This is a genomic window from Bradyrhizobium sp. NBAIM08, from assembly GCF_020193935.1.
Taxonomy (GTDB): domain Bacteria; phylum Pseudomonadota; class Alphaproteobacteria; order Rhizobiales; family Xanthobacteraceae; genus Bradyrhizobium; species Bradyrhizobium yuanmingense.
In genome coordinates this window covers 1-57,671 of the sequence record NZ_JADYVR010000014.1, presented here as the reverse complement: position 1 = coordinate 57,671, position 57,671 = coordinate 1, and the positions used below count along the sequence as shown (strand labels likewise).

Genomic DNA, 57,671 nt, shown 5'->3' with positions numbered 1-57,671 from the left:
CATACTGAGGTAGACGTTATAGCACGCGGCGGGGGGGAGGCAAAATTCCGCACTCTGCAACTGACGATGATCGAGGCGCAATAGGTCGTCTTGTCCTTTGCTAAAGTCCGCGCAAGCTGACTCGCTTATGGCGCACGCGCAGAGTGCGAGATGCGGGAAGTTTCGGAAGTAGTTCAGGCGGTCAAGATCCGCGATAGGGATAAGCGATGGATACCGAATATTTGTCGCTGGGATGAAGCTCGCCCAATCCAGGAAGATAACCTCAAGTTGCTGGATAATCGCGTGTCCGCGGTCCGTAAACGTCGCCATGCCACCTGACGTCGAGAATAGCGCCTCAATAGAGGGCGCCGCTTTTGACGGGTTGTTTCCCGTGAGCGTATTGGGCGCGGGTGTTAACTCGATGTTCTTCATGAGATCCGTCGTACGTAGGGGATTGCTGTTTCTTTTTAGGGGCGCCGTCAGCGAAGTGCCGGCGACCTTGCGAACTCATCGCGTCCGAACACGATATTGGCGGTCTGCCCGAGAGCGCTCTCGCGTCGGATGGCAGGCGAAGATCAGTTTGATTTGAACGGGACGGCGATTCCTCTTTCACTCATGATAAGCAGCCGGCATAACGCCGTCCCGCATTATTCGCTATGCCCGTGGTCGCGATAGAAATGGCGGCTGATTGCGCCCTCTGCTTCATCGAAGTGCCGCTCTCGACCACGTTGCGGTTGGCCCTGAATATTGCATCGGAATGCTCCATCCTGTCTGCGTGACCTTTCTACTTGTGCATGTTTGCGCCGACCAAGGCGACCGAAGCGGCACAAAATATCAAGCCAGAACCGAGCCACATCGCAGGTGTAGGAGTTGTGTCGAAGCACAACATGTCAATTGCCAAGCTGGTTGGAAGACGAATGAAGTCGAAGGGGGCCGCGCGCGAAAGGCGAACGCGAGCGTAGCCTCTGACGAGGGCGACTTGAGCCAGTGCAGCGAAAATCGCAAGGAGCAGCAACAATGCCCAATCGGCGGGAGATGGCCAAACCCAAGCAGGAATTGCGATCGGCAGGCCGATAACTGAACTCCATAGCATAAAGCTAAGCGACATTTGTCCGGGCCCGGCCGTGTTTGCTAGGCGCCTTACCATCACAATCGCAAGACTGTCGAGGATGGCTCCGATCAATCCAACGACCACCCAGATGTCGAGATCGGTCAAGGCCGGTTGAGTTATAACAAGCGCGCCTAGAAGCCCCATCGTTGCGGCACTTCCAGTGGCAAAGCCATGAGCTTCCTTCAAGATGAGTGTGGACAGCAGCATGCAATAAATAGGTGATGTGTAGGATATCGAGGAAACCAAAGTGAGTGGGAGCTTTGACGAACAAGTAGCGAATGCTGCGAAGCCGCCGTAACCGAGCGCTGATCTGAGAAAGTGCTCCTTCGAAAAGTAGGCTTGGAAGTCTAGGCGACTATGTCTAGGGACAATAAAGAAGAGCAGCGGCGCAGATATCAAGCTCCGCAGGACGACGACCTCGAGGGGCGAAAGAGTCCTGGTTACAATTTTGATGATCGCTGCCATCGCAACCAACATCAGGCCGGCGAAAATGACATTCGCTATCCCGCTGAGTTCTGAATCTCGGATCATCTGTTCAAGCGAAAAGCATCATCAAAATTGAGGGGGGCGGAACGCGCGAGGTTATCCCTGCTACCTGTCTGCGCTCAAAATTCCAGGCAGCCGGCGAGTTCAACCCGAGAGTCGGGCTGACCCCAGCGCGCCGGGCATAAGAGCGCACTGTTCGGCATAGCGGGGGGACGCAGTGCTCTTCGACGTAGCCTGAGGGGGAGGAGTGTCCGGGCACAAAGGGTGTCCTTATCTTTAGAGTGTGTGCTGAGCATTGGGAGCGTTGAAGTTCTCGCCGGTTACTGTCAGGACACGCTTTCAACATCAACTATCAGAAATGGTAGGCCTCGCCGGCTCGCGACGCTTTTAGACCCGCCGCTGTGCGGAGCGGATCCAAAGTCTTCAACATTGCCTTTGCGCTGAGCGCCTACTTAGTACAGCGCAACAGTAGGCTGGCATTGCTTCGTAAAGGATGTTCTCTTGCTGCGCATCCCGAGTGCCACGACGATCTGTTAGCGACTCAAGTATGGTGTGAGTTCTAATCGGCTTGACCGACAGCGCCGCAAGCGACAGGCGTCCGCGCGTATTGAGCCTTCAAGTGCTGCTGAAGGGACGCATCGAACGAGAGATATAGGAGTTCTATTGGCCGGAAGAGCGTACTCAGCGCCGAGCGTTTGTTCGGCTTGCAAGCACGTTTCTAATCGAAAAGCTGGAATGGATACGTGCGACACCTGGAAGGGTCGAGAGGACCTCCTTGTGTATCCGTTCGAACTCGACAGCATTGGCGGCTTCCACACGCAGGAAATAGTCCGCTCGCCCGGTCATGAGATAGCACTCCTGAATCTCCGGATGCTTGCGTACCGCAGCCTCAAATTTATTGAGGTACTCTACCGTCTGCCGTTCCAACGTGATGTTGATCAGCACGGCAAGACCTTGTGAGTCGGCACCGGTCTCCACGAGTGCTGTATACCCGCGAATGACACCGGCCTTCTCGAGCAGCTTGATCCGTCGCAGACACGCCGAAGGTGAAAGCCCAACTTCCTCCGCCAGATTTACATTGCTCATTCGCGCGTTTACGCGGAGCGCGCGCAAGATATTGTGATCTATGCTGTCCATGGCCGCTGTAAATTTTATTCGAAGGGTTTGCAGATCGTTCGATCTTTCGTAGCAGTTATCGAACAATCGAGCAAGGAATGCGCACAACTTGCTCGTTTATTGCGCTAAGCCTTATCTCATGCACAGTGAAAAGACGTTGGACCGGGCCGTTCCGCAGGCGGTGTTAGATGGGAAAGCGCAAGGCTTTCCCGGCTATATGACCGTCGATTTGGCAGCGCTGCGCCGGAATTTTCAGCGCATTGCATCGATGACGACTCCGGCTCGCGTGGCAGCAGTGGTCAAAGCCGATGCCTATGGCTTGGGTGCCATCAGAGTGGCGGAGACGTTGCTTGACGCCGGCTGCAGACACTTTTTCGTGGCGCAGGCGGAGGAAGCCATCGCATTGCGGCCTCATCTTCCGAACGACGCGCAGCTTTTTGTGCTGAACGGCCTATTGCCCGGTGCGGAGGCAGCGTGCGCGGCGGCTCAAGTCATTCCAGTCATCAACTGCTTCGCCCAGCTTTACCGTTGGCGTACTCAGGCACACGCCGAGAGGCGACGTCTCCCTGCTGTTCTACAATTCGATACCGGCATGTCACGGCTCGGTTTTGCGCCCGCCGAGCGCGCTGCGGTCCGCATGGAAATCGCGCAATCGCCGGAGCTCGAGATTCTCTACGTTATGAGCCATCTCGCCTCCGCGGATGAGCCCACCAAAGCGCAAAACGCGGCGCAGCTAGCAGAGATGCAGATGGTCAAAAAGGAATTTGCTCCGGTGCCATCCTCCTTCGCCAACTCCGCTGGCGTGCTGATGGGTAAGGACTATCATGGCTCTCTCGTTCGTCCAGGGATCGCGCTCTATGGCGGTGCGCCGCAGGTGAATGCCGTCAATCCAATGGAGCCCGTCGTCAGCCTCGCTATCGCGGTCGCGCAGACCCGCACGGTCCCGCGCGGCACTATGGTCGGCTATAGCGGAACGCACGTAACCGGCGACAGCACCCGCCTTGCTACACTTTGCGCCGGCTATGCAGACGGGCTTCCAAGAAGCCTGAGTGGCCGCGGAGCCGTCTACTTCCACGGTCAACGCCTGCCTATCGTGGGGCGAGTCTCGATGGACAGCATGACAGTCGACATCTCCGATCTGCCGGATGACGCTCTCGATCTGGGAAGCCTCGTCGAAGTGATCGGTCCTCATCAGCCCCTCGAAATGCTGGCGGCTGACGCCGGCACGATCTCCTACGAGATTCTCACCGGCCTCGGTCGGCGCTTCTTCAGAAGCTATTGCTGAACGTTCCCAGCAGATGAGCAGGCATCATTAAGCATGACTATGGATTAGATAATGAAAGTCACGATTCTAGGCGCAGGCGTTATCGGCGTCACCACCGCATATCAGCTTGCGAAGCTCGGGCACGAAGTCGTCGTTCTCGATAGGCAATCGGGTCCAGCACTGGAAACCAGCTTTGCGAACGCCGGGGAGGTTTCCTTCGGCTACTGTTCGCCGTGGGCTGCCCCCGGAATCCCCATGAAGGCCGTCAAGTGGATGCTCATGCGGCATGCGCCCTTGATCCTCCGCCCAAAGCTTGATGCGGCCATGCTCTCCTGGCTCTTTCGCATGCTATCCAACTGCACTGCGAACCGATATGCGCTCAACAAGGGACGGATGCTGCGCCTTGCGGACTACAGCCGCATGGCGCTTGCCGAGTTAAGGAGCGAGGCCTCGTTGAACTATGACGAGCGCATGCAGGGAACTCTGCAGTTGTTCCGATCTCAGCAGCAGCTCGACGCATCAGCGAAGGACGTGAAGGCTCTTGCGGCAGATGGCGTTCCTTTCCAGGTCCTCGATCGCGATGGCTGTATTCGGGCCGAGCCCGCATTGCGCTACGTGCGCGACCGAATGGTTGGTGGACTCTTGACTCCAAAAGACGAGACCGGCGACTGCTTCAAGTTTACGAATGCGCTGGAGCAAAAAGCCGCGGCGTTGGGCATCGACTTCCGTTACGGACACTTCATCAATGGGCTCGACATCGAAGCTGGCCAAGTGCGTGGTGTGTTCACCGATCGTGGGACCATTAGATCGGACGCAGTCGTTGTCGCGCTGGGAAGCTATTCGCCGCTTCTGCTCAAGAAGGTCGGAATCAAGCTGCCGGTCTATCCTGTCAAAGGATATTCGCTGACGATTCCAATTACCGACGCCTCACGTGCCCCCGAATCGACGGTCATGGACGAGACATACAAGATTGCAATCACCCGTCTCGGAGATCGGATTCGTGTTGGCGGGATGGCCGAAATTTCAGGCTACACCAATGACCTCGTCGAAGCACGTCGACGGACCCTGGAGTATTCCGTGATGGATCTGTTTCCCGGGGGAGATCCTAAGACCGCATCCTTCTGGTCAGGCCTTCGACCGATGACTCCTGATGGCACCCCAATCATTGGCCGGACCAGGATCAGTAATCTATTCTTGAATACCGGACATGGTACTCTCGGCTGGACAATGAGTTGCGGTTCTTCGCGGGTCATAGCGGACCTTGTCTCGGGACGAAAACCTGACATCGAAACGAAGGATCTAGGCCTAGGGCGCTATTCATAGGCCAGCAAAGAGCTACTCTGGCAGAGCCGTCTTCAATCAGGATTCTGGCCAAATCCCTCCACGCCACCTCATTCGAAGAAGTAGGGCGCTGCGCACAACGATTCACAGCGCGCCCGACAATCATCAAGCAGCTTTATTGGCGATCAGATAAATAACTATTTCGGATGATGATGCTGGCGGCCATTCGCGAAACGTTGGTTCAACTCCTGCGCTGCACAGATGGCACTCTAGGTATGATCTTTGCGTCTTCTCTACTGCAAGTATTTTTTCGCCGAACTACGCTGGCTCCCTACACCGCCTGAATACTTGTTGAACTAACCCATCTCCTGCTTTTTCTATCCATCCCCGTTGCTGATCGCTTGCCGCGGTTGGCGCCCGACGGGGGACGATCGTGGCGGGCACTTCACTCCATTCGGAAGCATTCTCGCGTGGCGCGCGCATGCTGCGCACCGCGCTTGGTCCCGCGATCGCGACCTTCCTCGAAGACCCCGCGATCGTCGAGGTGATGCTTAATCCCGACGGCCGGCTCTGGATCGACCGGCTGTCCGGCGGCCTGGAGGATAGCGGACGAACGATGTCCGCCGCCGATGGTGAGCGTATCGTGCGCCTGGTTGCGCACCATGTCGGCGCTGAGGTGCATGCCGAGAAGCCGCGCGTCTCGGCGGAGCTTCCCGAGACGGGGGAGAGGTTCGAGGGGCTTCTTCCGCCCGTCGTTGCGGCGCCGGCCTTTGCGATCCGCAAGCCCGCGGCGGCTGTCTTCACGCTGGATGACTACGCGGCGGCCGGCATCATGACGGCCGACCAGGCCGGCGTGTTGCGCGAAGCCGTCGCCGCGCGCAAGAACATCCTGGTGGCTGGCGGCACTTCCACCGGCAAGACCACGCTCACGAACGCGTTGCTGGCCGAGGTCGCCGGCACCACCGATCGCGTGGTCCTGATCGAGGATACGCGCGAGCTGCAATGCCGCGCCCCGAATCTGGTCGCGCTGCGCACCAAGGACGGCGTGGCGTCGCTATCCGATCTTGTCCGCTCCTCCTTGCGTCTGCGTCCCGACCGGATTCCGGTCGGCGAGGTCCGAGGCAGCGAGGCCCTGGAGCTCCTCAAGGCCTGGGGCACCGGCCATCCAGGTGGGATCGGAACGATCCACGCAGGCTCGGCGCTGGGCGCGCTTCGCCGGCTTGAGCAGCTCATCCAGGAAGCTGTTCTCACCGTTCCGAAGGCGCTGATCGCCGAGACCATCGACCTCATCGCGGTGCTGCGTGGCCGCGGCAGCGAACGCCGCCTCGCTGAACTTGCTCTCGTTGCCGGCCTCGATCCCGCCACCGGCGATTACCGCGTCCACTCAGCCGAGGCGGGGGGCCAATCCTCGTTTGCCAAGGACCCATCATGATCCAGTTCCCTCCCGCGATCCGTGACGTTCGCCGCCGCTTCACCGAGCTCGCGGCAATTGCCTTCATCTCCATCGCTTTTGCCCCCGCGGCTTACGCCTCCGGCTCCTCCATGCCGTGGGAGACGCCGCTCAACCAGATCTTGGAGTCGGTGCAAGGTCCGGTCGCCAAGATCATGTCGGTCATCATCATCACCGTGACCGGCCTGACGCTCGCGTTCGGCGACACCTCTGGCGGCTTCCGCCGGCTGATCCAGATCGTCTTCGGCCTCTCGATCGCCTTCGCCGCGTCGAGCTTTTTCCTGACCTTCTTCAGCTTCTCTGGCGGAGCCTTGGTGTAATGGCCGGCATCGTTGATCCGGAAGTACCGGGCTTCTTCGCGCCGGTCCATCGCGCGCTCACCGACCCCATCCTGATGGGCGGCGCGCCCCGCACGGTTGCGATCGCCAACGGCACGTTGGCGGCCGCCATCGCGCTCGGCCTCCACCTCTGGATCCCCGGAGCACTGATTTGGGCCGTGGGCCATGCCGCAGCCGTCTGGGCGGCCAAGCGCGACCCGCAATTCGTTGACGTCGTGCGACGTCACCTCCGCTATCCCTCCTACCTCGGCGCATGAGGTCTCCATGCTGAATCTCGCCGAATACCGCAACCGGCCCGCTGGTCTCGCCGACTTCCTGCCCTGGGCCGCTCTGGTCGCGAAGGGCGTCGTCCTCAACAAGGACGGCGCGTTCCAGCGCACGGCGCGCTTTCGCGGACCGGACCTCGACAGCGCGACGCCGGCCGAGCTGGTCGGCGTGACGGCCCGCCTCAATAACGCACTCCGCCGTCTCGGTTCAGGCTGGGCGATCTTCGTCGAGGCTCAGCGCATCGCCGCCCAGACGTATCCGCACAATACCTTTCCCGACGCCGCATCCGCGCTGGTCGATCTGGAGCGACGGGATGCTTTCGAGGAGGCCGGCGCCCATTTCGAGAGCAGGTATTTCCTGACCTTCGTTTGGCTCCCGCCGGCGGAGGGCGCCTCCCGCATCGAAGGCTGGCTCTATGAGGGCCGCGCGCAGAGCGGCGTCGATCCTCACGAGCTGCTGCGCGGCTTCGTCGACCGGACCAACCGCGTCCTGCAACTGGTCGAAGGGTTCATGCCCGAGGTGGCCTGGCTCGATGACGGCGAGACGCTGACCTACCTGCATTCGACCATCTCGACCCGGCAACAGCGCGTCCGTGTCCCCGAGACGCCGATGCATCTCGACGCGCTGCTCGCGGACGAGCCGCTCGCCGGCGGTCTCGAGCCGCGCCTCGGCAGCCACCACCTTCGCACGCTCACCGTGGTCGGCTTCCCAACCGCGACTCATCCCGGAATTCTCGACGAGTTAAACCGGCTTGCCTTCCCCTACCGCTGGTCGACGCGCGCGATCCTCCTCGACAAGACCGAGGCGGTAAAACTGCTGACCAAGATCCGCCGCCAGTGGTTCGCCAAGCGAAAGTCGGTCGCCGCCATCGTCAAGGAGGTGATGACCAACGAGGCCTCGACCCTGGTCGACAGCGATGCGGCGAACAAAGCCGCCGATGCCGATCTCGCCTTGCAGGAACTGGGCACTGAAGATGTCGGCCAGGCCTACGTCACCGCGACCGTCACCGTCTGGGACGAAGATCCCGGTGTTGCCGCCGAGAAGCTTCGCCTCATCGAGAAGGTGATCCAGGGTCGCGACTTCACCTGCATGCCGGAAGGGGTGAACGCGCTCGAAGCCTGGCTCGGCTCGCTGCCGGGGCATGCCTACGCCAATGTCCGGCAGCCGCCGCTCTCGACGCTGAATCTGGCTCATTTGATCCCGCTTTCGGCGGTCTGGGCCGGGCCTGACTGCGATGAGCATTTCCGCAGCTCTCCGCTCTTCTTCGGCAAGACCGAGGGCTCGACGCCGTTCCGCTTTTCGCTGCATATCGGTGATGTCGGCCACACCCTGATCGTCGGTCCCACTGGCGCCGGCAAGTCCGTGCTGCTGGCGCTGATGGCGATCCAGTTCCGCCGCTACCGGAAGAGCCAGATCTTCACCTTCGATTTCGGCGGCTCGATCCGCACAGCGGCGCTTGCCATGGGCGGCGACTGGCACGACCTCGGCGGAAGCCTGTCCAACAGCGCCGAGGACTCCGTCTCTCTTCAACCGCTTGCCCGTATCGGCGATGCGGCCGAGCGCGCCTGGGCGGCCGAATGGGTGGCCGCGATCCTCGCCAAGGAAGGCGTCACCATCGATCCGACCGTGAAGGAGCACGTCTGGTCGGCGTTGACGTCACTAGCATCCTCGCCGGTCGAGGAGCGCACGATCACCGGCCTGACGGTCTTGTTGCAATCGACCGCGCTCAAGCAGGCGCTGCAACCCTACTGCGTCGGCGGCTCCTCCGGCCGCCTGCTCGACGCGGAGGCCGAGCAGCTTGGCTTCGCCTCGGTGCAGGCGTTCGAGACCGAGGGCTTGATTGGCGCTGGCGCGGCGCCCGCCGTGCTCACCTACCTCTTCCATCGCATCGAGGGACGACTCGATGGCCGGCCGACTCTCCTCATCATCGACGAGGGGTGGCTCGTCCTGGACGATCCGGCCTTCGCGCAACAGCTGAGAGAGTGGCTAAAGACGCTCCGGAAGAAGAATGCTTCCGTCGTCTTCGCCACCCAATCGCTCTCCGACATCGACGGCAGCAACATCGCACCTCCAATCGTCGAGAGCTGCCCCACGCGCATCTTCCTGCCGAACGAGCGCGCAATCGAGCCGCAGATCACCGCCATCTACCAGCGGTTTGGTTTGAACGACCGCCAGATCGAGATCATCGCGCGAGCAACACCGAAGCGGGACTACTACTGCCAGTCCCGTCGCGGCAATCGGCTCTTTGAGCTCGGCCTTGGGCCGGTTGCGCTCGCCTTCTGCGCCGCGTCGTCCAAAGCCGACCATGCCGCCATCGAGCGGCTGCTCGCCGAGCACGGCCGCGACGAGTTCACGGCCGCCTGGCTCGCGGATCACGAGCTGCTTTGGGCCGCCGACCTGATCCCCGACCTCACAAATCTGGAGATGCAATCATGACCGCTTTTGAAGTGCGGTGCGTCGGCTTGGCCGCTGCGACCGCCCTCTCGCTCACCTTGTCGATCTCGCCGCTTGTGACGGTGCCGGCCTCCGCGCAGTGGATCGTCTACGACCCCTCCAACTTCAGCCAGAACGTGCTGACCGCGGCGCGCGAGCTGCAGCAGATCAACAATCAGATCCAGATGCTGAACAACCAGGCCCAAAGCCTGGTGAACCAGGGAAAGAACCTGGCCAACCTGCCGTTGTCGACGCTGACCCAGCTCCAGGCACAGGTCGCACGGACCCAGTCGCTGCTGAGCCAGGCCCAGAATATCGCCTTCAACGTTGAACGGATCCAGACCGCGTACTCCAGCACCTACGGCACAGCGGCGGCCACTGGCTCCAATGCGACAATGTTTGCCGCGGCTCAAAGTCGTTGGCAGACCTCGGTGGGCGCTTTCGAAGACTCGCTGAAGGTGCAGGCCGGCGTCGTCGGCAATATCTCGACGAACTCCAGCGCAATGAGCTCGTTGGTCACCGCCAGCCAGTCCGCAAGCGGCGCCCTGCAGGCTGCTCAGGCCGGCAACCAGCTTCTTGCTCTGCACTCCCAGCAACTTTCCGATCTTGTCGCGGTTCTTGCCGCAAAGGGGAGGGCGGACGCGCTGGAGCAGGCGCGCCTGACGGCGACCGAATCGCAAGGGCAGCAACAATACAAGATCTTCTCGACGCGCAGCGGCTATCGGCCCGGCAACGTCACGATGTTCAGCGGCAACTGAGGCCCCGGTCATGGAGCGCCCGGACATCCTTCGAGCAGGCGCGATGATCATCGTGTTTGTGATTTTCCTCGCAGCGCTGCATGTCATCCATCGGCGTCCGGCCGAGCGGCCGGTATCCGACGTCCCCTCTGTCTCCGCTCCCGATGACCTTTCGGCCGAGCTGCTCCGCTGCGCTGAGCTTGGACCCCAGGATGCCGAAGATCCGCACTGCCAGGCGGTTTGGAAGGAGAACCGCGCGCGCTTCTTCGGCAGGCCGGCGCGGCCACTTCTGCCGCAGGCCGCGCCGGCCACACTGCCGATGACGAGCGCTCCGCAGGGAGGGAGGTCATGAACAACGTCGGCGTCATCGACACCTTCCTCAATACGTTCACGACCTACATTGATTCGGGTTTCGGCCTGATCAAGGGCGAAGTCACGTATCTGTCGTCGACATTGATCGTCATCGACATCACGCTCGCCGGCCTGTTCTGGGCCTGGGGCGCAGATGAGGACATCCTCCAACGGCTGGTGAAGAAGACCCTCTACATCGGCTTCTTCGCCTTCATCATCACCAACTTCACCAAGCTCTCATCCATCATCTTCAATAGCTTCGCAGGCCTCGGCCTGAAGGCCGGCGGCTCGTCGATCTCGACCGCGGATTTCCTTCGTCCCGGCAGGCTCGCACAGGTTGGGCTCGACGCTGGGCAGCCCCTGCTGGACGCAGCAAGCCAGATGATGGGCTTCACCAGCTTCTTTGCGAACTTCGTCCAGATTGCCGTGCTGATGGTGTCCTGGCTCTTGGTGCTGATCGCCTTTTTCATTCTGGCTGTGCAGCTGTTCGTCACGCTGATCGAGTTTAAGCTGACGACGCTTGCCGGCTTCATCCTCATTCCCTTTGCGCTCTTCAACAAGACCGCCTTTCTCGCGGAGAAGGTGCTGGGTAACGTCGTTGCCTCCGGCGTGAAGGTCATGGTGCTCGCCGTGATCGTCGGCATCGGCACTGGGCTCTTCTCTCAATTCACCACAGCCTATGCCGGCGGCCAGCCGACCATCGAGCAGGCGCTCTCAGTCGTGCTGGCAGCGCTCGCCATGCTCGGCCTCGGCATCTTCGGTCCCGGCATCGCCAGCGGTCTTGTCTCGGGGGCGCCGCAGCTTGGCGCGGGCGCTGCCGTCGGCACCGGTCTCGCCGTCGCCGGTACGGCGATGGTCGGCGGCGCGGCGTTCGGTTTGGCCGGAAGGGGAGCGATGGCAGCGAGCTCCGGTGCTGCGGCCGCCGCACGTGGTGGTGCGTCGATGGCCGGCGGCATGTCCACGGCCTACAGCCTCGCACCGGTCGGCAGGTCTGGCGCCGGCGGCGTCGCGGCCGGTCTCAGTGGCGCAGGTCGTGCGGCGGCTAGTCACGGGACAGTTCCCGTCAGACGCGCCGCTTCGCAAGCGGCGGGGGCAATGAGGGAGAGCTTCGCCTCCGGTGCCCGTGCCGGCGTCGTCAACACGGGTGGCACCTCGACCATGGGAACCATCGGGAGTGGCGAGGCCGCAAATGATGGGGCCGCGTCTCAAGCAGCGAGCCCGCCCGCCTGGGCCCGGCGCGTCAAGCGCAATCAGGCCGCCATTCACGGCGCGCAGACGGCCGCACAAGCCCTCAAATCAGGCGACAGCCACGGTGGCGGTCACTCCGTCGACCTCTCGGGAGGAGAATAATTGATGTCAGTCTTTCGGCGATCGTCGGTGCGCTACGGCCGTACACCCGAACCCGAAACGCCCTATCAGCGCGCTGCGCAAGTTTGGGACGAACGCATCGGCTCCGCCCGCGTGCAGGCCAGGAACTGGCGGCTGATGGCTTTCGGTTCGTTGATCCTCGCTTCCGGCCTCGCCGGGGGGCTCGTCTGGCAATCCACGCATGGCACCGTCGTGCCCTGGGTGGTGCAGGTCGACAAGCTCGGCGAGGCGCAAGCCGTGGCGCCCGCCGTCGCCGACTACAGGCCGAACGACCCGCAGATTGCCTGGTATCTCGCCCATTTCATCCAGATCGTTCGCTCACTTCCGGCCGACCCGATCATCGTGCGGCACAACTGGCTGCAGGCCTATGATTTCACGACGACGGCGGGCGCGGCGGCGCTCAACGATTACGCCCGCGCCAATGATCCCTTCGCCAATCTCGGCAAGCAGCAGGTCGCGGTCGACGTCTCCAGCGTCATCCGCGCCTCGCCCGACAGTTTTCGCGTGGCCTGGGTCGAGCACCGCTATCAGGACGGCGCGCTCGCCGGCACCACACGGTGGACCGCGATCCTCACCATCGCGATCCAGCCGCCCACCGACGCCGATCGGCTGCGTAAGAATCCACTCGGCATCTACGTCAACGCCATCAACTGGTCAAAGGAGCTGGGACAATGAGCCCGCCGATTTTCTTGAGAGCCGGCGGTCCGGCTTCACGCTTCTCCATCGTTCGCGGAGGCCGGAAAGATAGCAATACGCACTTCCGTAAATCCGCCTTTGCGGCTTTGCTGATATCCGCCTCGACACTCGGCGGCTGCGCACACAATTTCATCCCGCCGGATATCAATTACGACACTGCGGAGCCGGCGACTCTCACCACTGATCCGCCGTCCCCCGTCAAGATCGTGGAATTGCCCAAGCCACTGCCACTGCCCGGACAGTTGAAACCGCTCGCCGCGGGCAAACACGTCCCCGAAGCCGCCGATCCGAAGGTACGCGTCAAACAGGCCAACGCCGCGGCACGGGTGCAGCCGGTCCGCAATGGTTTTATCAACGCGGTACAGGTCTATCCGTTCTCGGGCGGGGCCCTCTACCAGGTCTATACGGCGCCCGGTCAGATCACCGACGTCGCCCTCCAGGAGGGCGAGCAACTCGTTGGCTCCGGACCGGTTGCCGCGGGTGACACTGTGCGCTGGATCATCGGCGATACCGAGAGCGGCGCGGGCGCGACCAAGAAGATCCACATCTTGGTCAAGCCGACGCGGCCGGAATTGGTCACCAATCTCGTGATCAACACCGACCGGCGGACCTACCTCCTCGAGCTGCGCTCGACGGAGAAGACCTACATGGCCTCGGTCTCCTGGCAATATCCCGAGGACCAGCTCATTGCGCTTCGGCGGCAGAATGCGGCGGCTGAAACCGCAGCCCCCATCGCGGCCGGCGTCGACCTCGCCGCGATCAACTTCCGCTACGCGATCGAGGGCGATGATCCGGCCTGGCGTCCGCTGCGCGCCTTTGACGACGGAAATAAGGTCTACATCGAGTTTCCGAGCGGCATCGTTCAGGGCGAAATGCCGCCGCTGTTCGTTATCGGTCCAGCCGGTGGGTCCGAGCTGGTGAACTACCGCGCGAACCGCAATTACTACATCGTCGACCGCCTGTTCGCCGCTGCCGAATTGCGTCTTGGCGACAAGGACAGCGAGCGGCGCGTGCGCATTGTCCGCACCGACGGAAGGCCGCGCGCATGGCGATAGATGGCGAACACGAACATCAAGGCGACATCCCGCCTGTAGCGCCGCCGGACCTTCGGCTCCGGGGCGAGCGGCCCCGTGTCACGCGGCTCTCGCGCAAGGTCCTTATCGGCCTCGGCGCGCTGTCCGCCCTCGCGGTCGCGGGCGCGCTCGGCTATGCGCTGCAGACCGGCAACAAGTCGGAGACCGGCCAAGAGCTGCTCAGCACCCAGAACAGGCCTTCGGCCGAAGGCCTCGCCGCCTTGCCGAAGGACTATACCGGCCTGCCACGTCAAGCGCCGCCGCTCGGGCCGCCGCTGCCCGGCGATCTCGGCAAGCCGATCCTCAACGCCGGAGCTGCGCCGAATACCATGGCCACGACGTCTGATCCGGAGATGCAGCACAGATCCCAAGAAATCGAGGCGGCGCGGGTCAGCCGCCTTTTCGCTCAAACTGCTCAGCAACCACAGAGCGTCGGCCAACTCATCCCGAATACGCCGACCACAACCGCGACGTCCCCGACGGCGACACCACCCGTCGATGTCGGATTGGTCCAGAACATGCAGGACCGCAAGACGGCCTTCCTCACTGCTGCAACGGACAAGCGCACGGTCAGTCCTGATCGGCTCGAAGCTAAGGCCTCACCTTACGTCGTGCAGGCCGGCACCGTGATCCCGGCCGCGCTCATCACGGGCATTCGGTCCGATCTGCCTGGCCAAGTCACCGCCCAGGTGACCGAGGCGCTCTATGACAGCCCGTCCGGCAAATATCTTTTGGTCCCCCAGGGTGCGAAGCTGATCGGCCAATATGACAGCTCCGTCGCGTTCGGCCAGTCCCGCATCCTCTTGGTCTGGACCCGCATCATCATGCCCGACGGCAGCTCGATTGTGCTGGAGCGCCAGCCCGGCGCCGACACAGGTGGTTATGCCGGCCTCGAGGACGAGGTCGACAACCACTGGGGCATGCTGTTCAAGGCTGCCGCTCTCTCGACCATGCTCAGCGTGGGAGCGGAGGCGGGCACCAGTCAGAACGAGAACAATCTCGTTCAAGCGATCCGTAGCGGCGCGTCCAACAGCATCAGCCAGACCGGCCAGCAGATCGTACAGCGCCAGCTCAACATTCAGCCGACGCTGACCATCCGGCCAGGTTTCCCGGTCCGCGTGATCGTCACGCGTGACCTGGTGCTGGCTGCCTATGGGCAAAAAGGTGCGCGATGACGAAGCTCAAGCTTGGACCACTCGAAGACGATAAACCGGTCAAGCTCACTGTCGAACTGCCGGCGACGGTCTTCAGGGACCTCAAAAGCTATGCCGAGATTCTGACGCGTAGCGGGGGCGCGACGACGGCGACCGAGCCTGCAAAATTGATCGCGCCGATGATCGAGCGCTTTATGGCAACCGACCGTGCCTTTGCGAAGGCACGGCGTAATACTGCTCAACCCTCGCCAGGGCCGGCGGAAAGATCCGGATAACGCTCGCGAAGCAGGTCAAGGAACGGACGCAAAGGGACGATCGTTCAGTGTTGCCTTCGAGAGGTGGCCGGGACCGAAGCCCATCAAGTCAAATCCGGTCATAGACCAGGATTTTGCTCACGTAGACGCGTTCAGGTGAAGTCAGATGCCATATATCGATGCCGCGGGTGTGAATCTTTATTTTGAGGAAGCCGGGGAAGGTCATCCGATCATTTTCCTGCACGAGCTCGGCTCAGATAGCCGCGAATGGGAAACCCAGGTTCGCTACTTTTCTCGTGCTTATCGCTGCATCACCTTCAATGCCCGCGGATATGCCCCCAGCGACGTTCCTGACGATCCAACTCTGTATGGCTGGGAGCTTGCTGTGAACGATATCGCCGCCGTCATGCGTGGCCTCGTCGTCGAACACGCACACCTGGTCGGATTGAGCATGGGCGGATATGCCGCCTTGCAGTTTGGATTACGCAGGACAATCAACGCCTTGGTCGCCGCTCCCCTGACATTGGAGTTGGGGCTCGACGCTGGTGATCTTGGCTTGCTGACATCGGTCTATTTTCTCACCTTCGCGGCGGCGCAGATACCGGTCGGCATCCTTCTGGATCGGTATGGTCCGCGGCTGATCCAGAGTGTGCTGCTGGTTGCTGCTGCGGTCGGCGCCGCATTGTTTGCTACGTCAGACAATTTGCTCATGCTGCTTCTAGGCCGGGCGCTACTCGGTCTCGGCGTCGCCGCGAGCCTGACCGCCGGATTGAAAGCCCTCGTTCTCTGGTTTCCGAACGACCGTCTTCCGTTTCTCAACGGCCTGATGGTCATGCTCGGTGCATTGGGAGCGGTAACCGCGACCTCGCCGGCGCAGCTGTTGCTGGCTTGGGTGGGGTGGAGGACGCTGTTCGCATTGTTCGCTGTCGTCACGGCCGGCTGTTCGGCGATGATCTATCTCTTGGTGCCGGAGAGTGCATCGGCAACGCCGGTCCTGCGTGGAACAGCCATGGCCAGCTTGAAGAAGATTTATACCGATCCGCATTTCTGGCGTCTGGCGCCGCTATCAGCGACTTCCGTCGGCACCGCCTGGGCGCTGCAGGGACTTTGGGCGGCGCAGTGGTTCACTGACGTCGAGGGACTTGATCGCGCTGCTTTGGTGCAACATTTGTTTGTCATGGCCGTCGCGCTCAGCCTGGGTGCGCTCCTGCTAGGCGTTCTGGCTGACCGGCTGCGTCGCTATGGCATTGGAACAGAGGCGCTCCTCGCGGTCGTCGGCCTTCTGTTCATTGCCGTGCAACTCGCGATTATCCTGCGATGGCCGTTGTCATCATACGTCCTGTGGGCCGCTGTGGCCGCCGTCGGCGCAGCTACAGTGCTTAGCTATGTGCTCCTGGCTAGTTATTTCCCGAAAGAACTTGCCGGACGGGCCAATGCTGCGCTGAACGTGCTCCATATCGGTGGAGCGTTTGTCCTGCAATATGCCACTGGCGTCGTCCTTGAACATTGGACGCCTCAGGCGGGGCATTATCCGGAGATCGCCTACCAGACAGCCTTTATCTCCAATCTTGTCCTTCAGATCATCGCATGGGTCTGGTTCGCTTTCCGGTGGGTGCTTCGGCCGCCAGCGCTAGGTTCAGCGATTAGGAGCGCCAGCGTCGGCGGCGGCGGAGGTTCAGCCTTCCGGTACTGTGGGACGATCACAGCAAGCACTGGCGCCATTCTATGCGACACCGCGGCTATGTCGGTCCGTCAGCCGATAATGCTGGACGCAACGTCTTCGTTCGCCGTTCCTGCCTAGTCGTGACAGTGAGAAACTCGCGCAATACCGCACTCCTGTTGAAAGGTGAAGGGAGGAACACCGGGATGAATCTCAAGCTTCGACCACTTCAAGACGACAGGGCCCGTCAAGCTCACGATCGGGCTGCCGGCGGCGGTCTTCATGGATCTCAAAAGCTACGCGGATTTTGATGCGTAGCGGAGCCACGACGACGCCGGCTGAGCCTGCCAAATTCATCGCGACGATGATCGAGCGTTTCATGGCAACCGGCCGCGCCTTTGCGAAGGTACGGCGAAATGCTGTTCACCTCGGTCCTGGATCGGCCGAGAGATCCGGATATCCGAAATGCCATCGCCGTTGAAATCTTTTTGTCGGTCGGCACTTCACGGGAGATCCGGGTGATGGGATCGACGAGACGGATAAGTCCAGATGGAGTTCGTCCGCATCTGCAACCGGGGCATGGTTCTTTCGCAGGGGTGCAAGGTCTTTGAAGGACGCGGCAAGGAAGCGGTCGAGTACTATTTCCATCACGAGTTCGAAACACCCACTGGCCGTCGGGCGGCGCGGTCGATCGAGGGGCAAGAGCGGAGCCCTTCCGGCTGACGACGGCACGACCGACTTCTCTGTTCTTCAGAATGAACTCAAAGGCCGCTCGACGAAGATCGTGATGGTGGCTTTTGACCTTCTATACCTGAACGGTCGCGATCTGCGCAGTGTGACGTTGTTCGAGCGCAAGACGCTGCTGCGTAAGATCATTTCTGGCACGGCGATCCAATTCAGCGAAAGCTTCGAGATCGACGGCCAGGATATGTTCAAGCATGCCTGCAAGACGGGCTGGAAGGCGTGGTCTCTATTCGCGTTGGTAAGCCGACCGTAGCCACTACGTTTTGGGCGAGCGCTGGCGACTTGCCGGTTTGATTGGGCGTGCGACAGGTATACCAGCTAACCTCAGCCGAGCACGTCTCCAGTTAGCCATAGAGACTGATGGCAGGCGACCGTCCTGAGCGCCTATTTTTCTGCCAGAGCCCCTTGCTCCCGCAAAAATCCTATCCTATCTCAGCTCGGCCCGTGACTAGCACTCACGGGCATCGATTGCTAGCACTCCAAAATCTCTAACTCGTGCAAATGCTTAGGAGGGCTGCATGAAATTCCGTCCGCTTCACGACCGCGTCGTGGTCAAGCGTATCGACGCAGAAGAGAAGACCGCTGGCGGCATCATCATTCCGGATAGTGCCAAGGAAAAGCCCTCGCAGGGCGAAGTCATCGCCGTTGGCCCCGGTGGCCGCGACGAGAGCGGCAAACTGACCCCGATCGACGTCCAGGTCGGCGACCGTGTCCTGTTCGGCAAGTGGTCGGGCACCGAGGTCAAGATCGACGGCCAGGACCTGTTGATCATGAAGGAAAGCGACATCATGGGCGTGCTCGAAGCTCCCGCTTCGAAGAAGAAGGCCGCCTAACCAACCGCTCGCACCGCTCACCCCTGAGGAGCGCCTGCCGGGCGTCTCGCCAAGGGTGAGATGAGACCAAGACAACTCAGGGAAACCAATATGTCAGCCAAAGAAGTGAAATTCGGCGTCGACGCCCGCGACCGCATGCTGCGCGGTGTCGATATCCTCGCTAACGCCGTGAAGGTCACGCTCGGCCCGAAGGGCCGCAACGTGGTGCTCGAGAAGTCGTTCGGCGCGCCGCGCATCACCAAGGACGGCGTCACCGTGGCCAAGGAGATCGAGCTCGACGACAAGTTCGAGAACATGGGCGCGCAGATGGTCCGCGAAGTCGCCTCCAAGTCCGCTGACGCGGCCGGCGACGGCACCACCACCGCGACCGTGCTCGCCGCTGCCATCGTGCGCGAAGGCGCCAAGTCGGTCGCCGCCGGCATGAACCCGATGGACCTGAAGCGCGGTATCGACCTCGCGGTCGAAGCCGTCGTCGCGGATCTCCAGAAGAACTCGAAGAAGGTCACCTCGAACGAGGAGATCGCCCAAGTCGGCACCATTTCCGCCAACGGCGATGCCGAGATCGGCAAGTTCCTCTCCGACGCCATGAAGAAGGTCGGCAACGAGGGTGTCATCACCGTCGAGGAAGCCAGGTCGCTCGAGACCGAGCTCGACGTCGTCGAGGGCATGCAGTTCGACCGCGGCTACATCTCGCCCTACTTCGTCACCAACGCCGACAAGATGCGCGTTGAGATGGACGACGCCTACATCCTGATCAACGAGAAGAAGCTCTCCTCGCTGAACGAGCTGCTGCCGCTGCTCGAGGCCGTGGTGCAGACCGGCAAGCCGCTGGTCATCGTCGCCGAGGACGTCGAAGGCGAAGCGCTTGCGACCCTGGTCGTGAATCGCCTCCGCGGTGGTCTGAAGGTCGCGGCCGTCAAGGCTCCGGGCTTCGGCGATCGCCGCAAGGCCATGCTGCAGGACATCGCGATCCTGACCGGCGGCCAGGCGATCTCGGAAGACCTCGGCATCAAGCTCGAGAACGTCACGCTGCAGATGCTCGGTCGCGCCAAGAAGGTGATGATCGACAAGGAGAACACCACGATCGTCAACGGCGCCGGCAAGAAGGCCGACATCGAGGCTCGCGTTGCCCAGATCAAGGCGCAGATCGAGGAGACCACCTCGGACTACGACCGTGAGAAGCTCCAGGAGCGTCTCGCCAAGCTCGCGGGCGGCGTGGCGGTGATCCGCGTCGGCGGCGCGACCGAGGTCGAGGTGAAGGAGCGCAAGGATCGCGTTGATGACGCGATGCATGCGACCCGTGCGGCTGTCGAGGAAGGCATCGTCCCGGGCGGCGGCGTCGCTCTTCTCCGTGCCTCCGAACAGCTCAAGGGTCTGCGCACCAAGAACGACGACCAGAAGACTGGCGTCGAGATCGTGCGCAAGGCACTGTCCTGGCCGGCCCGCCAGATCGCGATCAACGCCGGCGAAGACGGTTCGGTCATCGTCGGCAAGATCCTCGAGAAGGATCAGTACGCCTACGGCTTCGACTCGCAGACCGGCGAGTACGGCAACCTCGTCTCCAAGGGCATCATCGACCCGACCAAGGTCGTGCGCACCGCTATCCAGAATGCCTCCTCCGTGGCGGCGCTGCTGATCACGACGGAAGCGATGGTCGCCGAGCTGCCGAAGAAGGCCGCAGCCGGCCCGGCCATGCCTCCGGGCGGCGGCATGGGAGGCATGGACTTCTGATCCAGCCGCGAAACGAGAATTACAGAACCCCGGCACCAATGCCGGGGTTTTTCTTTGACGCCGTATTATGTCCCCTTGTTTTCGGGTGCGCTTAGCCCAAGCCCCAACTTCATAGGAAGTTGAAAAAGCCGGTGTAGATATGCCGACCACGGCAACAGCAGCAAATCCTCGATGGCTTGCCCGGCACCTTGCCCGAAATGCTGCACCATCGGGTGGGCGGCGTCACCGAGCAGCGTCACATGCCCGCGCTACCAATACCGCAATGGCGACCGATCGTAGATGCCCTGCGCTGGCGCTGCTGGGAGACCCGAAGGACGCACGCGCGCTGCTGCGGCCGGCCTTGCCCTCGATGCCAACTTCACGATCCGCCGCTACCGCACCAACGGCAAAGTTGACAACCCGACTTATTTTGCCAACGTGCTAATCTGCGGCTATGCGCTTTCCTTCAACGCACTGACGCGCCAGACCGGTGACGTCGATATTCTCGTCCCACGACCCCGGAAAACAATCGACGCTGGACCGCGGCCTTGAGCGAACTGCCGGACGGCGCGGCGAAGGAGCCTTTCGAGATCGCCGACGACCAATTCACGGTGAGGGATGCCGGTACGCCGAGCGGCCCGGGCGTGATCCGGGTGATCGATAGTTCGTCGTCGACGTTTTGCCGGCGGCATGCGGACTGGCCTACCATGAACTCAAACCGCACGTCCGGAGGACCTCGACGCAATGGGGTCCGATCAACGTACTCGACCTCGAAGGACTGCGCCTGACGAAACAGAGCCCGAGAGGCAAGGACAGGGTCGATCTCCAACATATCGAAGCGGCTTTGAGAGCCATCCAAGGACGGGTGTCCGAGCGCGTCGCGGCCATGTCGAGACGCGACTTCGTGCCGAGACGCCGCCGTCAGACGACAGCATCGAATTCAAGGTCGAGCAGGTTTCCGCCCCTTCTTCGGACGCAGAAACCCGGTCTCTGGCGAAAGCGAGGCGCTAGCGCGCGGAATAGCACTCGACCAAGCCTTCGAAGATCGGCTGTCGATCTACGGCGATGCTGCCACGTTGGGAAAAATGCTGGAAGCCGCGGATCAGATAACGGACTTCCATGCCTACGCCTCCGAGATTGCCATCGAAGATCCGAACTCGCAACCATGAGCCACGGAAGCGACGCTATCACGTCCTCACCGAAAGCGCGGTACGACGGCTTGGCCGGCGCTGGCGACCCGGGCTCCTCGCCCGGTCCGTCGGGACCGGCCGGCCTAAGCACGTCAGTTCGGAGAAACGTGAACTCGCCCGCGAGTCCACACGAAAAATCCGGATAGCCGAATTGTCATTGCTTGTACTCGAGACACGCCCTTCTATCTATCGGACCGATCCAAACGTCGGCAGGCGTACAAAGATGGTCCTGGTGGAAACGTGTGCTTTTAGCGCGCAGAAGATTCGCGCTCCTCGTTCATTCATTTAGCGCGAGCAAGATGATCGCGATAGGCCTGCCGCGCACGGTGCGATCGTACGCGCCATCTGTGCGTAGGACAATCCAACGAGAACGCGTTTCCGGCATAGGAGATCCTCTGGGATCCATCACGCGCGGCTTTGCCCAGCCGCATGCTCATTCATGGAACTAGGACCTAGTCTAGCGCCGGTCCAGTGTGCTTTGATACGTAAGGTAGAAATGAGATGTGTGGTGATTCAATGTACATGGTCATTCGCAAGTACACCAAGATTCGTTCGGTTGCGGATGCCGCCCGCCGCGCGAAAAGCGGCATCGGTCAGATCCTAAGGGAATCTCATGGATTCAAATCGTACTATGTCCTCGACGGAGGTGAAGGCGTCGGTATCGCTGTGATGATATTCGAGGGTCGCGAAAGCGCCAATGCAGCGAACAAAAAGGTCTTGGAGATCGTTCAAGCGAGTCTGCATGACCTCCATCTTGGGGACCCCGAAATCGTCTCCGGGGAGATACTGGTGAATATCCGATCTGATCAGTAGCGCGTTCTGTTCCATGGAGCAAAACGCCAGCGCGCAGAACGACAAGCTCCGTAATGTTGAAAACACACCATCAATTTGGCCGCGGACTGGAATCCTCTGCCTGGCAGACGCGGGCGAGCGAGCGATGGGATCGCGCTGTTCGTCGTGCCGATCGCCTGATTCTAAGGGTACACAGGACGTCCCCTACGGCGTGATCCAGTTGACGATAATGAGCCGAAGCAGCCACTTCGCTGGCCATCCATACCTTCAGACTGTCGACCGGCCACGTGGTCGGCGCCCGAGCCGGCCCGCGGGTAGGCATATCAACCCGAAACAGAACTGCAATTTGTGCCGGCCGTCATGGATAGCGGGGGGCCGGCGCCCCCGCTTTCGATGCCGGCACACTCGCCAGCCGGCACGCAGCCGGCTATCCGCCGCAGATTTGGTCCCCGACGCCGCGACCGTCCGGCCGACGCATCCGCGCCCACAGAAGGCGTCAATCACCACCGGCCTGAAGGCCCAACTCACTGCATCCTTTGCGTCGTGATTGTCGACAAATGCTGCCCGTTGGGATTCCTGTAACGATTGGCGAGGCTTTGTAACAATGAAGCCATCTGGTCCGGATCTGATCGAACAGTAAATTCTCCATAGTTAGGGTCGAAAACCGTGGTCCTTCCATTCGAGGCCGACGTCGCCACTGTGTGTGCGCCGCCTTCGGCGAAATACAAGCTGAGCAAATGGTTCGATCCATCTTCGTTGATTTCGTTCACCATGCGCTTGACGTTCGAAGACTTGCCGAATGCGAATCTCTTCTCTTCTCCAGCCGGTTCCAAGCCTGCGTCCTCCAAAATGGTATTTTGTGCCTGAAGGTCGGCCTGAGAAGATCCTGCTCCCCTGCTCCGCAACTGATCCTTGAGATTTTGATATTGCTGCTGCCGTTCAGCCGCTGAGGTATGCGTTTGCGATCCGGGTGTGAGCGCACTCATTCGGGTTGATGGGCTGTTGTTAAGATTGCGGAACCACTCCGCAGTCAGCCCAACGCAGATCCCGTCCACATTCGCATCACGCAGGTCGGCCGTTCTGTATTCAAACAAGGAGGTGGCCGGACTCTCTGGAGAGGATGTACTGGGGTCGGAGGCGCTAGAAGTTTGAACGTTTGCATCCGAGGTATGTGGCTTGCTGCAGCAGGTCCCCATCTTGTCAGGCAACTCCCCCGGTTGTGAGCTCCACTGAGGCGCGAGATCTGCAAGTGTTTCCGTAAAGCTGCCGCTATCCACCGACTGACTCGGTTCGTCAGCTTGTCTAGTGCATGTGGATGAGCCACTGATTCGATCATACACGACGATTCACCTTTCTGTGCTGCGCTAGTCTCTACGCATCAATTCGGGCTGCTTAGGCCCTGCTGCGAGGATACCCAGACAAGCTGATGGCGAGCTGACGGGCAGCTGTTGTCCAGCTTAGAAAGCGTTCCTTCGGAGTTCTGACAATGTCTGATGCGGCGCGGCGTAGCGCTGTGTCAGATCCTCCCGCGCGTCGGCTGCCGGATTCCGGAACGACATTGACAGGCTATCGCTGCGATGCCCTCGCGGCACGCCGCCGAGCGCCCACAGGGCGTTCTGCAAGCCCTCGACCAGAGCGACGAAGCTTTCGCCGCCGAGCACGACATGGGCGTGCTCGAAGCTGGAGAACGCCAGCCGGAAGTGACAGAGCTGGTGATCGAGCGCCTCATACGCGCATGCTGCACCGGGTGATGGCGGAAGAACGCTTTCCGGCGCCGTGGGGACCGTTGATCGAGGCCATGGCGGCCATCCGCGCGCAGTACTACCAGACCTCGGCCAGCCGCTACCGCAGCGACCCTGCGGGGGGAAGCCAGCGTGCGCCGGCCTGAACGCGCGGGAGGCAGCGGCTTGCGCGCGCTGCCGTCGGTCCGATCCGATGGCAACGCCGCAGCCCAATGCGACGGATGGAGCGAGCAGGAGCGACGCCGCCCTGAGCCGGCGCAAGGACGACCATCTGGACATCGTGCCGGTCAGCGACGGAACCATCGCCGATGGCGGCATAATCGCTTAATGGGTTTGGATAATCGTTGGCGGCTTCGGCGCGAACCCACGATGAATGGCGAGTGCAAGGGCATTGCTTTCGCCGATTGCCGGTGTTGCCGTCCTGGCTTTTTTTAACAGTACCGCCGTCAGCCATGAGTTGGAGGTCGGAACACTACTGATCCAGCATCCCTGGGTGGCTGCAAAGGATACGGCCAATACCACGACGCGCCGTACAAGGGAGGAAGACAGTGACGAAGCTCAAGCTTGGAGGACCGCTTGAAGATGACAAACCGGTTAAACCCACGATCGAGCTGCCCGCGGCGGTCTTCAGGGATCTCAAAAGCTACGCCGAGATTCTGACGCGCAGCTGAGGTGCTACGACGCCGGCCGAGCCTAAATTGATCGCGCCGATGACCGAGCGTTTCATGGCGACCGACCGCTCCTTTGCGAAGGCCCGGCGAAGTGCTGCTCAACTCCCGCCCGGGTCGGCGGAAAGATCTGGATAGCGTTCGCGAATCAAGTCGAGAAACGGACGTACTAATGGATTGCCGTTGGACTGCCGCCAATAGACGCGGAAGCTTAGCCGCGTCGGCCCCTCTGCATCATGCACCTCCCGGAAGATGACACCGGGATAAGTCGCGCCAGTCGCACTTTCCAGGGCGAGGAGAATACCGAAGTCCATGCCCACCATGCAAAGAAGCCGGTCGAGCCCCACATCATGGCGAAGCAGCTTGCAAGGATCGGAAGATCCTAATTTGCTGATGAGAAGCTTGAGGAGTTCCGGTCCGGGGCCACGCTGTGACATCAAAAGCGGTTCGCGCCGCAGTTCGCCCCAGTGAACTACGTCATGACTTGCCAGAGGATGTTTCGCAGGGAGGGCTGCAATAACACGTTCGCTCCAGAGCACCAATGACTTGCCGCTCCAATTCGGATTGGGATCTGCCACGACAGCGACATCGATGGCTGAGCTGGCGAGGTCCGAAATGAGATGCTCGCTCGCGCCGTCGACAAACTGTCTATCGGCATCGGGAAAGCGGTGCCGGTGCTCGAGGAGGGTGGCTCGGAGATTGCCGGCTGACAGGGAGGTGTGGATCCCGATGGTCAACCGACCACTCTCGCGACGCGAGCGGGTCTTGAGGCGAGCGGCCATTGCTTCGGCTTCGCCTACGATGCGCCGGGCATCCTCGAGGAATTCTCGACCTTCCATCGTTGGTCGCGTACCTCCGTTGGTACGCTCGAATAGTTTGCTGCCCAACGTGTGTTCGAGATTTCGAAGACAGCGACTGAGCGTCGACTGCTTGATTCTAAGCGTCTCTGCCGCTTGACGGATGCTTCGATGCTGGGACGCAGCGATCGCCCAGCGTAGATCTCGAAATTCCACAGCCACGCTCAAAGCCCTATGGTGAGTTTTGGGGCCAAGTGTTTTCTTGCCCCTCCATAAATTGTGTTGCGTCAGCTCCTCCGACTTCGGCCGGCATACGTATTCCAGCACCGAGGTTGTTTCAATCCTTAGGTGCTTGAGAGAAAAAGACAACTACAGGCTACTCGCCGTCTGATAAATTCCGTTCTCTCTCTCTCTCTCTCTCTCTCTCTCTCTCTCTCTCTCTCTCCCTCTCCCTCTCTCTCTCTTCCGCTTTTGCGTCCGTTGTTCAGAGGACAATCAAGAGCACAGTGCGCAGGTGGCTGAGGACGATCCGCGGCTTTCAATCGTACGCTCGGCAGATCTTAGGCCGATCAGCAAGGCCCGTTTATCGCCTGGCAGATCATTCCGGCAACGTTCGGCATGGGGACTGGGTTGGTAACCGATATCAACGGGAGGGGACCTCGATTCTGAACGCAAGGCATCTGCAACCTGGAAGGCAACGGGTTGTCGCTGTATTTGCCGATCCTCCAACACGGCTGCTCCTCGATCCTGCCGCGAATGTCACGAATGATCCGGCCCAGCCGGCTGCGCGAATTTTGCGGTCGCTGACTGCGCATGCCTTACCTCCCTAGAGCTTGCGCGAAGTCGCTTTGTTGGTCTGTTTCGTCTCTTTTTCCTGTATGTGCCGAATGAGAAGCTGGCCTGAGGTCTTGTTGTGCTCGCGGGCGTAACGTTCGGAGGCGGCTGCATCGCCCCTGAGCAGCGCGCTGATCATTTTCTGGTGGTTTGAGATGACCATCTCGGGCCGTTCGAGGATTGCGTTCGAAGAAGCCATGTACATCCGAACCTGTTGTTCGACCAACCCGTAGTGATCGGCGAGGCGCTTGTGCCCGGAAAGGACGACGATCGCCTTGTGAAGCGCAAGATCACTATCAGTAATCCGCTTCTGGTTGCGGCTTTTCGCGGCCGCCTTCAGATCCTCGAAAGCCGCCTCGATCGGTTGCCTCCGATTCGGGTTGGCGGCAGCGAGCTGCGCGGCAAGGCTCTCCAGGCTGGATCGAAGTGTGTAGAGCTCCCATGCATCATTGGATGACAAGCTCGCGACCTCCCAGCCCAAGTAAGGCTTCTGCTTCACCAGGCCCTCGCTCATCAGCCGCTGCAGCGCCGCTCGTATCGTGCTGCGCGACAGGTTGAGCTCCGTGGACAGTTCGGTCTCTGTCAGTCGCTTTCCTGGCGTCAAGGCGCCACTGGTGATCGCCTGCCGGATAACATCGGCAGCCGCACGGTCCAAACTCCGCTTCTCGACCAATCCCGAGATGATCTTAGCAGCCATTTTTCCTCCAACCGCGTTTTGCGCGGAATGTTCGTTCTGAGGTCCCGGCAGATATTGGCGAACATTCGCCATTGACACCAGAGAAATCGTGCTGTTTGTTAATTGTCGACAATCGGCAGTTGAGCGGGGCCTTGCTTGCGCATTTCCGAAACCAAGGGCGTTAGCTTCGCCGGTCTGCAGCGCCTTTCGTCGTCAGCCGCCTCTCACAAGATCGTAAAGGCGGATGCGATCCTGGTATCGATTCCGTTCGAATCCGGCGGAGTGCCGCCTTGGAGCTTCGGCGGAGCGCCGAAACTGCAGTTCGACACGCTGTTGGTGAGACTGGAAACCGAACAGGGCATCGTGGGGTGGGGCGAAGCCTTCTCGCGGTGCGAGGACAAGTCGCTGAAGGCGATGATCGAGACGCGCGTGTTACCGCTCGTGATCGGCAGGAGCGCCCTGGAAATCGGCAAGATCAAGTATGATGTGGAATTCCGGCTCCAGAATTTTGGCCGCGTGGGCCCTATCATCTATGGCGTCTCGGCGGTCGACATCGCCCTGTGGGACATCCTCGGCAAGATCTCCGGACTGCCGCTCACCGCATTGCTAGGCGGTGCATTCGCCAGCGAAGTCGAGGTCTATGCCAGTCTGATGCGCTACGGCAATTGCGCCGATGTCGTCAGGGCCACCCGGCAGGCAATTGAGCGCGGATATCGTTACATCAAGTTGCACGAGATCACCGAGGACGAAATCCACGCCGCCGTCGAAGCCGCAGGGGCGCAGGCCGCCGTCATGCTGGATACCAATTGCCCATGGCCGGTGGCGGAGGCGCTCAAATACGATCGGCTTCTCGAGCCTCTCAATCTGTACTGGCTGGAGGAGCCGGTCTGGCCACCAGAGAACTATGCTGGGCTGGCCCGCATTCGTTCAACCGGGCGGCACCACATCGCCGCCGGCGAAAATGCCGGCAGCCTGCATGATTTTGTTGCGATGATCGCCGCAGGGGCCATCGACATTGCGCAGCCTGATGTCGCGAAAGCTGGCGGTATTTCCGAGCTCGTGAAGATCGCATCGCTTTGTCAGGCTGAATCAATCGAATTCGTGCCGCATTGTGCAATCTTCGGCCCCGGCCAGGTCGCGACCATACACCTCAATGCGGCGCAGCGATCAGTCCCGATGCTCGAGCGGCTCTATTGCGACTTCGAGGCCGAGATCTACGGCGGTGCTACGCTTCCGGTCAATGGAAAGGTTGCCGTGCCGACGGGGCCGGGGCTTGGCCTCGACCCTGATCCAGGTGTGATCAACCGCTACCGCGTTGCCTGAAGGACGGAGGCGTTGTGACATGGGCCATAGTTACATTCGTCTCAACAGCGTCGTCGGCGGACCATCACCTAGCCGCGCTGCTGCGCGCAATTGCGCTCTTCGTGAAGGCACGAAGGTTCGCGCAGGCCTGCCTGATCAGCTCGCGGGCGAGATGAAGCAGATCAGCATCGCGCTGGAAAGCGCGGTCCTGGACCAATTTATGTGAAGAGAGCGCTCATCAAGCGCGCTGTTTGCGCGTCTAACCCAAGAAGAGGGGACCCGAAATGGTAACACGGAGAGAGTTGCTTGCAGGAGCCGGAGCAGTTGCCGTGGCTAGCGGAGCGGGTCTCAAACCGCTCCCAGCGAAGGCGGCGCAAAGTAAAACCCTCGTGCTGGCGTCGATGGGCGCGGTCACCGGCAATTGGGATCCGACCTCTCACACGACCCTGGGGCAGTTGAAGTTAGAAAAGTTCGTATTCAATCATCTGACACGCTGCGAAATGCGGGAGGGTAAGTCTGAAGAGCTGACCCCGGACCTCGCCACCAGTTGGAAGCTGATTGATGCGCACACCCTGGAGTTCAAGCTTCGGGACGGCGTCAAATTCCACGATGGCAAGGAGTTCGGTGCTGAAGATGTTAAGGCGACCATGGAGTATGCCTCCAATCCGGCGCGCCCGGCATCCGCCCTCTATCCGGGCCGCGTTGATGTCGAGGTCGTCGACAAACTGACGGTCCGGTTGAAGACCGAAAAACACGGCTACCCCGCGTCTGCCTTCTGGTTCATTTCGAGCTTCCTTCCAATCCTGTCGGCAAAGGATATTGCCGATCCCGCGCTCCTCCAAAAGCGCCCGAACGGCACGAACGCCTTCAAATATGCGGGCACGCAGGGAGACAGGAACAGCCTCGAAGCGAATGATGAATTCTACGGCGGACGTCCCAAGATCGATCGGATCGTCTATGCCTACGTTCCGGACGCCAACACGCGCGCGCTGGGCCTGTTGAACGGCGAATATCACATTGCCGAACGGCTGGAGCCCGAGCAATACGCCTCGTTGTCAAGCAACCCGAAAGTCACCACCCACAGGGCGCTGACGACCGAAAACAAATATTTGCACTTCCGGTGCAACAAGCCTCCCTTCAACGACGCACGCATTCGCCGCGCAGTTTGCCACGCCATCGACCGCGATCAAATCCTGTCGCTGATGGGCGAGGCGGCCACACCGTCTAACTGCTATATTTCGCCGACCAAGTTCGGCTTCACGGACATTCCTGATTATCCCAAGTTCGATCCGGATGCCTGCCAGAAGCTTCTCGCCGAGGCAGGGTTTCCCAAGGGAAGGGGGCTGCCGCAACTCGAATATATCACCTCGATCGGGTTCTATCCGAAGACGAAAGAGTATGGCGAGCTGATCACAGCGATGCTCGCAGAACAGGGGCTTGATGTTCGCCTGACTGTTCTTGAACCGGCCGCGTGGGAGCAGGCGATCTATCGCCGCGCTGACGGCCAGGGCCAGGGCCACATGTGCGACGTCGGCTGGATGACCGGATCGCCGGAGCCGGATCTCGTGCTTCGACCGAACTGGCATTCAAGCGCCGCGCTGATCACTGGGATCAACGACCGGGAAATTGACGCGGCGCTAGACAAGGAACGCGCCGCTACAAACCCGGAAGAGCGCCGCAGCATTTTCAAGAATGAGACGTTTCCCACTCTCGCAAACAAGGTTCCGAGCTTGTCGCTCTTTTCCGCCGTGACCTTCCATGCCGCAGCCAGGAATCTGACGGGGGCATACTATTTCCCCAACGGGCCGATTGACCTGAGCAAGGCGGACCTGAGCTAAAGGGGCCGCAGCAAAAGTCTTTGGGAGGCCAGGAGCCGACATGCTGTTTGCGCTCGACTTTTTCGCTCGGCGCCTTGCACAAGGGTTGGTATTGGTCGTCCTCGTGACGATGCTCATCTTTACGCTGCTGCGCGTCGTTCCCGGCGACCCTGTGCGTATGATGCTGGGGCCAATGGCGTCAGTATCTGTCGCAGAGCAGACCGCCAAAGATATGGGCCTGAGGGATCCAATCCCGGTTCAATTCGGCCGCTATGTCGCGCAAATCCTGACGGGGGATTTCGGGAGCTCTTTCGTCAGAAGCGCACAAGGCGGCAGCACTGGCGGCTCGCGAGGCGGCTCGACTTTCGATGCCGCCAACCGTGCATCCGTTTTGGGCCTCATCACAACCAGTCTACCCTTCAGCCTGCTCCTTGCTGGCCTTGCATTCCTGTTTGCCTTGGCAATCGCGCTCCCGATCGGCATAGCCGCGGGCTTGAGATCAGGACGATGGCCGGATCGGCTTGCACTGCATTTGGCTTCCGTCCTGGTCTCACTTCCCAATGTATGGCTGGCCCTCGTTCTCATCTTTCTCGTCTCCGCCAAGGCCGGATGGCTGCCGGCGATCGGCTATCAGGGGCCGAGCTACGCAATCTTGCCCGCCATTGTTCTCGCGATCGAACTTGCTCCGACCCTCATTCGGTCCGTCTCGGTCTCGGTGAGCGGAAATCTTGTCGAGCCATACGTGTCGCAGGGTGAGATTCGCGGTCTCTCGCGCAGCCGAATGATTGTCGCGCACGTGCTGCGCAATTCGAGCATCCCCGTCCTCAATGTACTCGGGATACAGGCCATTGGGGTTTTGCTTGGTGGTCTGTTCGTCGTCGAATACGTCTTCAACTATCCCGGCGTTGGCCTTTTGATGATCAACGCGGTCTTCCAACGGGATTTCCCAGTTATCCAGGCCATCGCGATCCTCGCCTGTGCGACCTTGGTGATGCTCAATATTCTCGTCGACTTTGCAGCGATGGCGATCGACAGGAGGCTCCAATACTAGCATCGACGGAACTTTCGGCCAGGACCGACAGCCCTGCGGCAACACGAGGTCGCGGCATCGCGGCCAGCATCTTCGTGCAGGCATGGCGAACAACTGAGTTCAGGATTGGATTTGCCCTGTTTTGCCTGCTGATCATCCTTTCTGTCCTGGGACCCTACATTCTCAATCTGTCGCCGACCCAATTCAATGTCAGCAAGAAATTCCTGTCACCGGCACTGCTGGATCACTCGAGCTGGCCTTATCTGTTTGGCACCGATCAACTCGGCCGTGATCTGTTTACCCGCTCCCTCATCGGTCTTCGGAATGCCCTGCTGATCGGCATCACGAGCGTTGCGGGAATGTTCATCCTTGGCTCAGCCATTGGCATGATCTCAGGCTATTTCGGCGGATGGGCCGGCTTGCTCTTGATGCGGATCACAGACGCGCAGATGTCGATTCCCGCGATCATTCTGGCGATCACAGTTCTCGGCGTTTCACGTCCCACTCCGCTGGCCATCATCCTTGTTCTGATTCTTGCCGGCTGGCCGGCGTATTCTCGCGTAGCGCGCAGTGTGACCCTGTCCGAGCGCCGCAAAGAATATGTTCGAGCGATAAAGATTCTCGGCGCCTCAGACGCGCGGGTCCTGCTCGTTCATATCGCGCCCAACATCTTGCCTCCGATCGCCTTTGTCGCAATCCTGGACATTGCCCGCATGATGATTTTCGAGGCTGTGCTGGGCTTTATCGGGATCGGCATTCAGCCGCCCACCCCGACATTCGGCACCATCATCGCTGACGGCACGAAGTACATTTTGAATGCCTGGTGGATCACCACGGTGCCAGGCCTCCTGCTCGCGATCACACTCTGTTGCATCAACATCATGGGAGGAGCTCTCGAGCGATCTCGCAACAAGATCTTGCTAGGATTCGAATGATATCGCCGGTCAACATTCTTGATGTCCGCAATCTGACCGTCACCCTTGATCTCGGGCCGCGCGGAACGCGCGCCGTGCTCACCGACGTCAATCTGAGTGTCGGTGAAAACGAAGTGCTCGGCATCATCGGCGAGAGCGGCTCGGGAAAGACGGTGCTGTCGCGGGCGCTTGTCAGGTGGGTCACCAGCCCACTCGAAATCGAATCGGGCGCTATCAGTTATCGCGGCAACGATCTTCTGAGACTACCCCGGGCAAAAATGCAGGCGCTCCGTGGGCGCAAGATTGCCTACATAGGCTCCGATCCCGCCAGTGCTCTCGATCCAACCCTTCCGGTTGGCCGGCAAATCGTCGAAAAACTCAAATCCATCGAGCCTGATATCTCCAACGGCGAGGCAGAGGGACGTGTCATACGCCTGCTCGATGCCGTAAAGATGCCCGGCGCGAAACAGCGATTTGAGGAGTTTCCGTTCCAGTTCAGCGGCGGAATGATGCAACGCGCCCTGATCGTGGATGCGCTCGTGACGAACCCGGACCTTCTGGTCGCCGACAACATTACGCAACCTCTTGACGTTACCGTCGCTGCTCAAATCCTTCGGCTCCTGCGCGAGTTGCAGCGGGATTTCAAGACGGCGATTCTGTTCGTTTCATCTTCTTTCGGGGTCATCAACGAAATCGCGCACCGGGTTCTTGTTCTCGCAGGCGGCCGCGTCGTCGAGACGCAAAGCGTTCAGAAATTGCTCGCGGCTCCGCAACATGCCTATACAAAGCAGTTGATAGCGGACATCCCCCGCATATGGCAGAGCTCGACTGAAGCCGTTGCAGATGAGGTGTCACCTGCCGCAAATGATGTCATTCTGTCGGTGCGAAACGTCAGCCGGATTTATCCCGCGAGGGATAGAAACAAGCTGTTTGCAAACCAGTTCGTGCACGCGGTGCGGGACGCTTCGTTCGACGTTCGACGAGGTGACAATTTGGCGATCGTCGGCGAATCGAGGTGCGGGAAGTCAACGCTTTCGCGTCTCCTGAGCCGCCTGGAGGTCCCGGATTCAGGGCAGATCTTGTTCATGGGCGAAGATATCGCGTCTATGAAGGCCAAGCGCCTATTGGCGCTCCGAAGGAAATTCCAGCTTCTCCTGCAAGATCCGTTTAGCTCCATTCCGCCTCATCTTTCGATCGGGCGAACCATCGCCGAACCTCTCTACGTCCATGGAGGGTTGTCGCGTTCCGAGATCCGCGATCGGGTTGCGGCGACCATGCAGGAAGTCGGACTGTCTCTCGACCTGTTCGGCAAACTTCCGGTCGGATTGAGCGCCGGGCAGCGTCAACGTGTGAGTATCGCCCGGGCCCTCGTTCTCGATCCCGAGTTGCTCATTCTTGATGAGACGCTATCGGCGCTCGACCAGGTCGAGCAGCGCAAGCTGCTCGCCCTTTTTCAGCGGCTTCAGGACCAACGCGGAATTACCTACATCTACATCTCACACGATCTTGGGATGGTGCGGCGAGCCTGCAATCGCATCGCCGTGATTTATCTGGGGCGCTTGGTGGAACTGGCTGACAATCGGACCACCTTCATCGAGCCGAGACACCCCTATACCCGTGCGCTCTTGAGCGCGGTACCGGCGGTTGAGGAACGTCCTTTCAAGGCTGAGACCTACCTCCTGGAAGGTGAGCCGCCCAACCCAATCCACATCCCAGCAGGCTGCAGTTTTAGACCACGCTGCCCGTTCGCGCTCGATAAGTGCGCCATTGATGATCCGCCGCTCGCGGCACGCGGACGCGATGAATTGGCTGCTTGCCATCTGACAGAAATAGACCCGCACCATCAATGACTTTGCAGGATTGCGCGGCCATCCAATGGCGCTCCTATTCGGAGAGTGAACAGCATGGAGTTTGACTACATTGTCGTAGGATCCGGAAGTGCGGGATGTCCTCTGGCGGCGCGATTGGTTGAGCGAAAACAATCGGTCCTGTTGCTGGAAGCCGGGAAGAAGGAGCGTCTCAATCTGTCTCATGTTCCGGGTGCCCTCGTTTATACGATCGGGAATAGACGGTACGACTGGGCTTACAAGACGAAGCCAGATCCGAGCAGGGGCGGCGTGGTCGAGGACTGGCCTCGTGGCAAGGTGCCGGGAGGTTCATCTGCCATAAATGGGATGATCTTCATCCGCGGGGCCGCGCGGGACTATGACGCTTGGGAGGCGCTGGGCAACAGAGGATGGGGATGGAAGGACGTGTTGCCGTACTTCCGAAAAATGGAGACGGCGGATGAGGACAGAGACAATCAATTTCGCGGAGGGCTCGGACCTCAACGGGTCTCAGCTTTACGTTGGCGTCACCCCATTTCACAAAAGTTTATCGATAGCTTTCAAGCCGCTGGCATTCCCTTCAATGAGGATTTGAACGGTGCCTCGCACGAGGGAGTTGCCTGGAACCAAGGATCGACGCGCGCCGGGCGTCGGCTTTCGGCCTTCGAGGCCTTCATACGGCCAAAGCTATCAGCCAGTGATCTGACGTTCTTGGACGAGACGATCGTTCGCCACATTCTGTTTGACAAGACGCGCGCGAGGGGCGTTGCCGCCACGCATCGCGGACAAGATGTCGATTTCGTCGCAAGAAAGGGTGTCATTCTTTCGGCCGGCTCCATCAATTCCCCGCACTTGTTGATGCTTTCCGGTGTCGGTGATCCCCGTCATCTCACAAAACATGGCATTATTCCCCGTGTGGAAAGTCCTGAGGTTGGACGGAATTTGATGGAGCACCCGGGTCTGTATGTCCTTGCCGAACTCGATGTAGAGACCGCGAATGCACTGTCGCATCCGGTAAGGGGAGCACTCGCCTTGGCGGAGTGGGTCTTCAAACGGTCGGGGTTCATGAGCGTGCCGACGGCGCAAGTCCTCGCCTTTCTCAGATCGTCTCCTGAGCTTGCTGAGCCGGATCTGCAATTTCACCTCTTCCCGTTCGGCCTCACCAAGGAGAATGGAAGGCTGAAAACCCCGAGAGCTAACCTGGTGACCATCCTCGTGAACGTCAATTATCCGAAGAGCACGGGTCATCTCGAACTGACATCGAACGATCCTCTCGCTCCAATCGCCATCTTTCCGCGCTTGCTTGAACATCCTGATGATTTTGAGGGAGTTATGCGTGGATTGGATTGGGTCCGGAAGATCTGCTCTATGCCTCCGTTCGGCTCTCATGTCGTCAAGTTCAGGGACGCACCCGTACCAGGGGCCGGGCGGCAGGCAGATGAAGCGTATATTCGGAAAGCGACTGTCCCCTTCTTTCATCCCGTCGGAACTTGCCGCATGGGAACAGACGATCGTGCGGTTCTCACGCCTTCTCTCAGAGTGAGAGGTACTGAGAATTTGTGGGTTGCGGACGCCTCCATCTTTCCTCGTCATATCGCTGGGAATACCAACGCAACGTCTATTATGATCGGAGAGAGGGCAGCAGATCTCATCCATCCGTAGTCGTGATTCCGTAAATCAAAATTGGAGAAAGTCCGTGGCGCGCTTCTATGTGCCAGATAGGAAGGATGGAATAGGCACGCATGCATCCGACATCTGTCGTGCTCACTTCGAGAAATCGTATGACCACAATCGTGCGTGTTATCGTAATTGTGCCGCGCGCCATGGAAAACTGCCCCCTCATATTGGCTCAGATGACAATGTTACCGAAGCGCACCCTAGTGTCTCCTGAATCAGCTGCCGCGAGTCTGAGCGGGCCGCTCGCAAAGCGCGGCCTCCAGGGCGCGGTAGCGAGCGAGCGGCTTGCGTCGATTCGGCCAAAGAACCTGTAGGGATTAGATAAAATATTTTCGTGCAGTCATTATGGCTTCGCGCTATGCCTCTCGAAGAGACGTGCCTCATGGGAAAACATTCTGAGCGCTGCATAATCCTGCCGACCGGCGTCGCGTTATCGAGATGGCTTGTGTTGCTCTCCCGTCGCGTATGAATGCTACCCGTTCTTGCGAAGCAGACGCGGCCGCTTAGGCCGGGGCGAAATCTTGAGAATGCTCGCACAGCTCGACGGATCAACAAAGAGATCGGACGGATGAACGCCGAGCGCTTCGGAAATGCGATCGAGAACATCAATCGTCGGATTTTTCGATTGGCGCTCAAGACCGGCCAAGTAGGAACGATCGATCCCCGCCGTGCGAGCCAATCGTTCCTGCGACATGCCACGTTTGATGCGGATCCGACGGACGTTCCAGGCCAGTAGCGCACGAGGCTTCATGTCTCGAAGCTTGCCATTCCTCGATTGGTTAAAACACTGGCTATCGCCTACCATTTAGATGAAAGTCCGTGTTCTCGCCGCACAAGGAGAAGTGCGATGTTCCGAACCGAGAAACTGGTCGAGGGGCCTGCGGCCCTCTGTCAAGGCCAAAAAGCACGGGCCGTGTAGTCCCGGACCAAGCATCCGGGGTCGCAACCCCCCTGCTTTTTTACCCTGACCGCTACCCCCGCTCATCGCCGCGCGGCTAGTCGGTTGCATGCCGCAACCCTCAAGCCATGAAAGGCAACGACAAGGACGCAGACATCTGTCAACGCATCCGACCAAATCGTCCGCGAGGTCGAAGACGGCGTGCGACCCTGGATCAAGCCTTGGAATGCCGGTAATGACAGCGGGCATATCGCGCGGCCCCTGGGCGCCAATGGCATCCCGTAGCAAGGTATCAATGTTCACATGCTGTGACCGGAAGCCGTAACCAAAGGCTACCGATCGCCGATTTGGATGACGTTCAAACAGGCGCTGGACCATAAGGCCAACGTGCGCAAGGGCGAACACGGCAGCCTCGTCGTTTAAGCCGACAAGCTCGTCCTCACTGAATCCAATGCCGAGGCTGGCGACGCGGTCCATTCCGTTCATAAATGGTTGCACTGTTTGCCGGTCTCTCACACTTGATCAACCAAACCGCGTGCTGCGCAATTTGACGCTATTCGAGATGTAATTGGCTAAAGCGCAAGGCTTACACGCCGACCGACGTCAAACTCCCCAAGCAAATTCAAGGGCGCGAACACCCGTATCGGAAATCGCAAAGCTGTTGAAGCGGAGCGCGGCCGCGTTGCGGCAGAAGGGCGTTGAAACTCGGTGTCACGTTAAGTCATCAGCGATAACCCCGCATTTTTGAATGGCCGTCCGGCTGCCTTGTTTTATTGAATTGAGCTCAAGCATTCTGTGGGCATCGTTTGGTTCACGCTTGGGATCGCGGCGCAACACGATCGGCGCCTTCCGCCGATAGGCGCCGTCGCTTCCTGTCAGGTCGTGGCTAAGAGAATGCCGAGTTCAGCTCGCTCAGCCTCACGGAGATGGAAGGGCGGGTGGATAGAGAAAGACCCCCGGCCGTCATTGGTGGTCAGCGGACCAACTGTGGTCACGACAGCTTGCCGTCGCTCAGCTCATGGCCCGTAACACCGCCACGCAATAGCTGTCTGTAACCATACTCGGTCATCCACTTCGCGCGGGCCAAATGGCTGTCGAAAGCGCGCCTAGCACGCGCTGGCTCGCGTTCGGGATCGATATGCAGGATGATCCGTGACACCTTGCGCCAATCGGCCCCTTCCCTGTCGGCATCCAGCATCCGCGAATAGGTGGCGAGATGTCCCTCATCGTAACGGGTAAGCAGCGCACCGGACGGCGCACCGTCGTCGACGTGGGGACAGCGTGTTGGCTTCTGCATTGGCTAACCTCGGTTGGGGTTACCTGGACTGACCATTCTTGGCCGATTGGGCTGCTGTGCCTCGTGACATTTTCTGTATCACGTGATGTAATCTATCAGCCGGCTCGGCAGAAGATCATGCTCTTGCAGGGCGCTACATGCGCATAAAATCCTCTCGGGCGATCGCCAACGGCCCGCCTTAGTCGCGCGGGCTGAAAGAGGACCCGCCGCAGTGCGAAGCTTGCACACGGTACTTCTTTCGCGGACTCCGTTTGCGACTTCAATTGGGCGATTTGCTCTCTCCAAGTGTCTGCACCGCTCTATCGAAAGTGTGAAAGGGATGAGCACGTACGCGATAACATCCACTGCCAGGCCCTCGGGCTGCTTCGAAAGTGGTCGCCGACTTCGAACCTGAATCTGTCGGTTGACGTACAGCCTTCGTCGACGGCCTGTCGGCAACGAACTTTTTTTGTGCGATCGTTTTGCGGCCGGATCAGACGCTCGAACCCAAGTAGTGTGTACGCGAGATCATGTATTCCTTTCTCGGTGCGTTTATGCCGCCTTCCTTGAGGATTTTCTGCGCGGCTCGATGGCCGGGCGCTGGAATTCAGCTTCGTGCTTCAAGTTGCATCCCGCAAATGTTACAGGATGTATGCCGTCGATCGTTTGTTGCGGGCAAAGCGGACGACCCGCATTTATAGAAGTTTATTAACTGGGCCAGCCTTACAACCCGAACCAACAAGCGTTGCTGCTCATGTAATTCCATTCGCGCGCGGATCTATCAGCATGACTGCGCGCGCGTGATTTTGGATGCGCTTTGATCGAGGTTCGAAATGCCCAATGTTGTGGAGTTTCGTCGACCGAGTGCGCCGGTGCGGGCCACTCGTGAAGCAGCAGAAACGACCGTCCTTGGCAAGTGTGACACGCCGGTGGTGCCGTTCCCGATGGCGTGTGATTCCGGTCGATGTGCAAATCCAAATCCACGGCTTAAATCCATTCAAGCGAACGCCAAGCTCACGATTGATCATGCCATCGCCACGCTGGAGCAGACTCATCGTCAGATACGAGCTGCCATACAAAAGATTGGCGACGCTTCAGCTAGGGCCAACCTTGAAACCAGTCTCGATCTGATTGAGCGCAACCTCGAACTCGCCAAACTGAAATCGTCCTGTCTATAGCTGACGTTTTCACCGGGCGATCAGGTCGCTGCACGCGAGCATTCTAAGCACGGCAACCTTCCGCTAGCAGAGAGCCATAGCAAGTGCTTGCAAATGTCAAAATCGCCGGTCGGCTGATGGTTGGTTTCGGATTTCTCCTTCTGATGACCGCAGCAATTGGCGGCTACACGATCCATGCCTCCCGAAGCGCGAGCGGATCGTTGGCGACCGTGGTCCGCCAAAAAGATCACGTGGTCGAAGACGAGCGCATCGAATAGCGCGTATTTGAAACTCGGATGCATGTATGGACGGCCTTGGCAACCGATGACCAGTCGCATTGGGAGAAGGCCGCAGCAAGCGTTAAGCCAACATTTGCGCAGCTTGATGAGCTCGCTGCCGACACCAAGGACTTGGGTCGCCAAGCACGAGTGCGGGATCTCAAAATAGCCGTCCTCCTGCCAAGCAATTCGTGGTTTCGATAAATTGGAGATTACCGGCGGCGAAGGCCGCCGTAGGCGAGAAGCCGATCGAAGGAGTGGCTCACCCACCAAGCCCGAGCCCACATATGCGGCAAAGCCACAAGTAATCCCAGAGCAAACTTAGCGAGCCTTCTGTTCTTACTTGGCCTTCCAGCCCAAGAGCTTGTTCTGAAACCGTCCGCTATTGAGAAAAAGAAGAACCGTGAGCGACGCACCACGACGTCAACTGCAAGCTTCCAAGGAAACAGAGGGATCATCGATATCGCCGTCCCGTCAATTGAAAGCGTGAAGCCCAAGGCGACGTAGATTGAGGCCCAGCTTTCTGCGCCGCGCGTCATCCTCGTCTGGCGATGGGGCATATCTGGTAGCTGAAGCGCGACTAAGGGCTTGCCGATCACGCCTGCACCGCCTCAGATTTGACTGCCCAGTCGAGCTCGTTTCGCCCTTGATCTAAGCGCGCGAGCCGCGGCGCTATTATCGACGGCCCAAGTCGTCTGGATCAGAAGCGTCTTTTAATCTGGCTGCGGTTTCGCTCAGAGCAGAGAGCGCAGCTTGCATTTTGTCGGGCTGCGAACCGAGCGTCGTTTGAAGATGCTGCCGGTCAAGCTCGATGGCGCGATCGAGCGAGGAGCCGTATATCGCCGCAATCGCGATCTCCTTGGCCAAGCGCGTGAAGCTCTGCCACATGAGATAGAACATCAGCGGCGGGACCTGACAGTTCGCAAGCATCTCATAGCAGCGCGGTTCAGCGTTTTCGATCGCCCACCATTGCTGCGCGAGCACCACGAGCCGTCGAAAGTCTCGTCTCGTTCGGCTGAACTTGTCAGGGTCGACGCCGCCGATGAAGGCGCAATGATCGAGCCAATTCAGGCCCGCCATGATCGCAACTGGATAATCGACAACAGGAACGCCCTTGAAGTCGGCGACGGTTTCTTCGTGCGGAGCCTGCCTGAGAAAGGCATCCATCATTTCGGCCTGGCGGACGGCGCTGACCAAAAGATCTACGTCGCGCCGCGGCACCATCATCACGTAGCGGCAGGCTTCGAGCCGCGTGTGCTCCCAGATGGCACGCACATTCCGTCGGTGTCGCCCAGTCCACGCTTGCAGGCAGGGTAAACCAACCGGCCTTCATCGGTTTCCTTGAGGTACAGCGGAAGCAGCCTGTCGAGGGCTGACAGGAGCGTCAGAGGTTCGAAGAGATCGCCTATAGCCTTTTCGGCAGAGGCCAGAACCGACTTCTTTGATCGTCCCCATCCGAACATTTTGGCCGCCCCAGGTCCATGCTGCGCTGAATGCCGATTACAAGGGGGCTCGCCTGAAGACGCAAGTCCGCCCATATGCGGCCTTCGAATGATCCGGAGCCCGCCCGAATCGGTTAGTGGGTTATTAACCGCCGTTCGGCAGGCTTGCAGCCACGGTTATCGCTGCCTAATCAGCCCCCCAGCCCAAGGCAGCGTAAGATGGCCGGCGGTGGATGACCTCCGCCGGCCGTTTTGCTCGAGAGACTGTCCGCGCTCGCTGCCGTTACGGAGCCTTCGAAGGCCCGCCTCGCAGTTGACGGTATCCGCTGTTGGCCATCCAGAGCGCGCGCTCAAGATGGGTTTCAAATGCCTGCCGGGCCCGCTTGGGCTCGCGGTCTGGGTCGATACCAAGGACGATCCGCGATACCTCGCGCCAGTCAGCGCCCTCGGCATTGGCGTCGAGCAGGCGCCAATACGTGGTCATGTGCTCTTCATCGTACACGGTAAGGTCGGACCCAGAGGGCGCTAGATTGGCGAGAACTGGATTGAGGAGAGGCGGCATTGGCTTCCCCGCGATCATTGGTTGTGACACCGGGATATTTCCCGGTGTTTGTGTCGGCGGCGTGACCGGTGCAGGATCATCCAAACAGCCGGGGGCTGACATTGATGATGAAACCGGCCGATGCGCCGATGATAGCGCCGACTAGGCCATAGCCGGCGGCGCCACCGGGACCGATCATCACCGCGCCGTAGAAGAAGCCGATACCTGTACACAAGACAATCATGCCGATCAGTGCCTGATCGTTCAGCTCTTCGATCGGGTGTAGGCGTTGCTCTTCGGAGCTTTGCACATAATGACCGGCTGGCTCACGCGAGCCGCAGTGCGGGCAGGCGACGGCCGAAAACGAGACATTGCCGCCGCAGTCGGAGCAGCCAATCAGTTCCTCTTGTACGCGCCCGCCCGTCATGCGTCCCAACGTAGCCGCGTCGCTACCATGGTGCTACAGGCTTTGCCCGCGGTCCACAATCACTATTCCTCGGCCCGACCGATCGTCGCCTAGCAGCTCGCCAGAGGAGGATCGCGGAGCGGCACTGCCGAGATATTCGACGCGGCCCGCGCCCGCGTCCAGGCCGCCTGGGAGGAGCTGGCGGTCGCGCGACGGCCGCCGATTAAAGTGCCCACCCGGCTAACCGTCGCATGAAGCATACCGCAGAACGTCCAAGCGCCGATCCGGAAGCAGCGGCCCTCCGGTGGGTGCCGATGTTGAAGCCTGACTTTGGCTCTGTCGGCAGGCGGATCGAATGGAAGGCGACCGTATCGCGTGGGTCCGCCACCTTGCCGAAGCGACGGTACGACGGCGTACCCCTTGGCTGTTCCGGGCATTCGAACTCTGATGATCTTCACTGCCGCGACGTATACTTCCAGATCGGCTTGTGAGAGGCCGGGGCGGCCTGGATAACACCCGAGCTGACGAGTGAGCCGCAGATGTCTCACGTGGCTCGTCGAGCAACGCAGCAGTTGAAAAGCTTCGCTTTCCGTCCACATCTGCGAGTTTGGTTTGAGCTGCGCTTCATCGCGCGATTCAAACACGGTGCACCTTTGCGTGTCGATATAATTAATGGTTCAATACGTGTTATAAAAAACAATACAACTTAAACGTTGACAGGGCCGAATCGCATTTCCTATTGTCGCGATGAGGTCCAGAAAACCTCGTGCGGCAGGCGTAATCGTTTTCCTCAGAGTCCTGCGTCCTCGCGCGTATGTCCAGTGGCGCAAGCCTAAAGGCGCGAGGGAGCGCCTGTCGTTGCTTATTTCTGGCTCCGGACGACTATCTCGATCTCAGAAAGATCGACGGAGAAAACGACAGTGAAAACGGTAACAAAACAAAAGGCAGACAGAGCTTGCGCCAAAGAGTTGAAGATTTTGGCACGGGTCGAAAAGGATCTCGAAAATGCACGCGGCTCCGGAGCGGTTGAAGACGTCTTCCTTGGGCTTGAGGAAATCTACTCGATGCACATGCGCACCGAGCATCAAAGCGTCCGAGCAAGATGCGAAGCCATCTTGCGCGCCGGCAGTTTGCCGAAGGCGTAACTGACGATCTTAGAGCGCCCCGTAGGGAGCGCTCTATGCATTTGAGCAACGCGGCCGGCAAAAGCCGGCATCTGAGGGCCCCGGCACGCTCCTAAAAGGTGGTAATAATCCGTGCGAGACCTGATCATCGCCGCGATTCGTCAGTCGGACTGCCCCTGCGAAAACTTTGGCGGAGAGTTCCCGACTGAACTCAGCTGCCATCACTCTCTTAATATTCTTCATGATGCTAGCGAGAAGGCTTCCGTCATTGTCGAATTGCTCCGCGCAATAAGCAACCTGGACGCCCGCCTTGCGGCAGATGAACTCGTAGTGCGCGCTCTCGTCAACGTCCTGAAAGCGTCCCCATCGGCTCACGTCGAAGACAAGCAGATGAGCGAAGTCAGCGCGTCCCGATTGCACGTCTTCAACCAGTTCGGTAAGGCCCCCCGGTTTTCGATTCTGAGGCCGCTTTCTCCCTCGTCACGATAGGTGTGGACCATGGTTAGCTTGTGAAGTTCGGCGTAGGTCGCGATGACCACTGCCTGATTCTCAATCGAGTATTGCTGGTAATCCGTCGACATGCGGACATACTGCGCCGCCCGTCGCGCTTTCTGAGACTGAGGCAGACGTTTCGCGTGTACAACAAGGGTGTTCCCCATGTTGCCTCCCCGCGGCTATATCGCGTCGCGCTGTATTGCGCATCGCAAACCATTTAGGCGCATCATCAAGTCCGCGCCATCGGAGAGTGTATTCAGAAAGAGTCAACTGCTATGTCGTTTTTCTTGAAAGCACGTTGCGGCGGGCGAAGCGAGCTGCAGAGAAATGCGGGTTTGCGCTTTTGGGCCGATTTTGTTGCAGAAGTCGGTAGGATCGACGCTCTCAGCCGGGCTGAGATCTGAAAATTTGGGCTCGCGATCTCTTGGCCGCCTGCCCGGCATGGGCTGCGGAGACGGCCGGGCACTGATGCCTGACGCAACAACGCGACGGACGCACTTACGCAACGCATAGTGCGGCCGTGTTGGGTGGATGGAGCGCCAGCTTGGCAAAGCGACGAAGGTTCTGAGCTATTGCTGCAAGCGTAAATTCGAACCGCGCGCCGGCCGGTCCACGCAGTCTTAGGCGGTCGAACCGCAGGATCCGCTTGAGGTGCGCAAACAGCATCTCAACCTTCTTGCGATCTCGTCGGGTCTGATCGTAGGCAGGTGTCTTCGATAGCCCGGGCGACATCGCGCGCTGCCTCGTGCACGTGGCGGCTTCCGGCTCGGCGAGTTTGGACAGCACTTGGATTTGGAGCGGGCAGTCGCGGCAATCGGCGACGCGCGAGAAATACGAGATAGCGTCATCTCCGCGTGGTCCGCGTGCGCGGCAGGATCTTGCCGCTGCGGCAGACATATTGATCGCGCGCCTCGTCATAGATGAAATCGTCGCGGCTGAACGTGCCGTCGTCGCGCTGTGACTTGTCGATCACCGGGATGTGGGGCGCGATCCCCTTCACATCGACCAGGAAGTGGAGATTTTGGGCCGCGCCGTAGGCCGTATCCGCGACGAGCCAGTCGGGTTTGATGCCGAACGTCTTCTCAGTCCTTTCGATCATCGTTTGGGATGCGCCAACCTCGGATTGGCGGATCGCCCGGGACGCTTCGACATCCATGATAATACCGAACTGATGTCGATGAGGTAATTGTCGGCGTAGGCGAAGAACGCGGCGTTGCGCAGTGCGCCAGTCCACTGCGCGGCTGGGTCGGACGGCGCGACAAACTTCGGCACGACGTCGGTGGCACACCCCATGCTGGATCGTCGAGATTGGCGAGATAGTCCTGAACGGCGCGCCTAGCCCCCATCGGGTCGATGTCGTGGCTCCATTTATCGCCCGGCGTCGAGCGGCACTTATTGGCGTCCGCCGCGATCAAGCTGGCATCGACGGCGAAACCATTGCCGCCGACAAGGCCAGCCTTGATGCACGAAGCGACGACGCGCTCGAAGACGTGACGAAAGACATCATGATCGCGAAATCTCTCGTTGCGGGCGCGCGTGAATGCCGAGTGATCCGGGATCCTGTCTTCTATGCCAAGGCCGCAGAACCAGCGATAGGCGAAATTGAGCTGAACCTCGCGGCATAGTGCGCGCTCCGAGCGGATCGCGAATACGTAGCCAAGGATGAGCATCCGGATCATCAGCTCCGGATCGACCGATGGTCGGCCAGTGTTGGAGTAATGCGGCGCAAGCTCGACGCGCACCCACGACAGATTGAGAACTGCCGCAATTTGCCGAACCTGATGGTCGTCCGGCACTACGGCCTCGAGGTCGAACGCATAGAACAGATGACCCTGCTCGCCCTTGCGCCGCCCCATCATCGATTCTCTCCGTCGATAGCCGCTTCACTTCGACGGAATCACGGTTCGCACCGCTCCTCAAGGTAGTTCTGCAACAAAATCGGCCCGTAGCCGACATGTCCGGCGCAGCTCTTTCGTCTGCTTCTGACGAGGCAACCAGCAGGATATCGTCGTTGTCCTTGTCGATGATGTTGAACGCCCATCCATCATGGCTGTGGCGATCGCCACGTCGGCCTTCTTCTCCTTATTGCCGCTATTCTTGTTGTAGACGTGGGTCTTGAAGCCGGCCTTGTCGACCATCTTCCAGAATGAGTCGCCGGGAGGAGGTGAACCCCACATACCGCCCGTCAGCTGGCAAACCGACAGCCCTGGCAGCAATTTAGGATTGGATGAATTCTTCAAGCTCGTCGATCATCTGTTTACCGGGTTTGATTCCTCCGAAAGGATATCAATGGCCTCGAGCCTTGCGTCATACTCCTCGTATGTGCCGAGCAGGGCTTGGCCAACTGTCAAGTTGTGCACGGGATCGATAATCGAGGGGGAGTCGTAAGTTAGGGAGGTTGGTCCAGTAAATAGAACTTCTTCGCCACGCTCGTCGCGTCGCAACGTTCGGTCCGTACACCATTTGACGAGTTGCGTGACCTCTCCCTTCCCGGACTCAATGATGGACGGCAGCTGCCGAACCGAGTAGAAATTCGTCCGCGCAGAATACATCTGCCGCGAATCCGAGCTCATGCGCTCGTCTGGTTGAGCGGTAAGGGTCAGCAGGCGCTTGCCTTTCGGACGCTCGAGCGTACCCTGAATTAGACCGCCTTCTCTGATCAGTCTAATGTGCGCCAGCTTTTTTGGAGCACCAAGAACCTCTCGTCCCGAGGCGAGAGCTGCATCATTTACCGTCACGTAAATGTAAGGGATGTAGTAGCCAGTCTCACCGTCGGGATCACGAACTTGAATTCCTGAATAGCACTCCAAGTATGGCCCGACAGTGCTTGAGCGATAGCTCGCGACCCCCACAATGGCGATTGCAGGGTTTGCTGCAGGTGCTAGCTCCTTCGGCAATAAACAATTCGCCTCGTGCCCCACGCTGAACATAAGGTTTATGGCTTGGCAGCCGAGAAACGCAGTGCCACGATTTTTGCCCCCATGGTAAAGAGGCGCATCAAGCGGAATGCCTTTGACGTCGGGCATCGCATCCTCCTTGATCTCAGAATAATTCGCGCGGTTGGAGATTGAGCTATTCATCTCACCGCGCCTCTCCGGTTGTTGAAGCGCCCCTGAAGCGACTGTACTGCGCTGGCAGCGATGTGGGTTCGGTAGTCCGTACGGCACATCGATCCGGTGATAGCGATCTTCGCTACGCGAGGCCGCAGTGCCGTTTCTGCGCCTTGCACCTCAATCCGCCGGATTAAACGATCCGAAAACATCCGACACGCTTGACCTTCTCCATTCTAGAAGCCGGCAGCTGTCCTGTGCTGCCGGATGCGCCTGATTGTGCATCCATTCCGGCGGAGCGTGCTCACCGATGATGACGTCAAGGCGAGTGGGTGATTCCTATTTGTCTATCAGTCGTTATGCAACGTCGATGCCAGGCACCTCGTGCGGTTTATACGGCTCATTGGCTGACATCAAATTGGGTACGAGTGACCCGACAACTTTCGACTATTGTTCTGTTGCCTTCCTCGCTTGTCCGATTGACGACGCGATGTCGAAAGCCCGACATGATCAAGTATCCGGACAGAAAGTCGATGAGGCTCTCTCACGAGTTTTCGCAACAGCATGGCTATCGCCATTGTGTCTCGATTAAACCAGATCAGCGCAACATTATCGCTCGCATGGTCGAAAACGCAGGCCCTGACATCGCCGTCTCGGTGGTGAGTCGGAAGACCTCCAGCGCCTGTGCAAGAGTCACGTGAGGCTGACTTCCCATCAGAGTCTCGGCGCGGCGATTGCACGGAATGGATACTCCAATTCGCAAGACTTAGGAGAACCTCATGCGTTCTGCGCCCCACTTTTCGATCCACAAGGAGCTCAGCACCGTTCGGCACCGGTATCGCTCCGCTCGCGGGTACCGATCCTATCTCCGAAACCGGAGGAAATTCGGTCGCAAATTGTCGGCGTCTAGAAGGTGGGGTAGTTCGGCAAAGCCAATGCAACAATCCAAAGGATGGCTAACGCCTGAGCGGCGGAAGCATGTTCGCGACGTGAAATCGTTATCGAAGTGCTTTAGCGCCAATTTACACGGGTACTGCGCACAGGCTTTAGGAATCAAAGATGATACGTAGCAGAGGGCAGATCGCCAAGAGTCCGGGGCGTGGTGCAGACCGCAACTCTTGGCTTGCCCGACTTTCAATGCTCGTTCTCAACCATTTTGATCAACACGCCCGTCATCCTTTTTGATGCTGAAAACCCCTGCACCGCCACTGATCGAGGGAACCAAGAGTTATGGGACGTGTGAGCGAAAAAGTCATTTTGGTAACCGGCGGGGCTCGAGGGATGGGGGCCGCTCATGCGCGCCTGCTGGTAGCCGAGGGCGCGAAAGTCGTGATCACCGATATTCTTGACAATGAAGGAGCGACTTTCGCGGCCGAACTTGGCCCATCCGCGATCTATGTGCGTCAAGACGTCGCCCAGCCAGGGGAATGGTCCCAGGCGATCGCAGCTGCGGAGGGCAAGTTCGGCGCGCTGCACGGCCTCGTCAACAATGCAGGCATCGCGAGTATGGCTCCCATCGAGCGGTTCCCGCTCGAGCAGTGGGAGAAGACCCTGGCTGTCAATCTCACCGGTGTATTCTTGGGAATGCAGACTGCCCTACCTGCCATGCGCCGCGCGGGCGGAGGCTCGATCGTCAACATCTCGTCGGTTGAGGGGCTGAGGGGTAGTGCTGGGCTTCACGCCTATGTTGCTTCCAAGTTCGGCGTGCGGGGCATAACGAAGTCCGCTGCCTTGGAGGCCGCCGCGTCCGGCGTTCGCATAAACTCTATCCATCCGGGCTTCATCAACACTCGGATGACAGAGAACATCGATCTTTCCGGTTTTCCAATTCCGCTCGGGCGGCCAGCCGAGCCGCAGGAAGTGTCACAGGCAGTCTTGTTCCTGCTTAGCGACGAGTCCTCTTATCTTACCGGCTCCGAAATCGTCGTCGATGGCGGTCTGACGATCGGCGTCCCGCAGAAGTGTCAGGCGGTCGAAAACATCTTCTGACTATCAGCGGACGGATTGTCACATCAAACGAGATGGAATGTCGCGATGTATTACACCAGTGGAAATTACGAAGCTTTTGCTCGGCCCCGCAAACCCGCCGGCGTGGATAGCAAGACAGCATGGTTCGTTGGTTCGGGGTTGGCTGCGCTCTCCGGCGCGGCCTTCTTGATCCGCGACGGGCAGATGCGTGGCGACCGTATCACCATCCTCGAACGACAGACGGTTCCGGGGGGCGCGTTGGACGGTTGTCAGGATCCGGAAAGGGGATTCGTGATTCGAGGTGGTAGAGAGATGGAGGATCATTTCGAGTGTCTCTGGGATCTGTTTCGTTCGATCCCATCGCTCGAACTTGAAGGCGCCAGCGTGCTCGATGAGTTTTACTGGCTGAACAAGGATGATCCGAACTACACACTACGGCGGGCGACGGTGAAGCAGGGGCAGGATGCCCATACCGATGGCCTATTCACACTGAGCGAACAGGCCCAGAAAGAGCTGATTGCCCTTTTTCTTGCCACTCGTAAGCAGATGGAGACCAAGCGCATCGACGAAGTGTTCGGGAGAGATTTCTTCAACAGCAATTTCTGGCTCTATTGGCGGACCATGTTCGCCTTTGAAGAATGGCATTCAGCCCTCGAGATGAAACTTTATCTGCATCGATTCATCCACCATATCGGCGGCCTGCCGGATTTCAGTACGCTGAAGTTTACCAAATACAATCAATATGAATCGCTCGTTCTGCCGTTATCCAAATGGCTGTTGGCGCAAGGCGTCAACTTTCGCTACGGGGTCGTAGTCACCGATATCGATTTCGACATAAAGCGTGGCCGCAAGCAAGCCACAGCCATCCGCTGGCTGGAGAATGGCATTGAGGGCAGTCTCATTATTGGCGCCGACGATCTTGTTTTCATGACGATCGGGTCGCTGACCGAAAACTCGGACATGGGGGACCATCACACGGCCGCCAGGCTCAACGAAGGACCGGCGCCCGCCTGGGATCTGTGGCGGCGTATTGCGGCCAAAGATGCGGCCTTTGGACGCCCAAATGTCTTTTGCGGCAATATTCCTGCAAGCAAATGGGAATCGGCGACGATCACGACCCTGGACAAACGCATTCCAGCATACATCCGCAAGATCGCCAAACGCGATCCGTTCAGCGGCAGGGTTGTCACAGGAGGCATCGTTACGGTGAAAGATTCGAGCTGGTTGCTCAGTTGGACCACAAATCGCCAGCCGCATTTCAAGCGCCAGCCCAGCGATCAAGTCGTCGTCTGGCTCTATTCGCTATTCGTCGATAAAGCCGGCGACTACGTGAGGAAACCGATGCAAGATTGTACGGGCGAGGAAATCACGCAAGAATGGCTTTATCACCTCGGTGTGCCGGTTGCGAGTATACCGGAACTCGCCGCTGGGGCCGCCAAGACGGTCCCGGTGATGATGCCCTACGTCACTTCCTTCTTCATGCCGCGGCAGGCGGGCGACCGGCCAGATGTTGTGCCGAAAGATGCGGTCAATTTCGCCTTCATCGGCCAGTTCGCGGAGTCGGGTGAACGGGATTGTATCTTCACGACGGAATACTCCGTTCGGACCGCGATGGAAGCCGTGTATATCCTCCTCAAGATTGAACGTGGCGTGCCCGAGGTATTCAACTCGACCTATGATATTCGCAAGCTGCTTGCAGCAATGGGTAGACTGCGCGACGGCAATGAAATTGAGATCCCGGGACCTGCGTTCCTGCGCGAGCTCATTCTAAAAAAGATTGAAGCGACTGAGCTTGGCGAACTACTCAATAAATATCACCTGAGTTGATTAAGGCAGCGGACGCTGCGGCTTCGCTCGGATAGAGAAGCGCTGTCCTGCGCCGTGACGGCTCGGACTCGCCAAGGCGCGGATCAAACGTTCGCGCCGATCTTCCAGGCAACCTTTAGGCGTACTCTGGAATTCGGTGTTCTTTCGGCTTGATGTTATTCTCGCCACACGCATCCGATTAACCTCTTGCCACGAGGTGAGGGCGAAACTAGCTAGTGGCTCGTCACAGTGATCTTGATGGTTTGATACCGGCCAGCTTAGGATCGGCAAGTTTTCTGGCGGCACAAGGACTTCGATGCTTCTGGGGATGCAGGATTCGGCGGGTGGCCGTCCGGACATGTGCGAATAGGTATAGATGAACGCCAGATAATGGCCCTGCTTCTCGGTAAAGCGTGCGCCTGGTTTTTGACTCATGGAGCGATTCATCCGTGCCTCCTTAGTCGTCCGTGAAGAACAGGTAAGGGGCTGATCTGGAGTCGTTGTTTTTCGGCTGCGGCGATTTTGTGATTGCAGGCTTTGACAGTGCGGTAGCTCGGAACCTGCAATTTGCAGTTTGAGATTCCCTCGAATCGCACGGCATGATTCGGCGCTCGTACCGGGAGGAGCCGATGCGACCGAAGAAGCCGAAGGCGACGGACGAAGGTGATCTGTTCCGGGCCAGGCTCAAGCAGGTCATCAACATGGAGCACGAACTGGTTCAGCACGCCGGCAAGATCAATTGGGACTGGATCGACTATCGACATGAAGGCGCCGCGCGGGCTCGACAAGCCGCTGTTCCAAAAGCTCGTCGCCGGCGAGTGGATCGACCGGCATCAGAACCTGCTCATCATCGGCCCGACCGGCGTCGGCAAGAGCTGGATTGCTTGCGCCTTGGGCCACAAGGCCTGCCGCGACAACCGCTCCGTGCTCTGTCAGCGGCTGCCGCGGGTGTTCGAGGCGCTTGCCCTCGCGCGGGGCGACGGCCGATGGTTGGGTTGCCGATGAGCTCCGCGCTTTGACTTCCTTGTAGACGTTGCTGATCGACATCGCGGATGTTGCGACACCGCGCCATCGACGAACCGCGTTCGGATGCGAGATCGGCGTGATAGCCATCGATCTTGGCGAGCATCTCCTGCACGAGCGCCGGATCAAAGTCGATAGCGACTGCTGCTGACTTTGCCGTCGTTTGTCCCTGTTGCGTTGCTTGGCCTCGGCGAGCTCTCATGCGCTTGACCTTGCCGATGATGGCGTTGCGAGATACGCATCGCCACCCCTCGCAGACCCCGAGTGGCCCGCGCTCCACATGCATTGCAGAAGCGACACCTCCTCAGAATCCCATGCCGATGTGGCTTGATTGACCATCGTTCGTCATCGTCACGAGCACGAGTCGATGGTCGTTTTGATTGTCGCCAAAAGCAGTGCGTGTCGATGTTTACGCTTGTTCGCCGCTATTCGATGTTCGGAAAGGTTTTTGGCTGCGACGATCGGCCTGCCTTATAAAATAGGCAGACGAACGTGTATTTATGCCTGCGGTTGCATCGTGTCCGGAAAGTTGATCCGCTTACGTTAACGGCTGTTGACAACATGCGTTAACGGCGTTGCAATCACCAGCACGACAAACGGCGGTGAGTTTACCAACTAACAACAGCAGCTAGACCACGACGGCGTTACTGCTCGCACACGGCTACTAGCGTGGGTACCCGAGCGTTTGCGCGGAAGGATGGGCCATGCAGTCGATCCCTTGCTAGGTGTCGTCGGTGCCGGGGATCGTGCCGTTCTCGGAATACTGCCAGAGCTTCCGGTGCCGCGACGCCGACGTCTCCGGAGGTGACGATGCTGACGTCGACTCGACTTCAACCATTTCAACAGCGACGATGCAAACTTGGTCGCTTGGATCAGCCCTGCGGGCAGCAGGCCGCCGGAGCCGCCGCCGCCGCCGCCGCGGATGGTCGAGCAGCGCCTGGACGGCCTCGTGCAGATCGTCGAGCGGGGCTCAAACCCACCTTCGAGAAGGTCGTTCAATTCGAGCCGCAGCATCTCGTCATCCCAATCGGTGCGTCGAAGGCCTCGAAGAGACGCGACCAAGCGCGAAGCTCGAGACAATACCCGAGAGTGTACCAACAGCAACGGGACAGCTCGCAGAGATGGAAGCAAAAGTAAAAAGATCAAACAGCGTCATAGCAAGTCCGCCGATCTGGAAGCTAAGCGCGCGCTGAACCGCCTGAAGGAGGTTGACCCGGAGGGATATGAGGCCTTCCTTCGTAAGCGCGAGAACCGCGGGGACACTGGCGGTTTCGGCCCGGCTGGACGGGCGAGGCCATAGTCACCACCACATTCCTCGCCGTCGCATTCGCACAACTCTGGCGCGTCGTCGCCATGCGCAGCAGCCGCTCCGGTACCGTTTTCAACGAGTTCACGCGCAATCCATGGGTCTGGCTGCGCTCGGCCTGTACGGCCCTCTGCTCGCAGTCCCTCTCTACTGGCCGCCGATGACAGAGGTCTTCCACGTCTGCCACCGACGCTCACGATGTGGAGCATTGTCGCGGGCTACAGCCTGACGCCGATGCTGCTAATTCAGGTCAGCCACGCCGTCATCGTGCTTGCAAAACGAAGCCGTTAAATGGTAGCCGCGTTGCTTGGCTCGAATTCGCCGTCTGCATCATCGTGATCGGCGTGGCCGGATGTATGCTCATGGTCATTGCGCCCTACGGAGGCCTGATCTCCGAGTGCGAGCCTATTGCCCTCAGGCGCCCGGCCGATTCCGTTCGCTCGCGTTCCCGCGGATTACAGCCCCCGATCTCCCACAGCGGACCCAACGTCACTGCAAATTCGATCGCGAGGATGGGATGGCGGCTCGAACAAGAGCTCGTCCGAACGCTCTAGATGTTCTTGTTATGCGGTCAAGTTCGCCCATTCCACAGACCACCGATTGTGACGTCAGAAAGAATAGTGATCGCGTCTCAAGGACGTCAACAGCGGGGGTAAGCCTACAAGATCATGTAGTTGTAGTATTACTGTTTGCACGGCTCTCTGCTGGAGGCCGTTCGCTGACACGGGGGAGCCATGTCGACAGTTGCCAGCGCAATTCGGCGCCTTTGGTGGCGACGCTTTCTTGCTCTTCTGGCGATCATCGTGATCATTGCTTTGATCGCAGTCATGACCAGCTCCCAGCTTGGCGCGACAATCGAAGCTCTGACGCCGCCTGGTCTCCCTGAACCGGTTTCCGCGAGCGAGCAGGTTTCGCTCGATCAGGGCTGGAACGCCGAAGACGCCGATCGATTCCATCATAAAGCCCAGGGCACGCAGACCTTACCGATCCCGCTGTCATGGTTTCTCGCCCTGGAAGCGCCGCTGAACTCGCCTTTCGCTATCCCCTTTTTCAAACGAGAACGGTTTTCTGACAACCGCTATTTACTGCGGTTTGGATTCATAGAGTCTGCCGAAAGCGAGAACAATGAGTACGGTTTGCCGATCGGCTTTGCATATTCGCCGTTTCAGTCGATCCGCGGGCTTTCGCGTAAGGAGACTGCCGTTGGATTGACCTGTGCCGCGTGCCATACCGGCCAACTGATCTTCAAAGAGAAGCGCTATGTCATTGAAGGCGGCCCCGCCGTGACCGATCTCGGTCAATTGACAAATGCGCTCCGCGCTGCGCTCGCACAGACCGCTTTGTCGGCAAAGCTACCCTTCTTCGACGGTCGCTTCGGGCGGTTCGCGAAGCGCGTTTTAGGAACCGAGTACAGCGATCTTACACGCGTCCAACTGTCCAAGGAGCTCGATGGAATACTTGGTGCTCTGATCGATCAGCCCGCTGGGATCGACGTCACGGAAGGGTTTACCCGCCTCGATGCGCTCAATCGCATCGGCAACCAGGTGTTCGCACTCGACCCCAAGCGCTACGGCAACTACGTCAACCTCAACGCCCCTGTCAGCTACCCGCACATCTGGACATCGTCATGGTTCGATTGGGTGCAGTACGACGGCTCGATTATGCAGCCATTGGTGCGCAATGCCGGCGAGGCGATGGGGGTTTCGGCGGAGCTCAACCTCACCGCCCCGCCCAAGGGGGGACGTTTTGCCAGCAGCATCCCCTTCGATAATCTGCACTGGATCGAACAACAGCTCGCTGGAAAGGACCAGCCGCTGGTGGCGAAAGCCTTCACCGGACTGAATGCGCCAGCCTGGCCCGACAGCTTTCCTGCGATCGACAAAGCCAAGGCCGCCGTGGGAGCCCAACTCTACGACAAACATTGCAGCGGCTGCCATCTTCCAGCGCTGACGCCGGACATCGTGCACGGCAAGGCCCCGGACGCGGAGTTCTGGAAGAACTTCGGCCCTATCCGCTGGCGCGGTCGCGATGGGCAGGAGAAGCAGACGAGGGAATCCGTACTCAACGTCAAGATCATCAAGCAAAGCCATATCGGCACCGATCCGGCCCAGGGCGACGTGCTGCGCAATCGCACCGTGGACACCGCCGGCAGCGAACTGGCCAGGGCGGGCCAGAGCAGCCCAGGACTCGGCCTCGACATCGATGTCTGCCAACGGAAGGCTGACAACACGCTGGATACGATCCACCTCTCGGACCATGCGATGCAACTCTACGCGCTTGCGCTCGGCGCCGTGGTCCAATCCGGCATCGACGAATGGCTTCGGTCGACCGGGACGGTCCAAGCGGAGATCGAAGGCGATCGGCCGAACTGTCTCGCGGCAGGTTTCGGCTATAAGGCGCGTCCGCTGAACGGCGTATGGGCGACTGCCCCGTTCCTGCACAACGGCTCGGTGCCGACGATCTACGATCTGCTCAGCCCGGTTGCGGAGCGCCCACAAGTCTTCCTGCTCGGTGAGCCCAGCTTCGATCCTGTCCGCGTCGGTATCGTGACACGGACGGTCGCTCCTGAAGGCAGGACCTACGACAGCAAGGGCTACTTCATCATCGATACGTCGAGGCCCGCCAATCGCAATACCGGCCACGAATTCTCGAACGAGAAGCATGAGGGCGTCATTGGCCCTGCGCTGTCTCCGGAGGAGCGCAACGCAATCATCGAGTTCCTCAAGTCGATCTGAAATTGATTGGGTCAGCTCCAACTGGAGCAGTAGCGAAGACCATCTCGCTCCCGCAGGGGGAAAGGTGGACGAAAGCCCGGATCGACCGACCAGGCGAAGCTTTTCTTGAGTTAGGGTGCGGCAGCAATGGCGGAACAGAAACAGGGGCCGGCGGCGAAGTTCCTGAAATGGATGATCGCCAAACATCCGGATGCATTGTTCGCATTCATCCGGCGCGTCAGGCCCAACCTGGCGTTGGGCGCCGCGGGGCCGGTGTTCATCACCCGCTTCCCCGACGTGCAGGAAGCGCTGAGCCGCCCCGACATCTTCAACGTCACCTATGCGCCGATGATGGACCCTTCGGTCGGCCCCTTCATGCTCGGCCGCGACTGCACCGAAATAAACCAGCGCGACAAGGGTATCATGCGCGCCTTCATGCGCATGGAGGATCTGCCGGCAATTCGCCAGAAGGTGCGCAGCCTCGCCAATGCGTCTGTCGAAAAGCAGATCTATACCCAGAACCAGATCGACGTGGTCAGCACGTTGTCGCGCCTGGTGCCCATTCAGCTGACCCGAGAATATTTCGGCTTTCCCGGCCCCGATCTGGCCTCGATGTTCCGCTGGTCGCGCGCGACGCAATATGACATGTTTCACAACCTGGACAAAGATCCGAAGGTGCACCAGGACAACATTGACGCTGGGCAGGAGATGCGCGCCTATCTGACACAACTGCTCCCGCAGCGGCGCGAGCAGCTGAAAAATGGGGCGCCGCTCGAGGACGTGTTCAGCCGCCTGCTGAATAGCCATTTTGACGATTCGATCGGCTTCGCCGACGAACGCATTATTACCAATATGATGGGCACACTGGTCGGCGGGATTGAGACCACATCGGCGGCCATCGTGCAGCTGCTCGACGAGTTGTTCAAGCGCCCGAGGATCCTGAAGGAGGCCATCGACGTCGCCAGCAGCAACAACGACCATCTGATGTATCGCTATTGCTGGGAAGCGCTGCGCTTCAACCCGATCAATCCGTTCGTGGTGCGCCACTGCCGGACCGATTACCGGATAGCCAAGGGCTCGCTGCGCGCGACGACAATCAAGGCCGGCAGCACGGTGCTGATCTCGACCCGGTCGGCGATGCGCGATGGCTTGCAACTGCCGGCGCCGTCCAACTTCGCGATCGACCGGCCGGAGTCGGTCTACATGCATCTGGGCTACGGGATGCACACCTGCCTCGGCGACCAGATCAGCCGCATCCAAGTTCCGGAAATCGTTCGCCGCATCCTGCAAATCCGGGGCGTCCGTCCCGCCGCGGAGATTGACTACGCAGGAGGGCCGTTTCCAGAGCGTTATCCCATCACCTACGACACGCCCGTCTGAAGGCCGGACTTCCCAGCAACGAGCCGCGAGTACCGATCCGGCCGCTGGCGTGGCGGCCTCTGGCGTCAGCACTAGGTCGTTCGTCGCGAAGTCTCCGTCACGCGATGCGCGTGAGATGCGTGAGGCAATAATCAATCGTGTCGGTGGTGTGTTCCGCTTGCGAAACACATCAAGAGATGAGAGGCAGAGCTTCGCATGCGCGGCTACTACATTGGCTTACCGAGGAAATGGTTTAAGCGAACGGAAGCCGTACGCTGAAGCGGGCCTCGGCAACCGGCAGTTATGCACGAACATCGCGCAATCAGCGCAACAGCAATGATGCGCTCAAACGGCACCTGCAGGATCACCATTACGCGCGACGCCGACGACTACAAACAGCGCATAGCATCGAGCGCTGCTTCTGCTCGCTGATACACTCTTTCGACGCTTGGCACCCGTTATGACAGGCGAATAGGACAGGCGAACCGTCAATTTTACCGGCTTCTTTCATCGATCTCGCGGCCGCATTGGTCTGCGGTTGCACGCGTTTCCCCGTAGCCGCCCGGATTGGCAAGTGTTGGAGCACGGGAACACGGGAACACGGTGTTCTACTGAAAGAACACCGGCTGAGGGATTTTATACTTAAACTGTCTTTTCACTAAATTCCGGTGGCGAGGCCGCGGGACTGCATCGTCTCGCGGCCCCATTGATTTTCGCTGTTCAGGTCCGGGCGAGTTCCTCCACCGAATTCCGACTCTTTACTCCCAGAAGGGGTAAGCGCTTCGATCGCCCGTTGGCATTCAAACGCGTCAAATTCGGGCCGTCGGCAAGTCCTCGCTGGACAGCATTCCGGAGTATGTTGTCGTGGAGTGCACATGGCTGCTGCCAACCTGATCGACAGTAGCGACGGCGATCGCACGAAAACGCGCTCCGCATCGAACATGGTGCGTGGTGTTTGACGTCCCAAGATGGCTGGAGTTCTCCCATCGAGACAGCTTCGGCCGAGCTTGTTTGGCTTTCTGGCTCTGCCAAAGGCCAGAGCCAGACTGATAAGACAAAGTCGGCTCGCTGTCGCGCGCGCCATGGAAAACTGCCCCCTCATATTGCCTCAGATGACAATGTTACCGAGCGCCCCAGCTGTCGCGCGAATTGGACCCCGCGGGTCCGAGCAAGCCGCTCGCGAAGCGCGCCCTCCAGAGCGCCGTAGCGAGAGAGCGGCTTGCGGTGATTCGGCAAAGCAACACGTGGGATTTAGACA

At 59.6% G+C, this 57,671-nt stretch carries 52 protein-coding genes and 6 pseudogenes (1 of these 58 running past the window's edge); 39 read left to right on the top strand and 19 right to left on the bottom strand.

The window, feature by feature from the left end; all coding sequences use genetic code 11:
- From I6F37_RS32945 to I6F37_RS32935, 3 genes are all read right to left on the bottom strand, one after another.
- A protein-coding gene (locus tag I6F37_RS32945; RefSeq protein WP_225153816.1) for an aminoacyl--tRNA ligase-related protein crosses the window boundary here: on the bottom strand, positions 1–411 show its beginning. It extends 528 nt beyond the left edge of the window; only the first 411 of its 939 coding nucleotides appear in the window; it begins with the start codon at positions 409–411; its stop codon lies off the left edge, out of view.
- A 352-nt stretch (positions 412–763) separates the two neighbouring features.
- A complete protein-coding gene (locus I6F37_RS32940) occupies positions 764–1,621 on the bottom strand; it encodes a DMT family transporter (protein ID WP_225129137.1) in 858 nt (285 codons plus the stop codon).
- Between the two features lie 636 nt (positions 1,622–2,257).
- Entirely contained in the window at positions 2,258–2,713 is a 456-nt protein-coding gene (locus tag I6F37_RS32935) for an Lrp/AsnC family transcriptional regulator (RefSeq protein ID WP_225153814.1), read from the bottom strand.
- Between the two features lie 196 nt (positions 2,714–2,909).
- On the opposite strand from I6F37_RS32935, the gene alr reads away from it, so the two are divergent.
- The 20 genes and pseudogenes from alr to I6F37_RS32840 all read left to right on the top strand — a co-directional run bounded on the left by alr (position 2,910) and on the right by I6F37_RS32840 (position 22,308).
- The gene (gene alr / locus I6F37_RS32930; protein ID WP_225153925.1) at positions 2,910–3,977 is read left to right on the top strand and encodes an alanine racemase; all 1,068 of its coding nucleotides are present in this window, start codon (positions 2,910–2,912) and stop codon (positions 3,975–3,977) included.
- Positions 3,978–4,028: 51 nt separating this feature from the next.
- Complete coding sequence (locus I6F37_RS32925; RefSeq protein WP_225153812.1) at positions 4,029–5,279, top strand: D-amino acid dehydrogenase; 1,251 nt, start codon at positions 4,029–4,031, stop codon at positions 5,277–5,279.
- A 391-nt stretch (positions 5,280–5,670) separates the two neighbouring features.
- The gene (gene trbB, locus I6F37_RS32920; protein WP_225153810.1) at positions 5,671–6,669 is read left to right on the top strand and encodes a P-type conjugative transfer ATPase TrbB; all 999 of its coding nucleotides are present in this window, start codon (positions 5,671–5,673) and stop codon (positions 6,667–6,669) included.
- A complete protein-coding gene (locus tag I6F37_RS32915) occupies positions 6,666–7,007 on the top strand; it encodes a TrbC/VirB2 family protein (RefSeq protein ID WP_109141606.1) in 342 nt (113 codons plus the stop codon). Before trbB ends, I6F37_RS32915 begins: the two co-directional genes overlap by 4 nt.
- Positions 7,007–7,282, top strand: coding sequence for a VirB3 family type IV secretion system protein (locus I6F37_RS32910; RefSeq protein ID WP_225129144.1), 276 nt, complete (start codon positions 7,007–7,009; stop codon positions 7,280–7,282). The genes I6F37_RS32915 and I6F37_RS32910 overlap by 1 nt, the downstream gene beginning before the upstream one ends.
- A gap of 7 nt (positions 7,283–7,289) precedes the next feature.
- The gene (trbE, locus tag I6F37_RS32905; RefSeq protein ID WP_225153809.1) at positions 7,290–9,728 is read left to right on the top strand and encodes a conjugal transfer protein TrbE; all 2,439 of its coding nucleotides are present in this window, start codon (positions 7,290–7,292) and stop codon (positions 9,726–9,728) included.
- Complete coding sequence (trbJ, locus tag I6F37_RS32900) at positions 9,725–10,483, top strand: P-type conjugative transfer protein TrbJ (protein WP_225153807.1); 759 nt, start codon at positions 9,725–9,727, stop codon at positions 10,481–10,483. The genes trbE and trbJ overlap by 4 nt, the downstream gene beginning before the upstream one ends.
- 10 nt (positions 10,484–10,493) lie before the next feature.
- A complete protein-coding gene (gene trbK-alt, locus I6F37_RS32895) occupies positions 10,494–10,814 on the top strand; it encodes a putative entry exclusion protein TrbK-alt (RefSeq protein WP_128930982.1) in 321 nt (106 codons plus the stop codon).
- Positions 10,811–12,163 carry a P-type conjugative transfer protein TrbL gene (gene trbL / locus I6F37_RS32890; RefSeq protein ID WP_225153805.1) on the top strand — a complete coding sequence of 451 codons (1,353 nt, stop codon included), beginning with the start codon at positions 10,811–10,813 and terminating at the stop codon, positions 12,161–12,163. Before trbK-alt ends, trbL begins: the two co-directional genes overlap by 4 nt.
- Before the next feature lie 3 nt (positions 12,164–12,166).
- Entirely contained in the window at positions 12,167–12,856 is a 690-nt protein-coding gene (gene trbF, locus I6F37_RS32885) for a conjugal transfer protein TrbF (protein ID WP_225153803.1), read from the top strand.
- Positions 12,853–13,932 carry a P-type conjugative transfer protein TrbG gene (gene trbG / locus I6F37_RS32880; protein ID WP_225153801.1) on the top strand — a complete coding sequence of 360 codons (1,080 nt, stop codon included), beginning with the start codon at positions 12,853–12,855 and terminating at the stop codon, positions 13,930–13,932. Before trbF ends, trbG begins: the two co-directional genes overlap by 4 nt.
- Complete coding sequence (locus tag I6F37_RS32875; RefSeq protein WP_036046683.1) at positions 13,923–15,125, top strand: TrbI/VirB10 family protein; 1,203 nt, start codon at positions 13,923–13,925, stop codon at positions 15,123–15,125. Before trbG ends, I6F37_RS32875 begins: the two co-directional genes overlap by 10 nt.
- Positions 15,122–15,379, top strand: coding sequence for a DUF2274 domain-containing protein (locus tag I6F37_RS32870; protein ID WP_036046681.1), 258 nt, complete (start codon positions 15,122–15,124; stop codon positions 15,377–15,379). Before I6F37_RS32875 ends, I6F37_RS32870 begins: the two co-directional genes overlap by 4 nt.
- A gap of 145 nt (positions 15,380–15,524) precedes the next feature.
- Positions 15,525–17,159: an MFS transporter gene (locus I6F37_RS32865; RefSeq protein ID WP_225153798.1), complete on the top strand. Its 1,635-nt coding sequence runs from the start codon at positions 15,525–15,527 to the stop codon at positions 17,157–17,159.
- A gap of 69 nt (positions 17,160–17,228) precedes the next feature.
- Positions 17,229–17,336, top strand: coding sequence for a DUF2274 domain-containing protein (locus I6F37_RS46000; RefSeq protein WP_333921499.1), 108 nt, complete (start codon positions 17,229–17,231; stop codon positions 17,334–17,336).
- A complete protein-coding gene (locus I6F37_RS45785; protein WP_306469165.1) occupies positions 17,329–17,499 on the top strand; it encodes a DUF2274 domain-containing protein in 171 nt (56 codons plus the stop codon). Before I6F37_RS46000 ends, I6F37_RS45785 begins: the two co-directional genes overlap by 8 nt.
- A gap of 231 nt (positions 17,500–17,730) precedes the next feature.
- A pseudogene (locus I6F37_RS32855) lies at positions 17,731–17,973 on the top strand (DNA ligase); the annotation flags it as partial.
- 307 nt (positions 17,974–18,280) lie between these two features.
- Complete coding sequence (gene groES / locus I6F37_RS32850; RefSeq protein WP_036046675.1) at positions 18,281–18,595, top strand: co-chaperone GroES; 315 nt, start codon at positions 18,281–18,283, stop codon at positions 18,593–18,595.
- A 90-nt stretch (positions 18,596–18,685) separates the two neighbouring features.
- Complete coding sequence (gene groL / locus I6F37_RS32845) at positions 18,686–20,326, top strand: chaperonin GroEL (RefSeq protein WP_225153797.1); 1,641 nt, start codon at positions 18,686–18,688, stop codon at positions 20,324–20,326.
- 1,685 nt (positions 20,327–22,011) lie between these two features.
- Positions 22,012–22,308 carry a hypothetical protein gene (locus I6F37_RS32840; protein ID WP_036045996.1) on the top strand — a complete coding sequence of 99 codons (297 nt, stop codon included), beginning with the start codon at positions 22,012–22,014 and terminating at the stop codon, positions 22,306–22,308.
- A gap of 503 nt (positions 22,309–22,811) precedes the next feature.
- Here I6F37_RS32840 and I6F37_RS32835 read toward each other — a convergent pair.
- Positions 22,812–23,627 (bottom strand): YopT-type cysteine protease domain-containing protein, encoded by an 816-nt coding sequence (locus I6F37_RS32835; RefSeq protein WP_036045998.1) that lies wholly within the window; start codon positions 23,625–23,627, stop codon positions 22,812–22,814.
- Positions 23,628–23,792: 165 nt separating this feature from the next.
- Positions 23,793–24,008, bottom strand: a pseudogene (locus tag I6F37_RS32830) (IS21 family transposase); the annotation flags it as partial.
- A gap of 14 nt (positions 24,009–24,022) precedes the next feature.
- On the opposite strand from I6F37_RS32830, the gene I6F37_RS32825 reads away from it, so the two are divergent.
- The 3 genes and pseudogenes from I6F37_RS32825 to I6F37_RS32820 all read left to right on the top strand — a co-directional run bounded on the left by I6F37_RS32825 (position 24,023) and on the right by I6F37_RS32820 (position 24,835).
- A complete protein-coding gene (locus I6F37_RS32825) occupies positions 24,023–24,175 on the top strand; it encodes a hypothetical protein (protein WP_162131277.1) in 153 nt (50 codons plus the stop codon).
- A 47-nt stretch (positions 24,176–24,222) separates the two neighbouring features.
- Positions 24,223–24,357, top strand: coding sequence for a hypothetical protein (locus I6F37_RS45615; protein ID WP_276326027.1), 135 nt, complete (start codon positions 24,223–24,225; stop codon positions 24,355–24,357).
- Positions 24,358–24,577: 220 nt separating this feature from the next.
- A pseudogene (locus tag I6F37_RS32820) lies at positions 24,578–24,835 on the top strand (DUF2274 domain-containing protein).
- On the opposite strand, the gene I6F37_RS32815 reads toward I6F37_RS32820, so the two are convergent.
- A complete protein-coding gene (locus tag I6F37_RS32815; RefSeq protein ID WP_225153923.1) occupies positions 24,799–25,710 on the bottom strand; it encodes a LysR family transcriptional regulator in 912 nt (303 codons plus the stop codon). The pseudogene I6F37_RS32820 and the gene I6F37_RS32815 overlap by 37 nt on opposite strands.
- A 610-nt stretch (positions 25,711–26,320) precedes the next feature.
- A complete protein-coding gene (locus I6F37_RS32810; RefSeq protein ID WP_036046000.1) occupies positions 26,321–27,025 on the bottom strand; it encodes a GntR family transcriptional regulator in 705 nt (234 codons plus the stop codon).
- A gap of 135 nt (positions 27,026–27,160) precedes the next feature.
- On the opposite strand from I6F37_RS32810, the gene I6F37_RS32805 reads away from it, so the two are divergent.
- The 6 genes from I6F37_RS32805 (at position 27,161) to I6F37_RS32780 (ending at position 35,555) form a co-directional block, all read left to right on the top strand.
- Positions 27,161–28,327, top strand: coding sequence for a mandelate racemase/muconate lactonizing enzyme family protein (locus I6F37_RS32805; protein WP_050992058.1), 1,167 nt, complete (start codon positions 27,161–27,163; stop codon positions 28,325–28,327).
- Positions 28,328–28,635: 308 nt separating this feature from the next.
- Complete coding sequence (locus tag I6F37_RS32800) at positions 28,636–30,144, top strand: ABC transporter substrate-binding protein (protein ID WP_225153793.1); 1,509 nt, start codon at positions 28,636–28,638, stop codon at positions 30,142–30,144.
- 43 nt (positions 30,145–30,187) lie between these two features.
- Positions 30,188–31,174 (top strand): ABC transporter permease, encoded by a 987-nt coding sequence (locus I6F37_RS32795; protein WP_050992061.1) that lies wholly within the window; start codon positions 30,188–30,190, stop codon positions 31,172–31,174.
- Positions 31,168–32,088 (top strand): ABC transporter permease, encoded by a 921-nt coding sequence (locus I6F37_RS32790; RefSeq protein ID WP_036046011.1) that lies wholly within the window; start codon positions 31,168–31,170, stop codon positions 32,086–32,088. The genes I6F37_RS32795 and I6F37_RS32790 overlap by 7 nt, the downstream gene beginning before the upstream one ends.
- Positions 32,085–33,917 (top strand): ABC transporter ATP-binding protein, encoded by a 1,833-nt coding sequence (locus tag I6F37_RS32785; RefSeq protein WP_225153791.1) that lies wholly within the window; start codon positions 32,085–32,087, stop codon positions 33,915–33,917. The genes I6F37_RS32790 and I6F37_RS32785 overlap by 4 nt, the downstream gene beginning before the upstream one ends.
- Positions 33,918–33,971: 54 nt before the next feature.
- On the top strand, positions 33,972–35,555 hold the full coding sequence (locus I6F37_RS32780) for a GMC family oxidoreductase (protein ID WP_081493967.1): 1,584 nt from the start codon (positions 33,972–33,974) through the stop codon (positions 35,553–35,555).
- Between the two features lie 487 nt (positions 35,556–36,042).
- Here I6F37_RS32780 and I6F37_RS32775 read toward each other — a convergent pair whose 3' ends face one another.
- Positions 36,043–36,321, bottom strand: a complete 279-nt coding sequence (locus tag I6F37_RS32775) for a helix-turn-helix domain-containing protein (protein WP_081493968.1) — start codon at positions 36,319–36,321, stop codon at positions 36,043–36,045.
- A gap of 324 nt (positions 36,322–36,645) precedes the next feature.
- Here I6F37_RS32775 and I6F37_RS45995 point away from each other — a divergent pair.
- Positions 36,646–36,891, top strand: a pseudogene (locus I6F37_RS45995) (ArdC-like ssDNA-binding domain-containing protein).
- A gap of 568 nt (positions 36,892–37,459) precedes the next feature.
- On the opposite strand, the gene I6F37_RS32765 reads toward I6F37_RS45995, so the two are convergent.
- Complete coding sequence (locus I6F37_RS32765) at positions 37,460–37,765, bottom strand: DUF2285 domain-containing protein (protein WP_036046019.1); 306 nt, start codon at positions 37,763–37,765, stop codon at positions 37,460–37,462.
- An 812-nt stretch (positions 37,766–38,577) separates the two neighbouring features.
- Here I6F37_RS32765 and I6F37_RS32760 point away from each other — a divergent pair.
- On the top strand, positions 38,578–38,922 hold the full coding sequence (locus tag I6F37_RS32760) for a hypothetical protein (protein ID WP_157785278.1): 345 nt from the start codon (positions 38,578–38,580) through the stop codon (positions 38,920–38,922).
- 83 nt (positions 38,923–39,005) lie between these two features.
- Complete coding sequence (locus I6F37_RS32755; RefSeq protein WP_157785279.1) at positions 39,006–39,179, top strand: hypothetical protein; 174 nt, start codon at positions 39,006–39,008, stop codon at positions 39,177–39,179.
- 675 nt (positions 39,180–39,854) lie between these two features.
- On the opposite strand, the gene I6F37_RS32750 is transcribed toward I6F37_RS32755, so the two are convergent.
- The 3 genes from I6F37_RS32750 to I6F37_RS32740 all read right to left on the bottom strand — a co-directional run bounded on the left by I6F37_RS32750 (position 39,855) and on the right by I6F37_RS32740 (position 41,589).
- Entirely contained in the window at positions 39,855–40,454 is a 600-nt protein-coding gene (locus I6F37_RS32750; RefSeq protein WP_050992059.1) for a hypothetical protein, read from the bottom strand.
- Positions 40,455–40,904: 450 nt separating this feature from the next.
- Complete coding sequence (locus tag I6F37_RS32745; protein ID WP_036046027.1) at positions 40,905–41,183, bottom strand: DUF2285 domain-containing protein; 279 nt, start codon at positions 41,181–41,183, stop codon at positions 40,905–40,907.
- A 76-nt stretch (positions 41,184–41,259) separates the two neighbouring features.
- On the bottom strand, positions 41,260–41,589 hold the full coding sequence (locus I6F37_RS32740) for a hypothetical protein (protein ID WP_050992060.1): 330 nt from the start codon (positions 41,587–41,589) through the stop codon (positions 41,260–41,262).
- A gap of 899 nt (positions 41,590–42,488) precedes the next feature.
- On the opposite strand from I6F37_RS32740, the gene I6F37_RS32735 reads away from it, so the two are divergent.
- Positions 42,489–42,713 carry a hypothetical protein gene (locus I6F37_RS32735; protein ID WP_157785281.1) on the top strand — a complete coding sequence of 75 codons (225 nt, stop codon included), beginning with the start codon at positions 42,489–42,491 and terminating at the stop codon, positions 42,711–42,713.
- 129 nt (positions 42,714–42,842) lie between these two features.
- Here the strand turns inward: I6F37_RS32735 and I6F37_RS32730 are convergent.
- From I6F37_RS32730 to I6F37_RS32705, 6 genes and pseudogenes are all read right to left on the bottom strand, one after another.
- Positions 42,843–43,351 (bottom strand): annotated as a pseudogene (locus tag I6F37_RS32730) (recombinase family protein); the annotation flags it as partial.
- A 334-nt stretch (positions 43,352–43,685) separates the two neighbouring features.
- Positions 43,686–44,084, bottom strand: a complete 399-nt coding sequence (locus I6F37_RS32725) for a transposase (protein ID WP_225153789.1) — start codon at positions 44,082–44,084, stop codon at positions 43,686–43,688.
- A complete protein-coding gene (locus I6F37_RS32720) occupies positions 44,032–44,286 on the bottom strand; it encodes a hypothetical protein (protein ID WP_225153787.1) in 255 nt (84 codons plus the stop codon). Before I6F37_RS32720 ends, I6F37_RS32725 begins: the two co-directional genes overlap by 53 nt.
- Positions 44,270–45,046, bottom strand: a complete 777-nt coding sequence (locus I6F37_RS32715) for a transposase (RefSeq protein WP_225153785.1) — start codon at positions 45,044–45,046, stop codon at positions 44,270–44,272. Before I6F37_RS32715 ends, I6F37_RS32720 begins: the two co-directional genes overlap by 17 nt.
- Before the next feature lie 57 nt (positions 45,047–45,103).
- Positions 45,104–45,427, bottom strand: coding sequence for a hypothetical protein (locus I6F37_RS32710; protein ID WP_225129178.1), 324 nt, complete (start codon positions 45,425–45,427; stop codon positions 45,104–45,106).
- Between the two features lie 9 nt (positions 45,428–45,436).
- A complete protein-coding gene (locus I6F37_RS32705) occupies positions 45,437–46,267 on the bottom strand; it encodes an acetoacetate decarboxylase family protein (RefSeq protein ID WP_225129179.1) in 831 nt (276 codons plus the stop codon).
- Between the two features lie 1,200 nt (positions 46,268–47,467).
- Between I6F37_RS32705 and I6F37_RS32700 the strand changes: the two genes are divergently transcribed.
- Positions 47,468–48,226: a glucose 1-dehydrogenase gene (locus I6F37_RS32700; RefSeq protein WP_225153783.1), complete on the top strand. Its 759-nt coding sequence runs from the start codon at positions 47,468–47,470 to the stop codon at positions 48,224–48,226.
- Positions 48,227–48,271: 45 nt separating this feature from the next.
- Entirely contained in the window at positions 48,272–50,032 is a 1,761-nt protein-coding gene (locus tag I6F37_RS32695) for an oleate hydratase (protein ID WP_225153782.1), read from the top strand.
- Here the strand turns inward: I6F37_RS32695 and I6F37_RS32690 are convergent, their stop codons facing one another.
- Positions 50,033–50,458, bottom strand: a complete 426-nt coding sequence (locus tag I6F37_RS32690) for a hypothetical protein (RefSeq protein ID WP_223153801.1) — start codon at positions 50,456–50,458, stop codon at positions 50,033–50,035.
- 309 nt (positions 50,459–50,767) lie between these two features.
- Between I6F37_RS32690 and I6F37_RS32685 the strand changes: the two are divergent.
- The 4 genes and pseudogenes from I6F37_RS32685 to I6F37_RS32670 all read left to right on the top strand — a co-directional run.
- Positions 50,768–51,001, top strand: a pseudogene (locus I6F37_RS32685) (ATP-binding protein); the annotation flags it as partial.
- Positions 51,002–51,044: 43 nt separating this feature from the next.
- Positions 51,045–51,185: a hypothetical protein gene (locus I6F37_RS32680; RefSeq protein ID WP_016841328.1), complete on the top strand. Its 141-nt coding sequence runs from the start codon at positions 51,045–51,047 to the stop codon at positions 51,183–51,185.
- Between the two features lie 1,889 nt (positions 51,186–53,074).
- Positions 53,075–55,075 carry a cytochrome c gene (locus tag I6F37_RS32675; RefSeq protein WP_225153779.1) on the top strand — a complete coding sequence of 667 codons (2,001 nt, stop codon included), beginning with the start codon at positions 53,075–53,077 and terminating at the stop codon, positions 55,073–55,075.
- 126 nt (positions 55,076–55,201) lie between these two features.
- The gene (locus I6F37_RS32670) at positions 55,202–56,434 is read left to right on the top strand and encodes a cytochrome P450 (RefSeq protein ID WP_225129187.1); all 1,233 of its coding nucleotides are present in this window, start codon (positions 55,202–55,204) and stop codon (positions 56,432–56,434) included.
- The last annotated feature ends 1,237 nt before the right edge of the window (positions 56,435–57,671 follow it).

Bases quoted from the DNA above. Each gene is read 5' to 3' on its own strand.
- I6F37_RS32940 (WP_225129137.1), bottom strand. From the start codon at position 1,621: ATGATCCGAGATTCAGAACTCAGCGGGATAGCGAATGTCATTTTCGCC.
- I6F37_RS32935 (WP_225153814.1), bottom strand. From the start codon at position 2,713: ATGGACAGCATAGATCACAATATCTTGCGCGCGCTCCGCGTAAACGCG.
- alr (WP_225153925.1), top strand. From the start codon at position 2,910: ATGACCGTCGATTTGGCAGCGCTGCGCCGGAATTTTCAGCGCATTGCA.
- I6F37_RS32925 (WP_225153812.1), top strand. From the start codon at position 4,029: ATGAAAGTCACGATTCTAGGCGCAGGCGTTATCGGCGTCACCACCGCA.
- I6F37_RS32915 (WP_109141606.1), top strand. From the start codon at position 6,666: ATGATCCAGTTCCCTCCCGCGATCCGTGACGTTCGCCGCCGCTTCACC.
- I6F37_RS32910 (WP_225129144.1), top strand. From the start codon at position 7,007: ATGGCCGGCATCGTTGATCCGGAAGTACCGGGCTTCTTCGCGCCGGTC.
- trbE (WP_225153809.1), top strand. From the start codon at position 7,290: ATGCTGAATCTCGCCGAATACCGCAACCGGCCCGCTGGTCTCGCCGAC.
- trbJ (WP_225153807.1), top strand. From the start codon at position 9,725: ATGACCGCTTTTGAAGTGCGGTGCGTCGGCTTGGCCGCTGCGACCGCC.
- trbK-alt (WP_128930982.1), top strand. From the start codon at position 10,494: ATGGAGCGCCCGGACATCCTTCGAGCAGGCGCGATGATCATCGTGTTT.
- trbL (WP_225153805.1), top strand. From the start codon at position 10,811: ATGAACAACGTCGGCGTCATCGACACCTTCCTCAATACGTTCACGACC.
- trbF (WP_225153803.1), top strand. From the start codon at position 12,167: ATGTCAGTCTTTCGGCGATCGTCGGTGCGCTACGGCCGTACACCCGAA.
- trbG (WP_225153801.1), top strand. From the start codon at position 12,853: ATGAGCCCGCCGATTTTCTTGAGAGCCGGCGGTCCGGCTTCACGCTTC.
- I6F37_RS32875 (WP_036046683.1), top strand. From the start codon at position 13,923: ATGGCGATAGATGGCGAACACGAACATCAAGGCGACATCCCGCCTGTA.
- I6F37_RS32870 (WP_036046681.1), top strand. From the start codon at position 15,122: ATGACGAAGCTCAAGCTTGGACCACTCGAAGACGATAAACCGGTCAAG.
- I6F37_RS32865 (WP_225153798.1), top strand. From the start codon at position 15,525: ATGCCATATATCGATGCCGCGGGTGTGAATCTTTATTTTGAGGAAGCC.
- I6F37_RS45785 (WP_306469165.1), top strand. From the start codon at position 17,329: ATGCGTAGCGGAGCCACGACGACGCCGGCTGAGCCTGCCAAATTCATC.
- groES (WP_036046675.1), top strand. From the start codon at position 18,281: ATGAAATTCCGTCCGCTTCACGACCGCGTCGTGGTCAAGCGTATCGAC.
- groL (WP_225153797.1), top strand. From the start codon at position 18,686: ATGTCAGCCAAAGAAGTGAAATTCGGCGTCGACGCCCGCGACCGCATG.
- I6F37_RS32840 (WP_036045996.1), top strand. From the start codon at position 22,012: ATGTACATGGTCATTCGCAAGTACACCAAGATTCGTTCGGTTGCGGAT.
- I6F37_RS32825 (WP_162131277.1), top strand. From the start codon at position 24,023: ATGCTGCACCGGGTGATGGCGGAAGAACGCTTTCCGGCGCCGTGGGGA.
- I6F37_RS45615 (WP_276326027.1), top strand. From the start codon at position 24,223: ATGGCAACGCCGCAGCCCAATGCGACGGATGGAGCGAGCAGGAGCGAC.
- I6F37_RS32810 (WP_036046000.1), bottom strand. From the start codon at position 27,025: ATGGCTGCTAAGATCATCTCGGGATTGGTCGAGAAGCGGAGTTTGGAC.
- I6F37_RS32785 (WP_225153791.1), top strand. From the start codon at position 32,085: ATGATATCGCCGGTCAACATTCTTGATGTCCGCAATCTGACCGTCACC.
- I6F37_RS32780 (WP_081493967.1), top strand. From the start codon at position 33,972: ATGGAGTTTGACTACATTGTCGTAGGATCCGGAAGTGCGGGATGTCCT.
- I6F37_RS32775 (WP_081493968.1), bottom strand. From the start codon at position 36,321: ATGAAGCCTCGTGCGCTACTGGCCTGGAACGTCCGTCGGATCCGCATC.
- I6F37_RS32765 (WP_036046019.1), bottom strand. From the start codon at position 37,765: ATGCAGAAGCCAACACGCTGTCCCCACGTCGACGACGGTGCGCCGTCC.
- I6F37_RS32760 (WP_157785278.1), top strand. From the start codon at position 38,578: ATGCCCAATGTTGTGGAGTTTCGTCGACCGAGTGCGCCGGTGCGGGCC.
- I6F37_RS32745 (WP_036046027.1), bottom strand. From the start codon at position 41,183: ATGCCGCCTCTCCTCAATCCAGTTCTCGCCAATCTAGCGCCCTCTGGG.
- I6F37_RS32740 (WP_050992060.1), bottom strand. From the start codon at position 41,589: ATGACGGGCGGGCGCGTACAAGAGGAACTGATTGGCTGCTCCGACTGC.
- I6F37_RS32725 (WP_225153789.1), bottom strand. From the start codon at position 44,084: ATGTCTGCCGCAGCGGCAAGATCCTGCCGCGCACGCGGACCACGCGGA.
- I6F37_RS32720 (WP_225153787.1), bottom strand. From the start codon at position 44,286: ATGATCGAAAGGACTGAGAAGACGTTCGGCATCAAACCCGACTGGCTC.
- I6F37_RS32715 (WP_225153785.1), bottom strand. From the start codon at position 45,046: ATGATGGGGCGGCGCAAGGGCGAGCAGGGTCATCTGTTCTATGCGTTC.
- I6F37_RS32705 (WP_225129179.1), bottom strand. From the start codon at position 46,267: ATGAATAGCTCAATCTCCAACCGCGCGAATTATTCTGAGATCAAGGAG.
- I6F37_RS32700 (WP_225153783.1), top strand. From the start codon at position 47,468: ATGGGACGTGTGAGCGAAAAAGTCATTTTGGTAACCGGCGGGGCTCGA.
- I6F37_RS32695 (WP_225153782.1), top strand. From the start codon at position 48,272: ATGTATTACACCAGTGGAAATTACGAAGCTTTTGCTCGGCCCCGCAAA.
- I6F37_RS32690 (WP_223153801.1), bottom strand. From the start codon at position 50,458: ATGAATCGCTCCATGAGTCAAAAACCAGGCGCACGCTTTACCGAGAAG.
- I6F37_RS32675 (WP_225153779.1), top strand. From the start codon at position 53,075: ATGTCGACAGTTGCCAGCGCAATTCGGCGCCTTTGGTGGCGACGCTTT.
- I6F37_RS32670 (WP_225129187.1), top strand. From the start codon at position 55,202: ATGGCGGAACAGAAACAGGGGCCGGCGGCGAAGTTCCTGAAATGGATG.